The organism is Wandonia sp., assembly GCF_984588085.1.
In genome coordinates this window covers 1-54,846 of record NZ_CFIGVI010000019.1, presented here as the reverse complement: position 1 = coordinate 54,846, position 54,846 = coordinate 1, and the positions used below count along the sequence as shown (strand labels likewise).

At 39.9% G+C, this 54,846-nt stretch carries 46 protein-coding genes and 2 tRNA genes; 22 read left to right on the top strand and 26 right to left on the bottom strand.

The window, feature by feature from the left end:
• Nucleotides 1-50 precede the first annotated feature (50 nt).
• From AC4PL9_RS09195 to AC4PL9_RS09175, 5 genes are all read right to left on the bottom strand, one after another.
• Nucleotides 51-135, bottom strand: a tRNA-Leu gene (locus tag AC4PL9_RS09195).
• A 42-nt stretch (nt 136-177) separates the two neighbouring features.
• Nucleotides 178-250: transfer RNA gene (locus AC4PL9_RS09190), tRNA-Gly, on the bottom strand.
• A 156-nt stretch (nt 251-406) separates the two neighbouring features.
• Nucleotides 407-1,969, bottom strand: a complete 1,563-nt coding sequence (locus AC4PL9_RS09185; protein ID WP_491604457.1) for a DUF1501 domain-containing protein — start codon at nt 1,967-1,969, stop codon at nt 407-409.
• A gap of 13 nt (nt 1,970-1,982) precedes the next feature.
• Nucleotides 1,983-3,617, bottom strand: a complete 1,635-nt coding sequence (locus AC4PL9_RS09180; RefSeq protein ID WP_491604456.1) for a DUF1800 domain-containing protein — start codon at nt 3,615-3,617, stop codon at nt 1,983-1,985.
• Nucleotides 3,618-3,697: 80 nt separating this feature from the next.
• The gene (locus tag AC4PL9_RS09175) at nt 3,698-4,633 is read right to left on the bottom strand and encodes a sulfatase (RefSeq protein WP_491604455.1); all 936 of its coding nucleotides are present in this window, start codon (nt 4,631-4,633) and stop codon (nt 3,698-3,700) included.
• An 83-nt stretch (nt 4,634-4,716) separates the two neighbouring features.
• Between AC4PL9_RS09175 and AC4PL9_RS09170 the strand changes: the two genes are divergently transcribed.
• The gene (locus AC4PL9_RS09170; protein ID WP_491604454.1) at nt 4,717-5,667 is read left to right on the top strand and encodes a PorP/SprF family type IX secretion system membrane protein; all 951 of its coding nucleotides are present in this window, start codon (nt 4,717-4,719) and stop codon (nt 5,665-5,667) included.
• A 26-nt stretch (nt 5,668-5,693) separates the two neighbouring features.
• On the opposite strand, the gene AC4PL9_RS09165 is transcribed toward AC4PL9_RS09170, so the two are convergent.
• The 3 genes from AC4PL9_RS09165 to AC4PL9_RS09155 are packed head-to-tail and all read right to left on the bottom strand — an operon-like array spanning nt 5,694 to nt 11,158.
• Nucleotides 5,694-7,469, bottom strand: coding sequence for an acyl-CoA dehydrogenase FadE (locus tag AC4PL9_RS09165; protein ID WP_491604453.1), 1,776 nt, complete (start codon nt 7,467-7,469; stop codon nt 5,694-5,696).
• 43 nt (nt 7,470-7,512) lie between these two features.
• On the bottom strand, nt 7,513-8,694 hold the full coding sequence (locus tag AC4PL9_RS09160) for an acetyl-CoA C-acyltransferase (protein ID WP_491604452.1): 1,182 nt from the start codon (nt 8,692-8,694) through the stop codon (nt 7,513-7,515).
• Between the two features lie 58 nt (nt 8,695-8,752).
• On the bottom strand, nt 8,753-11,158 hold the full coding sequence (locus AC4PL9_RS09155; RefSeq protein WP_491604451.1) for a 3-hydroxyacyl-CoA dehydrogenase/enoyl-CoA hydratase family protein: 2,406 nt from the start codon (nt 11,156-11,158) through the stop codon (nt 8,753-8,755).
• 216 nt (nt 11,159-11,374) lie between these two features.
• Here AC4PL9_RS09155 and AC4PL9_RS09150 point away from each other — a divergent pair, with 216 nt between their 5' ends.
• From AC4PL9_RS09150 to AC4PL9_RS09135, 4 genes are all read left to right on the top strand, one after another.
• Complete coding sequence (locus tag AC4PL9_RS09150) at nt 11,375-12,013, top strand: response regulator (protein ID WP_491604450.1); 639 nt, start codon at nt 11,375-11,377, stop codon at nt 12,011-12,013.
• Nucleotides 12,014-12,264: 251 nt separating this feature from the next.
• Nucleotides 12,265-14,253: a S8 family serine peptidase gene (locus AC4PL9_RS09145; protein ID WP_491604449.1), complete on the top strand. Its 1,989-nt coding sequence runs from the start codon at nt 12,265-12,267 to the stop codon at nt 14,251-14,253.
• Nucleotides 14,254-14,428: 175 nt separating this feature from the next.
• The gene (locus AC4PL9_RS09140; protein WP_491604448.1) at nt 14,429-14,845 is read left to right on the top strand and encodes a response regulator; all 417 of its coding nucleotides are present in this window, start codon (nt 14,429-14,431) and stop codon (nt 14,843-14,845) included.
• 96 nt (nt 14,846-14,941) lie between these two features.
• On the top strand, nt 14,942-15,676 hold the full coding sequence (locus tag AC4PL9_RS09135) for a helix-turn-helix transcriptional regulator (RefSeq protein WP_491604447.1): 735 nt from the start codon (nt 14,942-14,944) through the stop codon (nt 15,674-15,676).
• Here AC4PL9_RS09135 and AC4PL9_RS09130 read toward each other — a convergent pair.
• The 3 genes from AC4PL9_RS09130 to rfaD all read right to left on the bottom strand — a co-directional run bounded on the left by AC4PL9_RS09130 (nt 15,665) and on the right by rfaD (nt 18,498).
• Nucleotides 15,665-16,684 (bottom strand): hypothetical protein, encoded by a 1,020-nt coding sequence (locus tag AC4PL9_RS09130; RefSeq protein ID WP_491604446.1) that lies wholly within the window; start codon nt 16,682-16,684, stop codon nt 15,665-15,667. The two genes, AC4PL9_RS09135 and AC4PL9_RS09130, sit on opposite strands and share 12 nt — an antisense overlap.
• A gap of 86 nt (nt 16,685-16,770) precedes the next feature.
• Nucleotides 16,771-17,532: an exodeoxyribonuclease III gene (locus tag AC4PL9_RS09125; protein WP_491604445.1), complete on the bottom strand. Its 762-nt coding sequence runs from the start codon at nt 17,530-17,532 to the stop codon at nt 16,771-16,773.
• Entirely contained in the window at nt 17,533-18,498 is a 966-nt protein-coding gene (rfaD, locus tag AC4PL9_RS09120) for an ADP-glyceromanno-heptose 6-epimerase (RefSeq protein WP_491604444.1), read from the bottom strand.
• Nucleotides 18,499-18,680: 182 nt separating this feature from the next.
• Between rfaD and AC4PL9_RS09115 the strand changes: the two genes are divergently transcribed.
• Nucleotides 18,681-19,505, top strand: coding sequence for an ABC transporter permease (locus tag AC4PL9_RS09115; protein WP_491604443.1), 825 nt, complete (start codon nt 18,681-18,683; stop codon nt 19,503-19,505).
• A 27-nt stretch (nt 19,506-19,532) separates the two neighbouring features.
• On the opposite strand, the gene AC4PL9_RS09110 is transcribed toward AC4PL9_RS09115, so the two are convergent.
• Nucleotides 19,533-20,138 (bottom strand): RNA polymerase sigma factor, encoded by a 606-nt coding sequence (locus AC4PL9_RS09110; RefSeq protein WP_491604442.1) that lies wholly within the window; start codon nt 20,136-20,138, stop codon nt 19,533-19,535.
• A complete protein-coding gene (locus AC4PL9_RS09105) occupies nt 20,129-21,271 on the bottom strand; it encodes a glycosyltransferase (protein WP_491604441.1) in 1,143 nt (380 codons plus the stop codon). The genes AC4PL9_RS09110 and AC4PL9_RS09105 overlap by 10 nt, the downstream gene beginning before the upstream one ends.
• An 80-nt stretch (nt 21,272-21,351) precedes the next feature.
• Here AC4PL9_RS09105 and tgt point away from each other — a divergent pair, with 80 nt between their 5' ends.
• The 5 genes from tgt (at nt 21,352) to AC4PL9_RS09080 (ending at nt 25,887) form a co-directional block, all read left to right on the top strand.
• On the top strand, nt 21,352-22,482 hold the full coding sequence (gene tgt, locus AC4PL9_RS09100) for a tRNA guanosine(34) transglycosylase Tgt (RefSeq protein ID WP_491604440.1): 1,131 nt from the start codon (nt 21,352-21,354) through the stop codon (nt 22,480-22,482).
• A 3-nt stretch (nt 22,483-22,485) separates the two neighbouring features.
• On the top strand, nt 22,486-23,559 hold the full coding sequence (locus tag AC4PL9_RS09095; RefSeq protein ID WP_491604439.1) for an LptF/LptG family permease: 1,074 nt from the start codon (nt 22,486-22,488) through the stop codon (nt 23,557-23,559).
• Between the two features lie 83 nt (nt 23,560-23,642).
• On the top strand, nt 23,643-24,071 hold the full coding sequence (locus AC4PL9_RS09090; RefSeq protein ID WP_491604438.1) for a hypothetical protein: 429 nt from the start codon (nt 23,643-23,645) through the stop codon (nt 24,069-24,071).
• A 3-nt stretch (nt 24,072-24,074) separates the two neighbouring features.
• On the top strand, nt 24,075-25,004 hold the full coding sequence (locus tag AC4PL9_RS09085; RefSeq protein ID WP_491604437.1) for an ABC transporter ATP-binding protein: 930 nt from the start codon (nt 24,075-24,077) through the stop codon (nt 25,002-25,004).
• Nucleotides 24,991-25,887 (top strand): YihY/virulence factor BrkB family protein, encoded by an 897-nt coding sequence (locus AC4PL9_RS09080; RefSeq protein WP_491604436.1) that lies wholly within the window; start codon nt 24,991-24,993, stop codon nt 25,885-25,887. The genes AC4PL9_RS09085 and AC4PL9_RS09080 overlap by 14 nt, the downstream gene beginning before the upstream one ends.
• Before the next feature lie 17 nt (nt 25,888-25,904).
• Here AC4PL9_RS09080 and AC4PL9_RS09075 read toward each other — a convergent pair whose 3' ends face one another.
• From AC4PL9_RS09075 to AC4PL9_RS09065, 3 genes are read right to left on the bottom strand one after another with little or no spacing between them, the layout of a single operon-like run.
• Complete coding sequence (locus AC4PL9_RS09075) at nt 25,905-26,576, bottom strand: hypothetical protein (RefSeq protein ID WP_491604435.1); 672 nt, start codon at nt 26,574-26,576, stop codon at nt 25,905-25,907.
• A gap of 9 nt (nt 26,577-26,585) precedes the next feature.
• On the bottom strand, nt 26,586-28,640 hold the full coding sequence (gene feoB, locus AC4PL9_RS09070) for a ferrous iron transport protein B (protein ID WP_491604434.1): 2,055 nt from the start codon (nt 28,638-28,640) through the stop codon (nt 26,586-26,588).
• 60 nt (nt 28,641-28,700) lie between these two features.
• Entirely contained in the window at nt 28,701-29,474 is a 774-nt protein-coding gene (locus tag AC4PL9_RS09065; RefSeq protein WP_491604433.1) for a murein L,D-transpeptidase catalytic domain family protein, read from the bottom strand.
• Nucleotides 29,475-29,564: 90 nt separating this feature from the next.
• Here AC4PL9_RS09065 and AC4PL9_RS09060 point away from each other — a divergent pair, with 90 nt between their 5' ends.
• Both AC4PL9_RS09060 and AC4PL9_RS09055 read left to right on the top strand, forming a co-directional pair.
• Nucleotides 29,565-31,160, top strand: a complete 1,596-nt coding sequence (locus AC4PL9_RS09060) for a peptide chain release factor 3 (RefSeq protein WP_491604432.1) — start codon at nt 29,565-29,567, stop codon at nt 31,158-31,160.
• Complete coding sequence (locus AC4PL9_RS09055) at nt 31,153-31,707, top strand: hypothetical protein (protein WP_491604431.1); 555 nt, start codon at nt 31,153-31,155, stop codon at nt 31,705-31,707. Before AC4PL9_RS09060 ends, AC4PL9_RS09055 begins: the two co-directional genes overlap by 8 nt.
• Before the next feature lie 70 nt (nt 31,708-31,777).
• Here the strand turns inward: AC4PL9_RS09055 and AC4PL9_RS09050 are convergent, their stop codons facing one another.
• Complete coding sequence (locus AC4PL9_RS09050) at nt 31,778-32,971, bottom strand: M56 family metallopeptidase (protein WP_491604430.1); 1,194 nt, start codon at nt 32,969-32,971, stop codon at nt 31,778-31,780.
• On the bottom strand, nt 32,961-33,335 hold the full coding sequence (locus tag AC4PL9_RS09045; RefSeq protein ID WP_491604429.1) for a BlaI/MecI/CopY family transcriptional regulator: 375 nt from the start codon (nt 33,333-33,335) through the stop codon (nt 32,961-32,963). The genes AC4PL9_RS09050 and AC4PL9_RS09045 overlap by 11 nt, the downstream gene beginning before the upstream one ends.
• 234 nt (nt 33,336-33,569) lie before the next feature.
• On the opposite strand from AC4PL9_RS09045, the gene AC4PL9_RS09040 reads away from it, so the two are divergent.
• The 3 genes from AC4PL9_RS09040 to AC4PL9_RS09030 are packed head-to-tail and all read left to right on the top strand — an operon-like array spanning nt 33,570 to nt 36,065.
• Nucleotides 33,570-34,526 carry a DUF2157 domain-containing protein gene (locus tag AC4PL9_RS09040; protein WP_491604428.1) on the top strand — a complete coding sequence of 319 codons (957 nt, stop codon included), beginning with the start codon at nt 33,570-33,572 and terminating at the stop codon, nt 34,524-34,526.
• Nucleotides 34,519-35,583, top strand: coding sequence for a DUF4401 domain-containing protein (locus AC4PL9_RS09035; protein ID WP_491604427.1), 1,065 nt, complete (start codon nt 34,519-34,521; stop codon nt 35,581-35,583). Before AC4PL9_RS09040 ends, AC4PL9_RS09035 begins: the two co-directional genes overlap by 8 nt.
• Nucleotides 35,580-36,065: a GDYXXLXY domain-containing protein gene (locus AC4PL9_RS09030; RefSeq protein ID WP_491604426.1), complete on the top strand. Its 486-nt coding sequence runs from the start codon at nt 35,580-35,582 to the stop codon at nt 36,063-36,065. Before AC4PL9_RS09035 ends, AC4PL9_RS09030 begins: the two co-directional genes overlap by 4 nt.
• Nucleotides 36,066-36,558: 493 nt before the next feature.
• Here AC4PL9_RS09030 and AC4PL9_RS09025 read toward each other — a convergent pair whose 3' ends face one another.
• Nucleotides 36,559-37,164, bottom strand: coding sequence for an NUDIX hydrolase (locus tag AC4PL9_RS09025; protein ID WP_491604425.1), 606 nt, complete (start codon nt 37,162-37,164; stop codon nt 36,559-36,561).
• Nucleotides 37,165-37,172: 8 nt separating this feature from the next.
• Between AC4PL9_RS09025 and pyrE the strand changes: the two genes are divergently transcribed.
• Together pyrE and AC4PL9_RS09015 are read left to right on the top strand one after the other, a co-directional pair.
• On the top strand, nt 37,173-37,823 hold the full coding sequence (pyrE, locus tag AC4PL9_RS09020) for an orotate phosphoribosyltransferase (protein ID WP_491604424.1): 651 nt from the start codon (nt 37,173-37,175) through the stop codon (nt 37,821-37,823).
• Nucleotide 37,824: 1 nt separating this feature from the next.
• The gene (locus tag AC4PL9_RS09015) at nt 37,825-38,229 is read left to right on the top strand and encodes an SRPBCC domain-containing protein (protein WP_491604423.1); all 405 of its coding nucleotides are present in this window, start codon (nt 37,825-37,827) and stop codon (nt 38,227-38,229) included.
• A gap of 18 nt (nt 38,230-38,247) precedes the next feature.
• Here the strand turns inward: AC4PL9_RS09015 and AC4PL9_RS09010 are convergent, their stop codons facing one another.
• The 3 genes from AC4PL9_RS09010 to AC4PL9_RS09000 all read right to left on the bottom strand — a co-directional run bounded on the left by AC4PL9_RS09010 (nt 38,248) and on the right by AC4PL9_RS09000 (nt 43,554).
• A complete protein-coding gene (locus AC4PL9_RS09010; RefSeq protein WP_491604422.1) occupies nt 38,248-39,426 on the bottom strand; it encodes a histidine kinase dimerization/phosphoacceptor domain -containing protein in 1,179 nt (392 codons plus the stop codon).
• A 168-nt stretch (nt 39,427-39,594) separates the two neighbouring features.
• Nucleotides 39,595-41,739, bottom strand: coding sequence for a peptide MFS transporter (locus AC4PL9_RS09005; protein WP_491604421.1), 2,145 nt, complete (start codon nt 41,737-41,739; stop codon nt 39,595-39,597).
• Nucleotides 41,740-41,766: 27 nt separating this feature from the next.
• Nucleotides 41,767-43,554 (bottom strand): peptide MFS transporter, encoded by a 1,788-nt coding sequence (locus tag AC4PL9_RS09000; RefSeq protein ID WP_491604420.1) that lies wholly within the window; start codon nt 43,552-43,554, stop codon nt 41,767-41,769.
• A 201-nt stretch (nt 43,555-43,755) separates the two neighbouring features.
• Here AC4PL9_RS09000 and AC4PL9_RS08995 point away from each other — a divergent pair, with 201 nt between their 5' ends.
• Nucleotides 43,756-45,654: a M1 family metallopeptidase gene (locus tag AC4PL9_RS08995; protein WP_491604419.1), complete on the top strand. Its 1,899-nt coding sequence runs from the start codon at nt 43,756-43,758 to the stop codon at nt 45,652-45,654.
• 55 nt (nt 45,655-45,709) lie between these two features.
• Here the strand turns inward: AC4PL9_RS08995 and AC4PL9_RS08990 are convergent, their stop codons facing one another.
• The 4 genes from AC4PL9_RS08990 to AC4PL9_RS08975 are packed head-to-tail and all read right to left on the bottom strand — an operon-like array spanning nt 45,710 to nt 49,541.
• Nucleotides 45,710-46,156, bottom strand: coding sequence for a MarR family winged helix-turn-helix transcriptional regulator (locus tag AC4PL9_RS08990; RefSeq protein WP_491604418.1), 447 nt, complete (start codon nt 46,154-46,156; stop codon nt 45,710-45,712).
• A gap of 53 nt (nt 46,157-46,209) precedes the next feature.
• Nucleotides 46,210-46,635, bottom strand: a complete 426-nt coding sequence (gene paaI, locus AC4PL9_RS08985) for a hydroxyphenylacetyl-CoA thioesterase PaaI (RefSeq protein WP_491604417.1) — start codon at nt 46,633-46,635, stop codon at nt 46,210-46,212.
• 11 nt (nt 46,636-46,646) lie between these two features.
• Complete coding sequence (locus AC4PL9_RS08980) at nt 46,647-47,126, bottom strand: hypothetical protein (protein ID WP_491604416.1); 480 nt, start codon at nt 47,124-47,126, stop codon at nt 46,647-46,649.
• Nucleotides 47,127-47,186: 60 nt separating this feature from the next.
• Nucleotides 47,187-49,541: a T9SS type B sorting domain-containing protein gene (locus AC4PL9_RS08975; protein WP_491604415.1), complete on the bottom strand. Its 2,355-nt coding sequence runs from the start codon at nt 49,539-49,541 to the stop codon at nt 47,187-47,189.
• A 199-nt stretch (nt 49,542-49,740) separates the two neighbouring features.
• Between AC4PL9_RS08975 and AC4PL9_RS08970 the strand changes: the two genes are divergently transcribed.
• The 3 genes from AC4PL9_RS08970 to AC4PL9_RS08960 all read left to right on the top strand — a co-directional run bounded on the left by AC4PL9_RS08970 (nt 49,741) and on the right by AC4PL9_RS08960 (nt 54,746).
• Nucleotides 49,741-51,864 carry a S9 family peptidase gene (locus AC4PL9_RS08970; protein WP_491604414.1) on the top strand — a complete coding sequence of 708 codons (2,124 nt, stop codon included), beginning with the start codon at nt 49,741-49,743 and terminating at the stop codon, nt 51,862-51,864.
• Entirely contained in the window at nt 51,865-52,539 is a 675-nt protein-coding gene (locus AC4PL9_RS08965; RefSeq protein ID WP_491604413.1) for a hypothetical protein, read from the top strand.
• A 107-nt stretch (nt 52,540-52,646) separates the two neighbouring features.
• Nucleotides 52,647-54,746: an alpha-ketoacid dehydrogenase subunit alpha/beta gene (locus AC4PL9_RS08960; protein ID WP_491604412.1), complete on the top strand. Its 2,100-nt coding sequence runs from the start codon at nt 52,647-52,649 to the stop codon at nt 54,744-54,746.
• The last annotated feature ends 100 nt before the right edge of the window (nt 54,747-54,846 follow it).

Sequence of the window (54,846 nt, the reverse complement as noted above, 5' to 3'; positions counted from 1 at the left end):
TTAAACACTGAAGTTTAAAGGGTTTTGACTTTATTTGATTTCTCAAATAGTACTCGAGGCGGGACTTGAACCCGCACGCCCAAAAAGAGCACAGGATTTTAAGTCCGGCGTGTCTACCAATTCCACCACTCGAGCATTTGATTTATCGGACCGATAAATCAAGGTAGTATCGCTATGAGCGGGAGACGGGATTCGAACCCGCGACCCCAACCTTGGCAAGGTTGTGCTCTACCAACTGAGCTACTCTCGCTTGTCATATTTCAAAAGTCTTTCCAACTCGCTTGTTTCAGACTCGAAGGTGTGTTTAACGTTGTTAAAGCAACACCCCAAACGCATTTCGTTCGGGGTGCAAATATAGCATTTTTTTTAATTCTTGTTGCTGTCCACAAAAAATTTCGGAAAAATATCAACGTCCTATTTTTTGGAAACGACCTTTTACTGAACCCGATGCTTTTTCGATCAGGTAGAAGTAGTTCCCGGCACGTAGGTCATTGACCTCTATTTTTACATGATGTTCGTTTGTTCCCAGTTGTTTACTGAACTCATTTCGGATGACTCTTCCATTCATGTCCAGAAGTGTAAGGGAAACCTGCTCGTTTTGAGAGGTGAACACGATAGTGGTAAACTCAGAACACGGATTCGGATAACAGTATGTTCCCTGACGAACTAAAATATCCTCTTCAATACCAACCGGACCATTGCAGGATCGGGCAATAGGTATCAGGTTTACCTGGTGTTCAAATAAAAATTGTACCTCTGATTCGGCAACCTGAAACCAATCGTGAAGAATGGAGGCATATACGTCACGGAAATCATATTGAACATCAATTCCTTTCTGATTGATAATCTGATCGGGGATGTCCGGGTTGTCTCCATGAACTGCGCTGTCAATGCAGGAACCAAAGACAAACATAGGAGCAGCATCGCCGTGATCGGTACCAAAACTCGCATTGGAGGCAATTTGTCGTCCGAATTCAGAGAATGTCATTCCCAATACACGTTCTTCAATCCCTAACAGGGCCAAATCGTCCTGGAATGCGGCAACGGCATCCGAAAGTGTTTTCAGTAACTGGGCATGAACCCCGTTTGCAACATCATCCTGAACAACCTGTCCATCGTGCGTATCAAAACCGGTCATATTCAAAATATAGACCTTGGTTTTTAGCCCTCCTGAGATCATTTTGGCAATATTCCGCAAATGAACAGCTAGTGCACTGGTTTCGTCATAGAGTGTTGATAATGAATTTCCCGCCGCTACGGCATCAGAAACATGCCCTCCGTATACATTGGACTGATTAATAATCCCTTCAATGTAGGCGAGATGATTTCCGTAATAACTGTTTTCGGGGTTCGAAATATTGGTTCCCAAATCAGCATTATTTGTCGGATCCTGTACGGCCAGAGAGTAATTACTGACAATTCCCTGACAGGTGGTAGAAACTTCATACCCCATACTGATTGCAAACGGATGGGGATAATCCTCATTGGGATACCCGACAGGATAATCCGGGTTATAGCTGTCAAAATAGCGTCCGAGCCATCCCGTATCCGTACTTCCGCCAATATTTCCGGATGTCCAGATATCCATCGACTTAAAATGGGAACGGTTTTGTTGTTCGTATCCTACATTTTGTAGAATGGAAAGTTTCCCGTGGTCAAACATCGAAGCCATTCCTCCCATAGAAGGGTGTAGCCCCAGATAACCTGTTCCCAGACCGATGATGTCATTTTGCGGAATCAGTATGTTTTCTCTTTGGATAACAAGGTTGTCATACTTATCCAGGGGAATTACCATATTCAGCCCGTCATTTCCTCCGTTCAGGCGAATGAGAACCAGAACGCGGTCTTCCGCATTTTTCGAATAATTAAATAACTTTTTTAGTACGGTATTCATCTGAACTCCCTGAAAAACAAACGGAACTCCGATGGCACCCAACGATGTGGTCTTAACAAAATCTCTTCTTTTCATAGCTCCGTAGTTTTTAGATGATGTGGAATTCAGGCATTTTAAACAAGTTGAGAAGGGTAACCCTCATCTGGTTTTTGATAACATTGGCATTGGACTGATTTGAGGGATCAGCTGCATAGGTATCATACGCCGTAGTCCAAACCGAAGAACCAAAACCTCCGTTCAATTGGTTGGCAAGAAAGTTACGTTGTGTTGCAGAAAGTGGTTTACAACAATAGAGTAATTCAAGCTCTTTAATGACTTCAACATCATCGTTCGGATAGTCAAATGAATCCAGAAGACTTAAAACATCAATGGGAAATTGCTGACCATTTGCGTCAAGCCCATTGTACAAAGCATAATAGGTATATTCTACACGTTTTTTTATGGTTGCAGCATTGATCCACATCTGGCTGAACCCGGGAGACTGGTAATATGCCGTCCACCCGGCAACCTGAGGAGGAGCAAAGTAGTGCATTCCGATATTTTCAGAAATCCATCCGAAAATCAGGTGCATCTGGTACGTTGTCGGCAGGTCAAAATTCATTTGTGAACCGGAAGAGGTGTACATAGATACCATATATTCCACGGGGTTCTTAATAATAGTTCCCCGTAAGGCAATTGAATAGAAATGTTCACTGCGCAAAAGAAGTGACATAACTGGTTCAATGTCGTAATTATTAGCGATTAGTTCTGTTGCCATTTCTTCAATGATCGTGGCATTAACCTCCGGAGTTAAATCGTAATTGACAAACCACCGGTACAGCTTTCGGCAGATAAAACGGGCAACTTCGTCCTGCTGAAAAATGATGTCGATAAGTGCACTATATTCTCCGGTATCTGCATTATTAATGACGGCATTTCCGAATTTTTCGGATAATTGCTTGGTGCCGGGATCATGGAGGATCGCGTAAAAATTACTGCCGACAAGGTTTCCTGATTGTGACAGGTAATTTTCTACAACCCATCCCGTAAGAATGCGCGCAATCTCTGCAATGTCATCCTCTGTGTAGTTGGTATAATCTCCTTCTCCGATTTGAGGTCCTTTTCCAATGGTGTACAACTCCAGTAACTCCCGTGCATAGTTTTCATTCGGGCTGAACTGGTTGTTGGATGCTCCGTTCAGAAACACCAACATCTGGGGATTAATAGTAATATCCTTGATTAACTGACGGAAATTCCCAAGACAATTATCCCGCAAAAGCTGAATATAATCGTAGGACATTTTGGGTTCATTATCATACGTAACCGCAAAGTGGTTTTGCCAGAACAATGTCATTTTTTCCCGAATGCTCAGATTGGGTTCGAACAGGTTTTGAGAAATCCATCCGAAAAGAGAAGCGAAACGGGTAACAATGGTCGGTTGCTGATCTCCTGCGGGCATATATTCGTTGACCCAGCTTTCCCCGATAGTGGAAATCGCATCGTCGGTGGAAAAGGTGAGAGGAAGTGTATCGGTTACAGGGGTAAGAAGTGTATCAACCGTATTGTTCATTCCGTTTGCCACAGCGTCCAGAATTTGCTGGCGCGTAGGACCAAATAACGTTCTGCGTAATAAGTGAGCCGCTTCTTCCTTTGTCCAGGGTCCGGTGTAAGGAACGAGCGAAAGAACCTCGCCGCCTCCCGTTTCATTTTCCGGAATAGGACGCATAGTAGTTTGCGTGTTCATATTCTTGGGTTTTGAGTTCTAAATATATGAAAACTAATCCATCACCCAAAAAACGAACCGATAATTGCTAAAAATAGTTTTTACCGGAATAATTCGTCCATAACACAACCTTGTGAAGTGGGGATACTGAATCCAAGTAAACGGGCTACCGTAGCCGAAATATCAGTAAGTTCCCGCGGAAAGTCGCTTTTGACATCTTTTTTGAAGTCCGGACCGATGCCCAACAGGAAAATGTGTCGATTACTTTCCGTATTAGCTCCGTGTGAAATAAACCCGTCTTTGTATCCATCGGCATTTCGCCCGTGATCATTTGTAATGATCAAGGTTGTTTTGTCTTTCATTTGCGGATTATTCTGAATCATATCCCATATTTTCATCGCGTACAGATCTGATTCTTTAATGGATTGAATATAACGATCCCAGTTACCGCCATGTGCCCAGGAGTCCGGTGCCAGCAGGTTAATAAGTGTAAGGGTAGGAGAGTAGGTTCCCAAAACGTGATGAACTTGTTTCATCGTTTGGGAATCTTTTGTGTAATCAGCTCCGTTTCCATTTCTTCCGCAATACACATGTGGTGTATACAGGTCTTTCCACTTTTTATGTTTGGTATTACCCAAAATAGATAGCTTCCCTTTGCTGGAGATAATCCAGAGTTTATTTTTATCCACCCCTTTTTCTTTCATGAGATATTGAAACATGGAAGGGTATCTAGGAAGTTGCTTTCCATCGTTAGAAATACGCTGATTCACACCTGTGGTAATAGCCGTGTGTCCGGCATTCGTTGTTGTACGTGGCGCATTTGCACGAAAATTCGTATAAAGCACACCTTGAGGTGCCAGTTGATTACAAATATTGGGAATATTGGAGCAGGTAGTATCACCAAATGTTTCCGAATAACGGGGGCCATCGATAATAAGAATAACCACGTGTTCTGTTTTAAATCCTTTTGAAGGAAGGGTTTGAGCATCAGAGAGTAAGAGGGAGAAAGAGAAAAGAAAAGTGAGAAAAGCTCTCATGTGTGAAAAATTTTTGGATAAAGATACGTAAATATTGAGCTATCTTTAGCACTTAACCTTTTTAGAGACATACCGTGATGAAGATGAATTACTACGAAAAGTTATTGAAAAATGTTTTTGTTCTCCAAACGACCTTTGCAAAAGGGGTTGGATTCTTATTTATTCTGTGTACAAACCTTTTAGTTGTGGCTCAGCAAGAGCCGGTTTTCAGTCTGAATGAAAGCAATCGGGGCTACTTTAACCCGGGAGCTACTGCTATAGCGGATAAGTATTTGATACACACTCAATATCGTAATCAGTGGATAGGGTTTGGGTCCGGGAACCCCCGGACATATTTATTTCAGTACGAGATGGATATAAACCGGATTAATTCCGGGATAGGAGTCGTTGCTATGCGTGATGAAATAGGGTTTAGTATTAATCATAAGATAGGTTTGAATTACAGGTACACTTTTGCGTTGGGAAAAGAAGCAAGCTTGTCTCCCGGATTGGGAGTTCTCTGGTATAAAAGAGGGCTGAGTAAAGAGTTTGTTGTTCCGCAAACGGTAAATGATCCTTATGTACAGTTTGAATCGTCAACGGTAAGTGTCAATTTCGGTTTGTATTTCCAGTGGAGAAAGTTGAACGTTGGGGTAGGAGGTCAACATCTGAACACATTATTCAAGAAGGGGAGAGGCTTTTATACGAACCTGATAGCCGATTATACCTTTGATCTGGGGGATAAATTTAGTTTGATTCCTACGGCTTTTCTACTGACAGATTGGGTAAAAACGTCTGTTTTTGTTGCTGTGAAAGGGATGCACTTTAATCGTTTCTGGTGGCAGGCAGGTTATCGTTTCTCAGGGAGAACACTTAGCGCAGGGGCAGGCGTTCAGGTGTGGAATCGTTTGTTTATTGGAGCAGCTTATGAATATTCGTTGTATGATATGCTGTCTTCTGTCAGACATACCATAGAAGCGACTCTTTCGTTTCGGATTCAAAAACCCGGAAAAGTAAAAAGCCCGCCTGTTTCAGGTGAAACAAACGGACTTTAACAATCAACGTGCTATGATTGATTCTGTTAAAAACAGTATTTATTAGCTTCAATTGCTTTCAGTGCAATTTTCTGTCGTGCTTCTTTGGTATTAAACGGTTCTGTTTTCGTAAAACGCTTCAGTCCCATCAACATCATTCGAAGTTCGTCTCCTTCCGCAAAAGCATTGAGCGCATCTTTTGCCGATTTATTGATTCGATCAGCAGAATCTACGAAGTATGTTTTCACAATGGCGATTTCTTCTTCGCAGGCATCCGCTCCTTCTTTGTCGATCTTTTTCTGAACGCGCAATAGTGCTGACTCAGAAGCGTACGTCCACATAGACATGTCTGCAATGGCCATAAGTACTTCCTGTTCTTTGGCAAGCGTTGTCATTAGCTTTTGAACAGCAGAACCTGCTACCATAAGAATTGTCTTTTTGAAGTTCTCCAGATACAGGTGTTCATTGGCAAGAGGTCCCTCCGGAAGTTCAGGAGTTTCAGGGATCGACATTAATTCTCCGGCTACTTTCATAGCAGGTCCCATAAGGTCTAGTTCACCTTTCATCGCACGTTTCAGGATCATATCTACCGTTAACATACGGTTGATTTCATTCGTTCCTTCGAAGATACGATTGATACGGGAATCGCGATAAGCACGTTCAATATTGGATTCGGCCGAATATCCCATTCCTCCGTGAATCTGAACTCCTTCATCTACAACATAATCCAATGCTTCTGATCCCAGAACTTTTAGTAAAGCGCACTCTGCTGCGAACTCTTCAATTCCTTTCAGGGTTGCTTTTCCTTTTTCCATTCCGTCCGCAATGAGTTGTTCGATTGCGTCGTCAATATTTTGTCCGGCACGGTAGGTTGCAGATTCAGTAACATAACAACGGATTACCTGCTCCGCAATTTTGGAGCGTATAGCCCCGTATTTTGAGATCGGACGTCCGAACTGCTCGCGTTCGTTCGCATAGTTAACAGAAAGAGTTACTGCTTCTTTGGCGCCACCCAAAACTCCGGCTGCTAATTTAATCCGCCCGATGTTTAGAATGTTCAAAGCGATTTTGAATCCGTTTTGACGTTCTGAAAGCATGTTTTCAACCGGTACTTTTACATTGTTAAAAAATACCTGACGGGTAGAGGAACCTTTGATCCCCATTTTCTTCTCTTCCGGATTCAGAGAGATGCCTTCGGAATGCGCATCTACAATAAATGCCGTTAGTTTTTCGTCCTCGTCAATTTTTGCAAAAACAGTAAAGACATCAGCAAACCCCCCATTGGTGATCCACATTTTTTGTCCGTTGATGATGTAGTTTTTTCCATCCTCAGAAAGCACCGCTTTTGTCTTCCCTGAATTGGCATCTGATCCCGATCCCGGTTCAGTAAGACAATAAGAAGCTTTCCATTCTCCTGAAGCTAATTTGGGGATGTATTTTGCTTTTTGTTCTTCTGTACCATAATAGAGAATAGGTAACGTTCCGATACCGGTGTGTGCTCCAAAAGCAACAGAAAAAGAATGTCCTTTTCCTAATGCTTCGGTAGCCAGAAGAGAAGTTTTGAAATCTACCCCCATACCTCCCAAACTTTCAGGAACAGATAGGCCGAGCATTCCCAGTTCTCCTGCTTTGTCCAGTATAGATTGCATCAATCCTTCTTCCATTTTGTCAATAGCATCCAGATTGGGTTCTACCTCTTTTTGAATAAAGTCATCACACATTTGTGCGATCATATTTTGTTCTTCTGTCCATTCTTCCGGTGTGAAAATATCTTCCGGGTTTGTTTTTCTGATGAGGAATTCACCTCCTTTTATAGCTTTCATTTTTATCGGTTTTACTATTGGTCACTCTGTTTATTCATCAGGATTAACGAAGCAATTCAAATACTCCTGCTGCTCCCTGTCCGGTTCCGACACACATGGTTACAACACCATATTTCTGATTGCGTCGACGGAGTTCGTTAAGAATCTGAACCGTTAATTTAGCTCCGGTACATCCCAGCGGGTGCCCCAGTGCAATGGCTCCTCCATTTACATTAACAATATCCGGATTTAACCCGGTTTCACGGATGACAGCCAATGATTGAGAAGCAAATGCTTCATTTAATTCAAACAGGTTGATGTCATTCAATTGCAGTCCGGCAGCCTTAACAGCGGCAGGGATAGCATCTACAGGTCCTATTCCCATAATTCGGGGAGGGACTCCGACAGCCTTGTAAGAAAGTAATTGCGCAACCGGCTCCAGATTTAATTCTTTCACCATGGTTTCGGACATTACCAATACAAATGCAGCTCCATCGGATGTTTGTGATGCGTTACCGGCTGTTACCGTTCCATTGGCCGCAAATACAGGTCTGAGTCTAGATACTGCTTCGAAATTTGTTCCGGCGCGGGGGCCTTCGTCCGTGTCAACAATATAGGATTTTACCTGTCTTTTTTCTTGTTCATCCAGAAAGATATGTTCTACTTCAACCGGGGCGATATCTTGTTTAAATCTCCCTTCAGCAATTGCGTTTAAAGCTTTTTCATGCGATTTAACCGCAAAATGATCCTGCTCTTCGCGGGATACCTTATATTCTTTGGCAACCGCTTCTGCTGTAAGTCCCATTCCCCAATACCAATCCGGGTTTTTCTTACCTACCTTCGGATTCGGAACAATACGCCATCCTCCCATTGCCATAACAGACATGGATTCGGCTCCTCCGGCAATAATACAGTTTGCCATTCCAGCTTCTATTTTAGCCTGAGCAATAGCAATGGTTTCCAAACCGGAAGCGCAATACCGGTTAACTGTCATTCCCGGAACCTTATCCGTATCAAGTGACATTAGTGAGATCATACGTCCGACGTTAAGTCCTTGTTCTGCTTCGGGAGTTGCGTTCCCGACAATTACATCATCCACACGTGTCGGATCGAGTTGAGGTACAGAATCCATCAAATGACGAATTACCGAAGCGGCTATGTCGTCAGGGCGTGTAAATCGGAACCCGCCTTTTCCTGCCTTACCGACAGCTGATCGAAATCCTGTTACTATATATGCTTTTTCCATTTCTTGAAATTCATTTAATTCATTAATAACTTACCTTTACCAGTCAATAGAATCCGGATTAATTTCTGAGAATTTTACCAGATTTCACAAGACTTTCGAGACGCTCCAGTGTTTTACGTTCCTTACAAAGTTCAAGGAATGCTTTTCTTTCGAGGTCTAGCAGGTATTGCGGACTAACTTTGGTCATTTCGGAGAGATCTCCTCCACAAAGTACAAATCCCAGTTTTTCAGAGATTAATGCATCGTGTTCGGAAATATAATTACCACTCAACATAGAGTTGGCTCCCACGTAAACAATTCCCAGTCCTTCACTTCCCAAAACAGTAATGTCGCGTTCTTGTTTTGGAGGCGTGTATCCTTTATTTATGAGTGCTTCACAGGCTTCTTTTGCACGCGCTAATTGATAGTCGCGACTCACTACTACCTCGTCTGTTCCTTCGCGCAGATATCCCAGATCAAAAGCTTCATAGGCTGATGTTGATACCTGAGCCTGTCCGATGGTGAGGAATCGTTGACGCAAACGGTTAATACGGATGTCTCCATCTTTTAACTCCTGACTGAGTCGTTGAGCAAATTCTTTGGATCCACCACCACCGGGGATCAGCCCGACACCAAATTCAACCAGCCCCATATATAGTTCGGCATGAGCAACTACTTTGTCGGCATGCATGGACATTTCACATCCGCCGCCTAATGCCATATTGTGAGGAGCTACTACTACCGGTACTTTTGAGTAACGGATACGCATCATTGTATTTTGGAAAGAACGAACTGCAAAATCAAGTTCATCATAATCCTGCTCTACTGCCATCATAAAGATCATTCCAACATTCGCTCCGGCAGAAAAGTTTTGCCCTGTATTGGAGATTACCAGACCTTTGTATTCATTTTCAGCAAGGTCAATGGCTTTATTGATACCTTCAATGACACCTCCGCCAATCGTATTCATTTTGGTGTGGAATTCCAGGTTCAGGATTCCGTTTCCGAGATGTACGATTGTAGAATCAGCATTCTTCCAAACCGTATTTTCTTCGCGAAGTACATCCAGAAGAACCATGTCCTCTGTTCCCGGAATGATAGCATAATCACCGGAGTTAACATCATAGTAATACCGTTTCCCTTTTTCAGTTTTGTAAAAGGAGGTAATGCCTTTGGCTTGCATATCTTTCACCCATTGGGCAACCTCTTTAGAAGCGTCGCCAATCAGTTTAAGACCTTGTTCCAGACCAACTGTATCCCAAAGTTCAAATGGCCCCAGCTCCCATCCGAATCCTGCTCGCATAGCATCATCTATCTTGTACAGATCGTCTGAAATTTCAGGAATCCGGTTGGAAACATAGGCAAATAATCCTGCCGATGTTTTTCTGTAAAATTCACCGGCTTTATCCATTCCCATGAACAACATTTTAATACGTTGTTTCAGGTCGTCAATGGGTTTTGCCATTTCGAGGGTCGGGAATTTTACTTTCTCCTGCGCTTTGTATTCAAGAGTATTCAGATCCAGACTAAGAATTTCTGATTTTCCGTTTTCCCCTTTTACCTTTTTATAAAAGCCCTGTTTCGTTTTCGAACCAAGCCATTTGTTTTCTACCATCTTAGTGATGTATTCCGGCAATTGGAAAGCGTCATTCGCTTCGTCATCAGGACAATTTTCACGAACTCCGTTTGCAACGAGTACCAGGGTATCCAATCCGACTACATCACAAGTACGGAATGTTGCTGATTTAGGTCGTCCCAAAACAGGTCCTGTAAGTTTATCGACAGCTTCGACAGAAAGTCCCATTTCCTGAACAGTATGAAAGAGAGACATAATTGAATAGACTCCGATTCGATTGGCAATAAATGCGGGAGTATCTTTACAGAGAACCGTCTTTTTACCGAGAAATCGACGTCCGTAATCCATCATGAAATCAATTGCCTCCTGAGTAGTATGTGGGGTTGGAATAATTTCTAAAAGTTGTAAATAACGGGGTGGGTTGAAAAAGTGTGTTCCGAAGAAATTGGCTTTGAAGTCGTCGGATCTTCCTTCTGTCATCAAATGTATCGGAATTCCGGATGTATTGGATGTGATCAAAGTACCTGGTTTTCTGTATTTTTCAACCTGTTCGAATACACTCTTTTTAATATCCAGTCTTTCAATAACCACTTCAATTGTCCAGTCGCAATCCGCTATTTTGGACATATCGTCATCAAAGTTTCCGGTCGTAATACGCGAAGCAAAAGACTTTCTGTAGATCGGAGAAGGATTGGATGTTAATGCAAATTTCAGCGAATCATTTACAATCCTGTTTCTGACGATTTTGTCTTCCAGTGTTAATCCACTTTTAGCTTCTTTTTCATTCAATTCGCGGGGAACAATATCAAGCAACAGTACTTCACAACCGATGTTGGCAAAATGGCACGCTATCCGTGATCCCATAACACCGGAACCGAGTACGGCTACTTTATTGATTTTTCTACTCATAATATATACTGTTTTTACTTTTATTCCTACTGTGCTGTTAAGTTAACATTTTTTCACTTGTTGATAGTAATCAAAACGTTAAATGTAATGTACCTGAAATGTGGTTCGGCTAATATAGTAAAAAATACTATGTATGCATAGTTAAATAAAGAATTTAACAATTGCAAATTCTATTCACTTTTTTTTCTACTTTTGTAGATACACAACAACAGAATTATGGCCACAACTATTTCAATTTACATTGTTGAAGATCATCAGCTTATTGTAGATGCATGGGTGAGTTTGTTAAAACAGATTGATGATTTTGAAGTGGTGGGGAATTCGGATAATTCAGATGAAGCAATAGAGGGTATTTTGAGTCTGCGACCTGATATTGTACTGATGGATATTAATATTAAAGGGGGATCGGGAATTGATGTGGCTGCAATTGTGAATGATAAGCTTCCTAAAACAAGGGTTATTGGTTTGTCTATCCATGATGATATGGCGTTTGTTAAACGTTTCTTTCAGAACGGGGCAAGAGGTTATCTTTCAAAGAACACAACAAAAGAGGAATTGGAAGCCGCAATTCGCTCAGTGTATGATGGAGACACGTACGTTTGTAAAGAGATTAAGGATAAACAGTTTTTCAATAACCTTTCGGGCGGGGATGACAGTAGCCAGAAAGAATTAACTGCCAAGGAAATTGAAATTACTACCTTGATTGCGCAGGGATTGACTTCACGTCAGATCGCAGATAAGTTATTTGTTTCCCGTCGTACGGTAGATGCTCACCGGCATAATATCCTGAAGAAACTTAACCTGGCAAACGCAGCGTTATTGAGTGCCTACGCAAAAGATAAAGGCTATATCTAGTCTGTTCCATCGTTTTCTTTCCAATTATTGATAGGGTAGAGTTATCTGCAAGATCTATCCGTTTGTTTTCTATTCGTATTTCAGAGTGTTTTTTACGTACAATTACCTAGTCGTACGCATAAATGCTTAGAGGGAAAAACCGAAGTACGTAGAGGGTGGTAGACAGCCTCTTGTATTTTGATTTTGAGGGTGTTTAAATCTTTTGAGAATCAGTGGTATCGCTATTCCTTTGAAGAAAAAAGGAAGATATTATGAAAACAACACACTACTTAATCACGATAATTTCCCTGATCATTCAGGTTACTCTTTTTGGTCAATCTCAGCAAAATAAAGTAATGACTCGTTTGTCAGATAGAATGCTGGAGACTGTTAAAAATGATAACGGGAAAATATGGTTTGAACAGCATGAAGTTAATCAACTGTTCAACCAGTTATCAGTAACGTCTGTACAACAGGCATTTCCTGCTTCTAAAAAAGAAGAACTTCAGTCTGTAGTTGAAATTTCATGCGCTTGTGATGTGAATACCCTTTTAGCTGAAGTTGCAAAACGCAAAGATTATTTTGAGCAGCCGGAATTGGTTCCTGTGATTACTCCTTTACACGAGACCAATGATTATACTGCTACTTTTGCTACAGACTATGCTCTGGATTTAATTAATGCAAAAGAAGCATGGGATGTTACGACAGGAAACCGAAGAATCAAAATAGCTGTTACTGACTCAAACTTCGACCTTAATCACGAGGAGTTGGCAGGTAAGTATTCCTATATTCAACCCGGAATGTATAACCCGAACTATGATCATGGTACTGCAGTGGCAATTACAGCTGCAGGTAACACAAATAACGGTATTGGAAAAAGTTCCATAGGTTATGATTGTGATCTTTTGCTTTACGGGATGAGTTATAATAGTATTCTTGAAGCTTCTTATGCAGGTGCTCATGTGATTAATGTAAGCTGGGCTGGTGGATGTGTATATAGTTCATACTATCAGGATATGATTAATGAAGTACTTGAAAATGGAAGTGTTATTGTTGCAGCAGCAGGTAACGGAGGTACATGTGGAGATCCGTCCAGCCTTGTTTATCCGGCTGCTTATGATGGAGTGATTTCAGTGTCGAGTATCGGACCAAATGATAATCACGAGCGTTATATTGGTGATGCTTCTTCAACACATCAGCACAATGCAACTGTGGATCTTGTTGCTCCCGGGTATGATATGGCATTATCAATTGCAAACAATGTGTACACAACCGGAAACGGGACTTCCTTTGCCTCTCCGATTGTAAGTGGAACAGTTGGATTGATGAAAGAAGTAAATGAAGCGTTGAACCATTGTGAAGTAGAGTATATTTTGAAATCTACTGCTGTTAGCGTGGATAGTCTTAATCCGGGATATGAGGGACTTTTAGGAGCTGGACGTCTTGATGCTGCCAGTGCAGTTGAAACGGCAGCAGCTTTTGATCCTACCTGGATTTCACATACCATTAATCACCACTACCTTGATCCAAACGGAGCTATCTTTGTAAATGTAGAGTCTGAATTGCCTGTTACATCATTTGATTACACCTTTGATTCGTATAGCTCTGCAAATGGAGAGCAGGTACGTATTTATACAGTGGATGTGATCTATGAGACAGGATGTGTATTTACTACGAAGCATCTTATCAGCGAAAGTGAGTTTTTAGATACAGATTCACTTTTGGCTTTACCAGTAACTTTAACAGCTTTTGATGCAGAGGCTCAGAAAGAAGATATTCTGGTATACTGGGAAACAGAATCGGAGAATAATAGCGCATACTACGATATTGAAAAATCAATTGATGGAAAAGAATGGGAAATAATCGGTTATCGTGAAGCGGCAGGAGCTTCTCATGCGGCAAATTCTTACGAATTAACAGATTTTAATCCTAATTCAGGAATCCAATATTACCGATTGATTCAGGTGGATAATAATGGGGAGCGAAACGTTGGAGGAGTTGTTTCTGTAGATTATGGCTCTATTTCTTCCGATAAAGATGCTTACGTATACCCAAATCCTTCGAACGGGGAGGGGACACTTGTTCTTGCTGAAGGAGCAAAATCAGTTCAGGTATACAGTGCAGCAGGAGTGTTGGAGCAAAGTTTTGATGTTGCAGAAGGAGCTCAACAGCAGATTTACTCTGAGAAGTCAGGAATGAAAGTGATCCGTGTTCTTTTCGATACTGAAGAGGTGAAAACAATTAAATGGGTAGTAGATTAAGCTACTACCTTTGATCAGGATGTAATAATAGGTTGTTGTCAAATGTTTCACAAAAGTGTAAAACAAAATAATGCGGCTTACTTAGGTTTTCAAGAATAATACATTTGCACGGATTTGTCACTCTGTAATTGAATTGTTTTTTAGTAAATTAGCCTAATCAATTGTAGCCATATACATGACAAATATTGTAAATGCACTGGTAGTCGAAGACTACAAACTAATAGCTGACGCCTGGGGAAAACTACTGAGGGATACGAATATTTTCAATAATGTTAAGGTTTTGTATTCAGCAGATAATCTCACAGAATATATAGAGGATCTCAAGCCTGAGTTAATTTTTATGGATATCAACCTGCCTGGTTCACAAAATGGAATAGAAATAACCAAAACGATTACTGAAAGTTATCCCTGGATTAAAATAATGATATTGTCAATTCATAATGAGCCAGTTATGGTTCGGAGGGCAATTGAAAACGGAGCCAGAGGATATATCACAAAAAACGCTCCCATGAAAGAAATGCAACTGGGCGTAGAAAAGGTAATGAACGGGGAAAAATACCTTTGTGAAGAGATCAGGCACTATTTTGATTAATACGCTACTAACTGTTTTTTAATCGAATGGCTACTGATTAGTTGGCTAATAATTACTATAATTGCATAGGTAGTAAACGACTTACACTATTTACGAATGTCTGAAGATTTTGGTTCATACTCAAAGCAGTTTATAACGGATACCCCAATGGATCCGGACAGCGAGTATTACCGCTTTTATAAAACGCGTTTGTATAAGTATCCATTGGAAGGAATCTATATTTACAGTTTTGAAAAGGGTAGAATGCTGTACGCTGATGGCTGGGAAGGTGTTGTGGGGATTCCTGATACAGAAATCTCTATGATGCATATTGTAAATATGACTTCTCCTGATTATGCTCCTTTTGTGCATGATATTAATGATAAAGCGCTCCAGTTTCTGCATAAAAGAAAGGAAAGACTAAAAGAATACAGCTTCACAATTGAAACGAAAGTGATGAATAAAAACGGGCAGGAAATACCTGTTGTGGCACGTGTCGCTGTTCATGATACTTTTGAGGATGGAAGTTTACGATGCATTATCGGACGTTTTCAGGTCGATTACGGACTTCGGTTTGGTAAGGTGATGCGTTTTGCTGCATACGGACCTGAGAAGGATGAATTTGAAAGAAATCTGAATAAAAGTCTGTTTTATCCTTTTCGGATTTCTGATGCTGAGTTGGATATGATCCGTTTTCTTTCCCAAGGAAATACGTATAAAGAAATCAGCGATGAAATGAATGTTTCTATTTCACAATTAGAAAAAAATATAGATGCACTTTTGGAACGCTTTAAGGTTTCCAATACAACAAGTCTGATCTCCTTTGCTTACGATAACAGGTTACTTCCCTGATTGAAAAGAATTAAGATCGATAGTTGTGATCTTGTCTTTCGGTATCCCGATTCGAATCAACATCTCTTTCCAGTCCCGAATGCCATCATCATCTGAACAGCTTCCGACTACCCAGGCAACAGAGGTATTGCCTAGAATTTGTTTGATTGTATCTCCATTCCCTGAATTGTTGATAAACGATTCTATATCTGTTGCTTTATACTTGTTAGCTTCTTCCGGAGTTCCGGGGTTGATGTCATCAATCAATAGGAATTCACTTTCCTGCCAGGTCCAAAGACTTTTGTTGCCTCGTGATAATTCCTCTTGTGAATCGGAAAGTACACCAACCCATTTACTAAGGGTTGTGTAGGTTGTTTTATTGTGGCGAATGGCTAATTCATTGGCCATTCCTACGGTTATCGTTGTTTTACCTGATTTTTTGGCGCCTGAAACGATGAAATGATGCGCTTTACGGGTGCGTTGTTGCAAATAGTGTCGGATAAAGTCGGCATCGTTCGGTTTTAGATGTCCATTCCACTGACTTAACCGAAAAGCATAGGGGAAAAATGCATTTTGTTGGTACAATTTTGTGAGAAACCAGTACCTCCCGAAAAAAAAGAGAGGAAGTAAACCGGCTAGAAAGAAATACAACCCGTTTTTGTCTGTACTGGCAATAAAGTAAAAAGTTAAAGAACCCGTCCAAAAAAAGCAAAGGTCCGTGAATGTATCAAATGTAAGGTTTTTCCACTGCGGTTTGAACGTGCCATTTCCTTTATACTCTTTCTTATACAATGGGGAGGAGGCATTATAAATTTCAAAAGCTAACCAGAAGCAGGCAACGGAAAATAATGCTGTTTTTAATTCAACTCCGAGTATATAAGCAATTGAAATAGGTACGAAACCAAGAGCGAAATGTCCAAGTTGATTGGCAAACCAACCATAAGTAAGCGTAATTCCTCTCTGAGAATCTTTACCAATTAAATCAGCGTGTAAGGTTTTCCAGATCTGACGTCCAGTTATTTTTCCCATAGTAAAGGTTTGTTAGTCCGTAAGGACAATATTAAGAAAAACCTTTAATACAAAACAATTCGTTTCGGAAAAAGAACAGCTTTAACTTAAATGATTTCTATTCCTACCGGGCAGTGATCTGACCCCATGATTTCATTTAATATAAAAGCATCTTTCAAACGTGGAAGAAAGGATTCACTGACCAGAAAATAATCGATTCTCCAGCCCACGTTTCTTTGACGTGCACCACCTCGATAGCTCCACCATGTATATTTTACTGTGTCGCCATGTATGTGCCGGAATGTATCAACCAGTCCGTTGGAGGTAAATGCATCCATACCGTCAATTTCTTCTTGCATAAAGCCGGCAGCCTTATTATAATTCTCTTTCGGACGGGCCAGATCAATTGCTTTGTGAGCAACATTAAAATCTCCACACACGACAACCGGCTTTGTCTTTTCAAGACTTTTCAGATAATCAAGAAAAGCCATGTCCCAGGTGGTGCGATACTGTAATCGAAGTAACTCGGAACCTGAATTCGGAACATAGACTGTTGTCAGAAAGAAGTCATCAAATTCTAAGGTTAGTACGCGGCCTTCTTTGTCATGTTCGTCAATGCCAATATCCGTATGTACAGCCAGTGGTTGTGTCTTTGTAAGGATAGCCGTTCCGGAATATCCTTTTCGTTCGGCAGAATTCGAGTACAGGTGAAAGTCGCTAAACTGTTTAAGTGCTTCAGCTACCTGATCATCCTGTGCTTTGGTTTCCTGAAAGCAGATAATGTCCGGGTTCATATCTTGCAGGGATTTGTCAAAGTCCTTGTTCATAATGGCTCTTATGCCATTGACATTGAAAGAGATGATACGCATTTATAAGTAGTTTTTATCCGTTAAATAGTTCTTTACATAATCTTCGACTCCCGCTTCCAGGGAAATAAATGCTTGTGTATATCCTGCATTGATGAGTTTAGACATATCTGCTTCCGTAAAATACTGGTATTTATCGCGGATGTCTTCCGGAGTATCGATGAAAGAGATCTGCTCTTCTTTGCCCATGGCTTTGAATGTTGCTTTTACAAGATCAAGGAAAGTTCTGGCTTCTCCTGTCCCCAAATTGTATAATCCGCTTTCAGGTTGCTCTTTCATGAGAAATGCACAAACATCAACTACGTCTTTTACGTAGATAAAATCCCGGAGCTGTTCTCCATCTTTGTATTCGGGATTGTGAGAACGGAACAATTTCATGCCGCCCGTTGCTGAGATTTGGTTAAATGCGTGAAAAATAACAGAGGCCATTCTGCCTTTATGATATTCGTTGGGACCATATACGTTAAAGAATTTAAGTCCGGCCCAAAATGGCGGTGTCTCAGTTTGTTGGAGTGCCCAGATATCAAAGTCGTTTTTTGAGTCTCCGTATGGATTCAGCGGTTTCAATTTTGGGGTTAGTGCATGATCGTCCTTGTAACCTAGTTCACCCAATCCGTAGGTCGCTCCTGAACTGGCATATACCAGAGGGATTTGAAACTTCACACAGGCATTCCAAACCATTTTACTGTAGTTAAGATTCAGTTCGTCAAAAATGGATTTGTCGAATTCCGTAGTATCTGTTCTTGCACCGAGGTGGAAAATAAACTTGACTTCATTACCATACTCGCTGATCCACTTTTCGAAATCATTTCGGGGAACTTTAGCTACGATCGTTTTTCCGACCAGATTGTTCTCTTTCTCCTTTTTTGAAAAATCATCAACGACAACAATATCTCCATATCCGAGAGCATTCAGTTTTCCTACTAACGCACTTGCTATAAATCCAGCTGAACCGGTAACTACAATCATCTTAACTTCTTTTCTTTTGCCTCAAAGATACAACTGACATTTCAAAATCGGAAGTCTAAACCGATAATAGAGAACTAGTAATTCGGGATTTTGAATTGGTAGGTAGGTGGAAAAGATGGTTTTACGCCATGTTGTCCGAACTTTATGTTAAATTTGCGCTATTGCCACCAGCAAAATAAGCAATGGAAAAGAAAATTATTGATGCAGATCATCGATCTGTTATTCCTGATTTTAAAGAATTATACCGATACAAAGATTTATTTCTTACTCTTTCCTGGAGAGATTTTCGGGTAAGATATGCGCAAACGACAATAGGTCTTTTGTGGGCGATATTACAGCCGGTAGCGACATTGTTTATTTTGTCATTGGTATTTGGGCGATTTGTAGGTGTTGAAACTGAAGTGCCGCATTTATTGTTTACTGTCGCAGGAATGAGTATCTGGAGTTATTTTTCGTATGTGATGACGAATGCAGGAAACTCAATTATCATGAATCAGGGGATGGTGAAAAAGATCTATTTTCCCCGTTTGATCATTCCTTTGTCAAAAGCAGTTGTAGGTTTCATTGATTTTGCTGTTGCTCTGGTAATCATGATATTTTTGATGGTGTATTATGGCGTAGCTCCCAGTTCGAATGTGTGGATGGCTCCTGTTTTTGTTCTTATCGGCGTTATTGCTGCTTTGGCTGTAGGAATATGGTTGAGTGCTTTGAGCGTTCGGTACAGGGATTTTCAGCACGTTGTTCCCTTTATGGTGCAGATAGGAATGTATGTTACTCCTATTGCATATCCTGCTGAGTTTGCGACACGTCATTTACCGCAATGGGCGAGCGCTTTGTACTATTTGAATCCGATAGCAGGTGTTGTGCAGGGATTTCGTTGGTCACTATTCGGAGGAACTCCTCCCGGTAACCTGATGTATGTGTCTATTGGAATGGTACTGATTCTATTCGTTTCATCTCTCTTTTATTTCAAGAAAGTGGAAGATGAAATGGCAGATTATGTATAGAATACAACAAGAGTAAGTTACAGTAAATCAGATTGTGTCTTTTGTTTTTTCAATCATTCCTGCGAGAAATTCTCTTGCGCGGAACAATTGAGCTTTAACAGTACCTAGAGGTAGATCCAGTTCGTCAGCGATTTCTTCATAGGAGAGCTCCTCAAAATAACGCTTTTCGACCAGAACTCTGTAGCGGGGTTTTAGCTTTTCAACCAAAAGCCGCATCATTTTTATTTTTTGTTTCTTAATTGCTTCTTCCTCCGGATCAAGGTCATCAGTGCGGATCTGCATACCTGAATACTCTCCGTCTTCCCCCTCAAAGGTTGTGTCCATTGAGGTCATTTGCAGTCGTTTTTTCCGGATAAAGTCGATACAATTGTTTGACGCAATTTTAAAAAGCCATGTACTGAAAGCAAAATCGGGGGAGTACTGGTTGATGCGATGGAATGCTTTTCCGAAGGCTTCTATTGTCAGATCTTCGGCATCATCTGTGTTGCGAACCATTTTGTTTACCATAAAATAAATGGAGTCGCGATATTTCTCCATAAGTTCAGCAAAAGCCATTTGGTCTCCCTGTTGAGCCAGATATACAAGCTCTAAGTCTTTTTTTCCTTTTTCAGTCAAATGATTGCCTACTTCCATTGTTGTTCATTCTTATCGCCTGAGTAGTAGATAATGGGGAGTAATACAGCATACATAATTTCCAGTAAGGGGAGAGCTAATGCCATGCGCTTTTCTCCCAGTTTACCGAAATTGATGCCCTGAAAGATCCATTTCAAAATAATAACCCCTCCAAAAATCATTGAACTCCAAAGCCAATACTCTTTATTAAAAACCAAAGAAACAAAAGTTACGAGCATAACTAACAGCGTGAATGGATATATTCCTAACAACAGTTTATGGAAAACTTTGTAAGAAGACGAAGTCGTGTAGTGACGTTGCTTTTGTTCGAACCACTTTTTCCAGGAAGCTTTTCCTTCAGAATAGCAGTACGAATCCGGATGAAACTGTATGGTGTAATTCCGTTTTTTGGCTACATCTTTTACAAAGAGATCATCGTCTCCGGACTGAATGGCATAATGTTTTTTGAACCCTTGTACACTATCAAATAACTGGCGGGTGTAGGCCATATTACGTCCTACCCCCATGTAGGGGAAGCCGGATGCGGCAAAAGCAAAGTAGTTGGTTGCAATAAAGGTCGTGTCGAAGCGGATAATAAAGTTTAGAAAACCTTTTGCTTTTGAATAGGGACCATAGCCCAAAATTAATTGGTGACGATTACCGAATTTACCCGCCATTAGGCGTAGCCAGTTATCTGATGCAGGAATACAATCAGCGTCAGTAAATAGAAAATGGTCATATTTGGCTCCTTTAATCCCGACTGTGAGGGGAAGTTTTTTTCCGTTTCGCAGATGATGATTCCGTTCGATATCAATTATCTTTAGATTCGGATATTGCTTTTGGTAAGCTTGTAGAATGTGTTTTGAATCATCGACAGACTGATGATTTACAACAACGACTTCAAACTCCGGGTATTTTTGATTCAGTACAGCAGGAAGATTTTTATATAGGTTGTCTTCCTCATTACGTGCAGCTATTATGATGGAAACGCCGGGAAGAGATTCTGGAATTTTATTGTTTTTTTTCGATGAATGAAATGTAAATCTACTGAAAATTAGTAGTGTGAATAAAAGTTGTATGAGAGCGGATACACCAAAAACCAGAAAAACGATTCCAGTAGGAGTCCAGTCAATTTCCGGAAAAGAAAAATCCATAATTGTTGCTAGTTTACTGCAAAGATGTTACACTTACCGGAATACAGTTATCTTTGTCACACGTTTTTTTCAACATATTTATGCACTTTTCACTTTTAGCAACAGATAAAGCATCAAAAGCACGAGCCGGGGAAATTCACACGGATCACGGAGTTATTGAAACTCCGATATTTATGCCGGTCGGTACGGCCGGTACGGTAAAGGGAGTTCACCAACATGAGTTAAACGAAGACATCCGCGCTGAAATTATTCTCGGGAATACGTATCACCTGTTTTTACGTCCGGGATTAGAAGTTATTGAAGCCGCAGGAGGATTACACAAGTTTAACGGATGGAATAAACCTATGCTGACCGATAGCGGGGGATATCAGGTGTATTCTTTGGCAGGATCAAGGAAGATAACAGAAGAGGGAGTAAAATTTCAGTCACATATTGACGGGAGTTATCATTTCTTTACTCCGGAGCGGGCTATTGATATTCAGCGAACAATCGGAGCGGATATTATTATGGCGTTTGATGAGTGTACACCGTATCCTTGTGATTATAAGTATGCAAAACGTTCTATGCATATGACGCATCGCTGGTTGAAACGTTGTGTGGATCAGATGAATGCGACCGAACCCAAGTATGGGTACGATCAGGTTCTTTTCCCTATTGTGCAGGGAAGTGTCTACAAAGATCTTCGTACTCTCTCTGCAGAAGCAATCAGTTCATTTGATGCCTTTGGTAATGCAATTGGAGGACTTTCTGTAGGAGAACCGGATGAGGATTTGTACGAAATGACTGATCTTGTTTGTACAATTCTTCCAAAAGAAAAACCCCGTTATCTGATGGGAGTGGGAACTCCGGTGAATTTGCTTGAATGTATTGCGCTGGGCGTGGATATGTTTGATTGTGTAATGCCTTCCAGAAATGCCCGACATGGAATGTTGTTCACCCGCAACGGAATTATCAATATCAAGAATAAAAAGTGGTACAAAGACTTTTCTCCATTGGATGAATCAGGCACTTCGTACGTGGATCATGCTTATACGAAAGCCTATTTGCGCCATTTGATTATTTCGAAAGAAAATCTGGGGATTCAAATTGCAACCATACACAATCTGGCTTTTTATCTGACGTTGATGAAAGAAGCTCGTCAACATATTCTGGCAGGCGACTTTAACGATTGGAAAAATGCAATGGTTCCAAAACTGCAAAACAGGCTGTAAAGTATGCTGAAGATAATTGACAGGTACATTATCCGAAAGTTTTTAACCACTTTCTTTTTTATGATGGGAGTGATTATGTTGCTTGCCGTAATTTTTGACTTGTCAGAACGTTTACAGGAATTTATTGAGAACAAGGCTCCTTTTAAAGCCATTGTGTTTGATTACTATGTAAACTTTATCTTCTTTTATGGAAATATGTTTTCAGCACTGATCATTTTTATCTCTGTGATCTGGTTTACGGCAAAAATGGCTCAGAATACGGAGATTATCCCGATGCTGAATAGCGGAAGACCGTTTCACAGATTTCTTCGGCCCTATATGATTGGAGCAACATTGCTTACATTGATGTCTCTGGCAATGAATCATTTTATTCTCCCTTCTGCCAATGCAAAGCGATTAGGATTTGAAGAAGAATTTTATCGATTCAGTTTGTCGGTGTCCAATTATCATGCAGACTTTCCCAATGGTGAGTCCGTGTATTTCAAGAATTACAAGTCGGATCAGGGATACATCCAGGATTTCTACATGGAAAAATGGAGCGAAGATAACAAGCTGGAATATTTTCTGAGCGCCAAAAGACTGCGTCCTACTGGGGATAAAACCTGGACACTGGAAGATTACTTTGTGCGGAAAGTTGGTGAAACGGGAGATGATATAGTTCATGGAGATAAAATGGATACCACATTTGCTTTTGGTATTGATGAGTTTGCCAGGAGAGATAATATTGTGGAAACCATGGATTATGAGGAGTTGAACAATTTTATAGAAAGAGAAAAGCAGAAAGGAAATGAAAATGTTCCTGCTTTTGAATTGGTTAAACACCAGCGAACATCCTATCCTTTTGCATCGTATGTATTGACGCTGATAGGAGTGGCAGTATCCAGCAGGAAGTCGAGAGGAGGAATAGGGGTACATATTGCAACAGGTTTGGCATTTGTGTTTATTTACATTTTTGCTATGCAGGTAACCTCTGTTGCAGCAATAAATATTGGTTTTCCTACTTTGCTGGCATCCTGGATACCGAATCTTGTTTTTGGTGTAATTGGATTGGTTTTATACCGCCTGGCACCGAAATAGAGGATAAACTTCGACCTCTACCTGAAAAAGTTTATTTCAGTCCTTTCGAACAATTGATTAGTTTTGTTTAAAATAATAGTTTTATGCGAGTAAAGGCTCATTTTTTTCTTGTGAACGAGGACTTCTCTCCGGAGTTTGCAGATGCTAACTATGATGGGGAAGAGTCCGAAAATAACCTTCGGTATTATTGGGAAGACGCATTGGAAATTAAGGGCGAATGCTCAGAAATAGAAGAACTGAAGCAGTCTGAATATGTTCTTCAGGGAATGAAGGGAGAAGGAGAACGTTTTTCGTTTTCCATTCCTAACATGCGTCAATTACTTGTAAAATGCGAAGATGGGTCGGTTACGCCTCTGGCCTTTTCGGAGAATATCTTTCATGAGTTTACAGTAGATGAGGAAGAAGGAATGCATATAATCCGGGTATACTTTAAGGATTATGAAGTCTTTTCTAATCCTATTCCCGGAATTTATATAACGGCAGCTGATTTTCCTGAAGAATTGGCCCGCTAACAAATGATTCTCACTGCCCGAAATATTACCAGAAAGTACGCTGATAAATCGGTGCTTGATGGAGTAACGCTTGAGCTACACGAGGGAGAATCATTAGTTATTGTGGGAAGAAGCGGCGGGGGAAAGTCAACTCTCTTAAAAATCCTGTCAGGATTGGAGGATGCGGATAACGGAGACGTTTTTTTTCGCGGTAAGCGCGTGGTGGGACCTTCTCTTCGTTTGGTTGCCGGACATCCGGAAATAAAACTCGTTAATCAGGATTTTGCATTAGATAAATACCACACGGTAGAAGAAAATATTCGCTTGAAAGTACTCCATTATCAGGCGGAAGACCGGGATGAGATAGTAGAAGAGTTAGTCACTGTAATGGGACTGGAATCATTGCGTAAGAAACAGGCTTATTTACTTTCCGGCGGCGAACAGCAACGTTTGGCACTGGCAAGGGCGTTGGCGAATGAACCGGATATATTGTTGCTTGATGAACCTTTCGTTCATCTCGATCCACTTACGAGAAGGCGTGTGGAATTGTATATTCATGAAATGCGTTCTAAATGGAATACTACAATTGTACTGGTTACGCATGATGGAAAAGAGGCAATGGCCTGGGGAGATCGAATTGCTTATATGGAGGATGGAGTGATAAAACGTGTTGATTCAGCCGTAAATTTTTATATTCATCCTACAAATAGTAAAGAAGCGCAATTTTTTGGGGAAATTAATGTGCTACATTCCAACGGTAAAGAACGTTTGTTCAGACCGGATGCCTACAGTATAGTGGATCATGGAATCGAAGTGGAAGTACTGAAAACAGCATTTCAGGGAGGATATTTTTCACATCTGGTCAGAACTGTTAGCGAAGAAGAGTTGGTCTTGTATGCCGGTTCTCCGCTACCTCAAAAATTAATGATAGAACCGGATTATGCCAAAGAATAAAATTACGATACAACAGGTTTGGAGACTTTTTAAGACAAGCTTTTACGAGTTTTTTCAGGAGAAAAGCTTTATTCATGGAGCTTCTCTTGCCTATTACACAATCGTTGCACTTGTTCCTTTGTTGTATTTACTCTTTATTTCTATAGGAGAAATACTGGGGCAGGATCAGTTGATTTCAATTGTTGCAGCGATAGCAAAAGAACAGATAGGGATTGAAGATGTCAGTTGGTTGGTGGATGCATTAAAACTGGTGGATCTGGGAGCCGGAAATTTTGTGTTACAGGTTGTGGGGATTGTGGTGTTGGCGTTTTCTGCTTCTGCAATTTTCAGTTCGTTACGAACCAGTTTAAATGATTTCTTTGATATAGAGGTTGTGCAGATGAAACGAGCTATTTTTCATAATATTCTTGCACGTTTAGTCGCCTTTTTAATGTTGACACTGGTGGCTGTTGTTGTGGTAGTATTTTATTTTCTGGAAACAGCATTTGTGTCGTTTGGAGCCGAACTGTTTGAAGGGCAGTTTAATGGTTGGTTAACTTTCGGGATAGAACATATTACTTCATTACTAAGTAATACAGTTATTTTTTTGTTTGTTTTTAAATACCTGCATGATGGTGTTGTGGAATGGGGAATTGCTATCCGGGGAAGCATTTTTACAGCTGTTTTATTATACATCGGGCAACTGTTGATTAAATACTACCTGACGAATTATTTCTTTGCTGCGGGAGGAGGAGTTGTGGGAACCATACTCGTAATTCTGGCCTGGATGTTTTATTCGTCCCAGATTATTTTTCTCGGAGCAAAAATAACAATGGTCTATGCACGAACGATTGGAAGACCCATTAAACCCCGAAGTTATGTCAAGCCACCATCATTGATCTGATGATTACTTTCAGCTAATTATTTACAGTCAGAACCGGAATCATAAAAGTACGTAATGTAAATTTTGTCTTTATACCAATTCGCACGTGTGGCATAGACCTGATCCAGATAGGTAAATGTAAGGTGATAAACAGGTTTTTCAGGATTTTCGGGATTACTCTTGTCATAATCTACTTTTCCGCTTTTCTGTAAGGCTTCCAGTGTTTGTTTTTCGGATATCCCCAGGTATTTTGCCTGACATTTAGCTACGTCTTCGAAGGCTACCAAAGCAGTGTCCAACGGAAAGTGTTCCATGTTTGCGGTTCCGGAAAAAATCCCATCCGTAATGACCGTATTGTTTTTCAGAGGTGTACATAAACTGATAAAACCGTCTTTTCTAAGTTCGAACTGAGCCTGAATTTCACTTCCGTTTCTGTCCTCTCCTTTCAGAAAGTAGAGTTTGGGTTCACCGTCTTTTTTACTCAGACCAAACTTAACATCACCTTTGTTGAGTAAAAGAAAGTAATCTTCTTTTTGCTCCGGAGTAAGTTCTTCGGATTGGCTGAAAACAACTACGTTGTCCAGAATGGCATTTTTTACACGATTTTCGGGGAGCCAGGAACACCCTCTGTTTTGAAAGAAAACAAACGTAAGCATAAGTCCGATTAGTAACCCGATGCCGTAATATTGAAAGCGTTTTATGATTTTCATTGTTCAATCTTATTTAACAAGTATATAGGTCAGCCAACTGGCAAAATACGCCAGAGCTGTAAAAGAAACCAACTGAATTGAAGGCCATTTCCAACCGCCTGTTTCCTGTTTTACAATAGCAACTGTACTTAAACATTGAAGAGCAAAAACATAGAAAATCAAGAGCGAAAAAGCCGTTGCATAACTGAATTTAATGGATTTTAATCCCCCTTCACTTTCGGGATCGTCCTCTACTGAGTAGATCGTTGCCATAGTTCCGACAAAGACTTCTCGTGCAGCAAAGCTGGCAACAAGCGCAATCCCTATTTTCCAGTCAAAGCCAAGCGGACGGATAACAGGTTCTATGCCTTTCCCGATGTGTCCCAGATAGGAGTGTTCCAGTTTTTCACTACTCTCCAGATAGGAGAGTTCGTCTTCACTCAGATTGCTTTCCAAAGCCATCTGTTCGTATTTTTGTTCAATACGATCCATTTCCTTCTGAGGTCCGAAATACCCCAATGTCCATAATACAAGCGAAGCAATGAGAATAATCTTTCCGGCTTCGGTAACAAACGTTTTTCCTTTGTTAATCATCGAACTCAGGATGTTCTTGGAATTCGGGAAACGATACCTGGGGAGTTCGAGAATAAACGAAGAACCGGATTTGTGTTTCATGAAATAATTGATCAGTAGAGCCACCAGTAAACTCACAACAATTCCAAGGAGATACATTCCCATCATCACAAGTCCCTGCACACTGATGAATCCGAGAAGGTAGTCATCAGGAGCAATAAAGGAAACCAGAAAAACATAAACTGGGAGTCGTGCGGAACAGCTCATCAACGGAGTGATAAAGATGGTGATCAGACGTTCTTTTCTGTTTTCAATGGTCCGGGCAGCCATAATGGAAGGGACTGCACAGGCAAAACCTCCGACAAGCGGAATAACCGACTTTCCGTTCATTCCGAATTTGCGCAATAGCCCGTCTGTCATAAAACTTACCCGTGCGAGATACCCGGAGTCTTCCAGTATTGTGAAAAGCCCGAATAAAATCATAATCTGGGGAAGGAATACGAGTACACCACCTATTCCGGCTAATAATCCATCAACTAAAAAGTCGGCTAACATGCCTTGCGGAAGGAGAGTGGCGATTGATTTACCTAACCAGACAAAGCCGGAGTCGATAAGATCCATGGGGTAAGCCGCAAAGGTAAATACAGCCTGAAAAATGATAAAGAATGTAAGTAAAAATACAGCAAGTCCTTTAATTGGATGTGTGGTTATCGTATCAATTTTTTCTGTGATTTGTTTTGAGCGGAGATCCGTTTTGCGAAGTTTTACTTTTTTCACAAGCTGATCAATAAACCGATAACGGGCATTGATTTCGTTTAATTCCGCTTTATAGGTTGAGTTACCACTCTGATGAACCAGATCACTAATTTTTTGTTGGTGCTTTACCCAGTTGAGTTTGTCTATATGGTTGGTGATTTTGAAGCGCTGATATACAGATGTATCAGGAAGTAATTCCTGAATAATTTCAGGGTCAGTAATCCATTTGTCATCCAAATTGATATGAGGAATCTCTTCGGGTTGTGTACTGTGAAGTAACAGTTTTTTGAGGGAGTCTATTCCTTTACCATCTTTGGCACTAATGCTGATAACCGGACAGTTGAATGCTTTTTCCAATTCTTCAGTTTGGATGACTTCTCCTTCCAGTAAATCAATCATGTTCAGGATCAGTACCATGGGGATACCAAGGTCGTGTACCTGTGAAGCAAGAAAAAGGTTGCGGTGAAGATTGCTAACATCAACCACCGAAAGAATAAGGTCGGGATGGCTTTCAGCAGTGTTGTTTAGCAGAACATCCTGTACAATCTGTTCGTCCATACTATTGGATGAAAGGCTGTATGCTCCCGGTAAGTCAATGAGTTCAACGTCATGATTCTCTCCTAACTTTAGCTTCCCCGAACGTTTGTCTACTGTAATTCCCGGATAGTTACCAACGCGTTGGTTTAGTCCGGTTAAACGGTTAAACAAAGTTGTTTTCCCACAGTTGGGATTCCCCACTAGCGCAATTTTCCTCAATGCTCTCTGATTTAATTGAACGTCAAATTTAGCTGTGAAAAGTCAAACGGTGAAGAAAAATCAGGAATATTGTTCCTTGAGACATTCAAGTTGTGCCAGATCATCTACTCCGGGAATGAAACGCAGTAATCTGGAAAGCCGCGCATACTCTCTGTTTTCGGAATAAATAAAGAAACAACTTCCGTTTTTTACAAGGTCGATAAGGTGATGTGCGGATTCTTTCGGTACGGCAGGACATCCCAGGCTTCTTCCCAATATTCCGTTATTTTTCTTCAGGAATTCGGGCGTGGCATAGTCTGCACCATGAACTACGATTGCCCTTTCCCGAGCATTTGAATTTGAATATTCAAGACCATCCAGTCGCATCGCATAATCGAACTTTCCCGAATAGGTTTCTGCCGTCACATAAAAACCCAGACTGGATTGATAAGAAGAGTTTCTGTTGGAAAAAGAAGTGGCCATAAGTCCTCCTGAATTCCTGCCATGTGAGACAAGGGATTGAAAAGGAATAGTTTGCTGCACCAGGTCGATGACAAACAAACGTTCTTCCGAAGAAGGTTGTGAAAAGTCAACCAGAGTCAGGTAGCGTGGATTTTCCAGTTTCCCTTGTTTGTAGAGACTGATATACCCTCTGAAACCTTTTTCCCAGACATCGAAAGACAATTCCTTATTCTGTAAATGTGTATAAACGGATTGTATTTGGCATTCCACATACTGCTGCTCAAAGTCGTGAACGGAAAGAAGAGAAGCCAAAGCTTTTTCCCGTGAGCCAATAAAAAGAAGAAGAAACACGAGAGTGGCTCTTCTTAAAAAAGTAGCTTTTAGTCCTTGCATGATGCAACTAAATTACTGAAAATATTGTAGATTTGCAGCCCGTTTTAGATGAACGGCGGGAAAATTTCCACGATACTCAAATGATTGAAGATGAAGCATAAAGAAGCGATAGGGAAACGACGTACTTTTGGAGTTATTGCTCACCCGGATGCCGGTAAAACCACTTTGACAGAGAAACTTCTGCTTTTTGGGGGGGCAATACAGACAGCCGGAGCGGTAAAGAATAATAAAATTAAGAAATCGGCTACTTCTGACTTCATGGAAATCGAAAAGCAACGGGGAATTTCTGTTGCGACTTCTGTAATGGCTTTTGAGTATCGCGGGAAACAGATCAATATTCTGGATACGCCTGGTCACAAGGACTTTGCGGAAGATACTTACAGAACCCTTACTGCAGTTGACAGCGTTATTCTGGTTGTAGATTGTGCAAACGGGGTCGAGGAGCAGACTGAGCGTTTAATGGAAGTCTGTCGTATGCGAAAAACTCCTGTTATTATTTTCATCAATAAAATGGATAGGGATGGAAAAGATCCATTTGAGTTATTGGATGAATTGGAGTCAAAATTGAATATTAATGTTCGTCCGTTGGCATGGCCTATCGGAATGGGATATAACTTTCAGGGAGTTTACAGTATTTATCAAAACCAACTGAATCTTTTTCAACCGGATAAAACAAAAATAGCAAAAGACGTTGTCTCTTTTACAAATGTAGATGATGCTCAGATTGATGAGATTATCGGAGAGGAAGGAGCTGGACAGCTGAGGGAAGATCTCGAGTTAATTGATGGTGTTTATGAACCGTTTGACAGAGAAAAGTACCTGGCAGGGGATGTAGCCCCTGTATTTTTCGGTTCGGCGGTGAACAATTTCGGAGTAAAGGAACTGTTGGATTCGTTTATTGAAATATCTCCGGCTCCCAGAGGAAGAGATACGGATAAAGGGTTTATAGAGCCGGAAGATGAAAAGTTTAGTGGATTTGTTTTTAAAATTCACGCGAACCTTGATCCGAAACACAGGGATCGGATTGCTTTCCTTCGTATTGTTTCGGGACGATTTGAGCGCAATACATTTTACAACCATGTCCGAAATGCAAAGAAGATGAAATTCCCGAACCCGACCTCTTTCATGGCTCAGGATAAGAATGTCATTGATGAGGCGTTCCCGGGAGATGTAATAGGTTTGTATGATTCAGGAAACTTTAAGATTGGAGATACATTGACGGAAAAAGATAATTTTTCGTTCAAAGGTATTCCGAGTTTTTCGCCTGAAATTTTTCAGGAACTGGAGAATTTAGATCCGCTGAAATCCAAACAATTGGATAAAGGAATCAAGCAGTTGATGGATGAAGGAGTTGCACAGCTGTTTATTCAACAACCGGGGAATCGTAAAATTGTAGGAACAGTAGGGCAGCTTCAGTTTGAAGTAATATTGTATCGCCTCGAGCATGAATACGGAGCCAAGTGTACGTTCCGTCCGCGAAATTTCCACCTGGCTACATGGATTACATCGGATAATGAACAGCAAATGCAGGAATTCCTGAAAGCCAAAACAACGAATGTTGCTGTAGATAAAGATGGGAACCGGGTTTTTCTTGCGGAAACACCATTCCTTCTTCAGATGGCGGAGAGAGATTATCCGGAAATCAAATTTCACCGAACTTCGGAATTCCTATTGGGTAGTGAGTAAGAAAGAGAAAAAGGGAGAACCACTCATTATTCGACAGGGAACTGTACTACCTATAACAGGTGTTGGAATAAGTTACATGTTCTTGCTGTTTTACGGTATGCTTTTCTTGATTCAGGGAAGTGCGTATGTGTTTTTTACTTTTTGGCCTTACTTGTTGCTTCTCTGTTTTGCTTTGATGCAATTTTCATACAAGGATTTTTTGTTACGACCTGAAGATCCGGAGGCATTTTATTACCGCTATCGGATTTTAGGTGTCTTTCGTTTTTCAGTCAGGAAAAAATTTGCCGGATATTCTTATTTTATCTGCCGGGTTGTGAGAAAGACATTTGTCGTTAAACAGGGGATGGGTGCCGGAATGGTTATAAATGAAGGGGTACATCGCGAAAAGTATTATGCTATTCTGGGAAAGAGTAAAAAGAATCGGGAAATGTATGAGGTCTGTAAGGGAGAAAGGAAAAAACTGGATAACGTAATCAGGGAAAAAATTTTACCACTTACTATTCCTGTGTATCTTGGGGCAAAGAAAAAAGGTTACGAATACAAGTAATCAGTATTCATACAAAAAGCCGTAACTTTTAAGCTACAGCTTCTTTTACTAATAATTCCTAAAAAGAGTATCAGGAAGGTGTAAAATGTATCGGTAAAACTAATTGTGTTTTTACCGGTTTTCCATCTTTTTTACCCGGATTCCAGGCTGGCATTTTAGAAATTACACGGATAGCCTCTTTGTTAAATTGTTCCTGATCACCTCGTTTTATATGAACATCACTGATACTACCATCTTTGTTGATGACAAAACCAACATATACTTTTCCCGCGATGTCATTTTTTATCAATTCTTCAGGATAGCTGATATTGTTGATGAAATACTGATTAAGTGCTTCTTGTCCACCTATAAATTCAGGATTTTCGTCAGGTGTCTGAATCGTATCAGGGGGGGCTGCTTCTACTGTTTGAGGAGAATTTTCCTGAAATGTAAAAGAATAACTTCCGAAAGAAAGAAAAAAGAGACTTGCAGGAATCATACTGTAAAGCAAGATGGTTCCTGTCTTTTTTGTTGAAGAATTTTTACGATGCATTCTCATAATTCGTGTTTTAAAATTAGACATTTTACTAAAAGGTGATAATTGAATAAGGTGGTTGGTTTTCATCATTTGTTGCAACAGAAAGGATGAATATTTTTCGATATTTTCGGAGCGGATCATGATTTCGTCTACTTCGTATTCATGATTCACTTCAATGTTTTTTTTCCACAGGTAAACAAAAGGATTGAACCAGAGAAAGCACTGGACCAGAGAAGAAATAATGCGATCAACAGTGTGTTTCTTATGGATGTGTAATGTTTCATGGGTAAGAATCAACGCCTGCTCTTCTTTTGTAGCAGATGGATCAATCAAAACAATGCGCCCGAAAGATGCGTTTACCGTGGAGTGATAAATTTTAACCCCCTTTTTTTGAGTAATGAACTGAGAGGATCGGATCAGTTTGCCTATTCGCAGAAGGCGATAGGACAGAACCGAAACAGAGAGTAGAACACCCGTTAAGTAAATAGTCGGGAGAATAAATGAGGTATCGGATGTGGATTGAGAAGGTGTCGTCGGGGAAACCTCAAATAAGGGAAGTGTAAGTTGGTAGGACAAATCAGAAGAAATTGAAAATGCCTCAATTCCGATAGGAAGATAAGCCAAAACGGGAATGGACAATAGCAGAAAACGATCCCATTTAGCGAGTCCTCTTTTAGCTAGTAACAAATTATAGAGGAGCACCAGAAAACTGAAGCATAATATATAGGCTATTCCATTATTTATCATCAGTTCCTTTTTTTATGGTTTTAACAATTTCTTCAAAATCCTGAAGTGAAACATCTTCTTTTTTAGCGAGAAAAGAGAGTAACTGTCTGGGAGATCCGTCAAAAAAAGCTAACATAAGATCTTTTATACGCTGTCTGGAGTATACCTCTTTTGATACGAGCGGATAGTATTCATGTGTTTTACCGTAGGCCGTATACGCAACAATTCCTTTGTCGACTAGTATGCGAATAATAGTAGATACTGTACTGTAAGCTGGTTTGGGGTCCGGCAGATGAGGAATGATGTCCTTAACAAAACCTTTTTTCAGTTTCCACAGTACCTGCATAATTTGTTCTTCAGCTTTTGTAAGTTCGACTTTTTGCATAGTATTGATTTTCATTTCTGTAAACTTATAACTAAAAAATTAAATACACAACTATTTTTTTAGTTATGTAACTAATTAATTAGATGGTTAAAGTATTTTTACCTGGTAGAAAAGGATTTTGGTCGGCACTTATAGTTGTTTTAGTATATTTAAAAAACTAGCAACAAACAAATTGGACTGAAAGTTGGTTTTCAGAGGGAAAATGCCCTGTACATCAGTCACAGATAAAAAGTAATGAAAGATACATTAAGGAATAAACATATTGATCTTATTGTGCAAAACAGTAACTGGTCAAAGAACAGAGTAAAAGGAGTGTTACAGGAATACATCTATAATGATGCTTCGGTACTAAAAAAGTTTATACTTTATTTTATTCTGGCTGTGGGAGTAGGATTTACTCTGGCAGGTATTATTTTCTTTTTTGCATACAATTGGCAGGATATGCATAAATTCTTCAAACTTGGTTTGGTAAGCGTTGTATTGATTGCTACGGTTTCCGTTGCTTTATTTACTAAAGTGTCGTTGTTTTCCAGGCATATACTTATTACAATAGCATCCGTACTGGTTGGTGTCTTATTCGCTGTTTTTGGTCAGATTTATCAGACAGGGGCAAATGCCTACGATTTCTTTCTGGGATGGACATTGTTTATTTTGATCTGGACGATTGTATCTCATTTTTCTGTCTTATGGCTGATCTTTATCCTTTTAGTCAATACAACGTTGTTTTTGTTTGAAGAGCAGGTTGCCGGAGACTGGTCAGAAATTCTTTTTTATACAGTACTTTACCTTGTGAATAGTTTCTTTTTACTGGCTTTTGAAATATCCGGACATAAAATAGAGAGGTTGAAATTGCCAGGCTGGTTTCTAAATACGCTTGCCCTGACTACCGTAGCATATGCTACAGTGGGACTTACAGTGGGGATGTTTGATGAGGTGAGTACTGGGTACTGGTTACTATTTCTTTTTTCTGTAATTACATATTTTTTAGCAGTAAAAAAGGGGCTTAGAGACAGAAGCCTGTTCTACCTGTCACTTGTTGCCTTTAGTGGTATTACTATTGTTTCGACCTGGATACTAAAAGAAGGGGAAAGCGAGATTATATTTTTCATAGTAGCTCTTTTCATAATAGTGAGTGTAACATTGGTAGTGAGCTTGTTAGTTAACTTACAAAAGAAGTGGAATAATGAGTAAAGAAGCAGTAATAGTTAAAGCGTTTATTGAGAAAATCCGTATCGAAGAAGATCCTGCCGAAGAGTTGAATGAGCAGGCTGTTCTTGCGGCACTGGATGATGGGGAATCAGATAATCTGGCAATAAAGGTGTTGATCATCTTAGGTGGAATATTAGCGACTCTTTTTTTTCTGGTTTTTCTTTTTCTGGTCGGAATTTATGAACATAGAACCGCGATGTTGGTTCTCGGGCTGGTTATGGTGGGAGTATCTACTTTGGTTAACAGACAGTACAATAAAGTCATTGTGTGGACAATAAGTGTGAGTTTCTATTTACTCGGGTTTGGTTTTATCGGTTGGAGTCTTATAGAATTGGATAGGAGCGAAGATTTTGTAAGCCTTACGGTATTTCTTTTAGCTCTGTTGTCGTTATTGTTAACTCCCGGATATTTGCTGAGTTTCGTAGCTGTTTTGATGGCTAACGGGTCCCTGCTGATGTTGTTAATGAATGAATATAGAGAACATTATATTCTGGTACTTATTCCTTTACAGGCATGGTTGCTGGCTTTTTGGTATTACAATGAGGCCGGAATACTCACAGCACGAAATTTTGTAAGCCGAATTTATTATCCGGTACGAACAGGAACGGTTTTTGCTTTTATGACAACACTTATTTTTATCGGTAAAAGAGGTATTTTACCTTTTTCTAATACTACTTACTGGTTAACATCCGTATTCATTTTTGGAGCTATTTTATACGTACTGTATAATTTACTTCAAGCATTAGGTGTCCGTTCGCTGATACGAAAGTGGAGTATTTATGCTGTTGTTACATGCGTCTTACTTCCGACGATTTATGCTCCCGCAATATCTTCTTCCTTTTTATTGATCTTACTGGCCTTTCACGTTAACCACAAGACAGGAACTGCTGTAGGGATCATAGGACTGATTTATTTTATTTCTCAGTACTACTATGATCTGGAATTTACGCTATTGACAAAGTCAGTCTTACTGTTTACTTCGGGAGTATTGTTTTTGGTGCTCTTTTACTTTTTGAATAAAAAAATAGATTGGAAATGAAAAAGTGGACTCGTTATGCTTTGTTAGGAAATTTACTGCTCTTTTTGCTGTTTTTCATTTTTTCAATTGTCAGAAAAGAAAGTATACTCAATGAAGGGAAACTGGTGCTTCTGAAACTTGCACCTGTTGATCCCCGATCCTTAATGCAGGGCGATTATATGACCCTGCGATATGATATTACCAATAACAGTTTTGATACTGATATTCCCAGGCGAGGTGTTTGTATCGTTCGTTTGGATGAGGACGGTGTTGCTTCTTTTGTCCGCTATCAGAAGAAACCGGAGGGGCTTGCTGAGGATGAATTACCAATTGAGTATACTAGGCAAGACTGGAGAGTAACTATCGGAGCAGAGTCTTTTTTCTTTCAGGAGGGGATGGGAGATAAGTATGATCGTGCAAAGTATGGAGGTTTGCGAATTGACCAGAAAGGAAATAGTGTGTTGGTGGGATTATATGACGAACAGCTACAATTGATTGAATAATAGGTTTTTAGAAGAGAGGATGAGTATAAAAAGAAAATTAAACATAACATTCTTCCTTTTCTTATTTTTTATTCTCGGTGTTAGTATTGCATTCTTATGTGATAGTATGATTATTGATATGATCAATGAAATACTCGTGTTTTTTGGTGGGGGAAAGATCCAACTTACTGGAAAGTATTTTCATTTCTTGAATACAGAGTTTTATTATTTGAGTTTTGGAATAAGCAGCATGCTCTTTTACTACGTTATTTTTCCTATCTCGAAAAGAGGCAGTATTAAAAAGTTGGGAATAGTTATATTACTCTTTACTTTTACAATGGTCATACATACTGTTTTATACGGATACTTAGAATATATGTCGTGTACAATGTGTGATGATGGAGTACTGTTTTTAAGAAGATCTAGTATAAGTTATGGGAGTATAGCAGGTGCTTCAATCATGCTATCAGTTACTATTCTTATTTTGGATAAATGGATAAAAAAAAGTAAAAAATCAAGAGCGCATTGAAAGAATAACATCTTGAATGGATGCGTAGGTGTTTTTCAGAATACGGTCAAATTCCCTTTCTTTGAACCAGCGGACTTCTGTTATTCCTTCTTCTTCCTGCGGAATTAATAATTCATCTCCTGTATAGTCAAATAAATACCAGTAGGTTCGTTTAAGGACGTTTTTCCCCTTGAAGAAATAAGTGTGGTAGGTATCACATAACTTTCGATTGATAACAGGCCCTGTAATGCCACATTCTTCTTCGATCTCACGTATAGCTCCTTCTTCAATGGATTCTCCGGTTTCAATCTTACCTTTGGGAATATCCCATAAACCATGACGTTGAATAAACAAAAATTCATCGTTTCGTTGTACTATTCCTCCGGCTGCTGAAATTTTTTCATAGTCGGAAAAAAGTTCCTTCAGAACTTCTTCTGCTTCATTATCTGCTTCTATGAAAATAAACTTTTCTGTTGCAATAAGCTTGTGAAAAAGCTTTAGCTCAGACCTTTTTAAAGGAAAAGCCTGTTTATGTATATGATCTTCAAGCGAGGAGAATTCCTGTGAAGAACCTATAAAAAGTATATTATTATCGATAAAAACTTTGTACATTTGTCGCCATGATTTTGAACAACGATAACGCGCTTAAAGTTGCCGAATTTCTTTTGCAAATTAAGGCAATAAAATTGAATGTAGCTCAACCTTTTACCTGGGCTTCAGGATGGAAATCACCAATTTATTGTGATAACCGCAAGACGCTGTCGTATCCAAATATCCGCACATTCCTTCGCCAGAGCTATAGTCAGGCGATCCTGGAGGAATTTGGTAAACCGGATGTCATAGCCGGTGTAGCTACCGGGGGAATTGCTCAGGGAGCTTTAGTTGCTCAGGAATTGGGTATCCCATTTATTTATGTACGTTCATCTGCTAAAGGTCACGGTCTGGGAAATCAGATTGAAGGAGTTTTTGAAGAGGGACAGAACGTCGTTGTTATTGAAGATCTGATTTCAACGGGAGGAAGCTCATTGAAAGCTGTTGAGGCATTGAAAGAAGCAGGATGTAATGTCAAGGGACTGGTCGCTATCTTTACGTATGGGTTTGCCGTGGCAGAAGAAAACTTTGAAAAGGCAGATTGTCCTTATATTACACTCTCGAATTATGATTTTCTGATTGAACAGGCACTTCATTCCAATTATGTAACGGAATCAGATTTGGAAAGTTTACGTGAGTGGAAGGAGAATCCTTCTGAATGGACGCCAAAAAACCAGTAATATGGAGATTAAAAGCACGCAGGTTACGATTAACGCTTCACAAAGGGAAGTATTTGACTTTTTGAAGGATGCACAAAACATCTATCATCTCCTTCCTCAGGATAAAGTAACCAATTGGGAAGCAGATGAAAAATCGTGTTCTTTTAAAGTGCAACAGGCTGCTACGATATCATTGGTTCAGAATGAATTGAATGAACCGGCAACAATAAAGATGGTTTCCGGGGAGAAAACACCATTTCCCTTTTCTTTAACGATCATTATAAACGAAGAAGGAGAAGGGCAGTCATCCGGCTATCTGCATTTTGATGGAAAGGTAAACACCTTTTTGAAGATGATGGTTGAAAAACCTCTGACAAACCTGTTTAATTATATGTCTGAAAAGCTTAAAAACAGGTTCGAATCATAAAATAAATTCAGTATCTGCTCATTTTTCTTGCCGTTCAATAAAGATATCAGGATTGTCGAAAGTAATAGTGTAAGCAGTTCCATTATTAGTAGCTGTTTCTACCTGAAGAGTTCCGTTAATCTGTTGAACAAGGTCGTCAACAAGACTTAACCCGAGAGTTTCTTTTTGTTTTTTCTTGGTAAAATCAAACCCATTTCCGTTGTCAGATATACTGAAAACAATATGTTCTCCTGAACATTGTAGGGAAATGTTTATTTCCGGCTTCCCTGAAAAGGTATACTTGGGGAAGGCATGTTTTATGGAATTGGTAATAACTTCATTACACATAAGTCCCAATGGAACAATCTGGTGTGTACTAATATGACAGTCGGCTAAATGTACATTAAATGTAATCTCCGGATAAGAGGTATTGTATTCGTGAATCAACTGTTCCAGATACAATTTGAGTGAGATATCAATGTAGTTCCGGGTCGAATATAATTGTTCATGAATCTTGGCTATAGCAAAAATCCTGTTTTCAAAATCATTGGCCAGCTGAATAAAAGCTTTGTTTTTACTTTCCCGCACTTGTAAACGAAGTAAACTTACGAGCATAGACAAATTATTCTTGATACGGTGATGCATCTCTGCCAGTAGCCGTTCTTTATCCTGTAAAGCTTTTTGCAGGCTTACCTGTGCTTCTTTTCTTTTTCTGGTTTCCAGTACCAGTGAAACAAGTTGATTAATAGCCATGACAAAAAATTGTTCTTCCTCGGTCCACTTTTTTAGCTTACCGACCTGCTCATAACACATAACACCGGCTAGTTCTCCTTCAATAAAGATCGGAACATCCATCATTGAGAAAATATTATGTTCCTTACAGTAATTGTCTTTTAATTCGTTTGTAACCGGATTTGTATGAATATTGTCAATCACCAGAATCTCGTCTGTGAGTAGATGCGAATAGTAGTAGGGGATATCCGATTCAAAGATGCTTTCTCCTTTTGAGAATTTACCCGAAGTATTGTCGTAATTCGCGATACAAATCAGCTGCTTACGTGTTTCATTAAATAACCAAATATTAACCCGCTGTATTCCTAAGCAGTTGGCAAGTCGTTGTCCGATATCCCGCAGTACACCATCCGTATCCTCACTGAAAAGAATACGACTTTTAGCTATTGTCTCTAACTCTGTCTGATATAGAGATTTGGGTGACATCTATTGCTAAAGTACAGTAATTAAAAATATAAATCAACGATTAATTTATATTTATTGTGGATTAAACGAATAAATAGGTGGTTGAATACTTGAGAGCCGGATTTTGGGGATAAAAAAAGCGGTAGTATTACTACCGCTTTTTCACTAGATTGGTTCGTATATATCTTTTTAGCGTACTCCGTGCATTAATCGTTTAAACATAGGATTTAGCAAGATGATTACTATTCCCATGAATATTGGTATGATGGTAAAGATCAGGAAGAATGTAGACATAGAATATTGTTCCTGAATCGTTTCTATTTTACCTCCCAAATATCCGGCAGCATAATTCCCTATTGCTATTGCCAGATACCACATCCCGAACATGAATCCAATCATGCGGGCAGGTACAAGTTTACTTACATAAGAGAGACCTACAGGAGATAAACAAAGCTCACCAAGTGTATGGAAGAGATAGGCAAAAACAAGCCAGACAAGACTAACTCTCATTCCTTCCTCCAGTCCATTAGCTCCAATAGCAAGAATTCCGAATCCTAATGCCATTACGATAAGTCCCAATCCATATTTAACCGCTGCACTTGGGTTATACTTACTTTCCCACCATTTAGAAAATAGTGAAGCGAAGGCTATAATAAAGAAAGAGTTTAGGATAGAAAACCAGGAAGTAGTAATCTCTACTTCATTTCCGGCAACCTCTCCCAAAGTAGCTTTAATAATAGGACTAGATTTTCCCGGATGCTGTTCAATTTGTTTTAAGATCATTCCTTCCTTAACTTCATCAACATATCGGAAGGCTCCAAGCTCAAAAGTTGCCAGAATTTCATTGCCAGGTATTAACTCTTTGTACTCTCCAATTGTTTTAGTAACTACCTCAACACTATCTGAATCGGTAAGCGTTTTTTCCATTTCGAGGGTTACAGGAGTTTTCGCAAATAATAACTCGCCTGTTTTTTTATCGACTTTTTGCTTTCCATCTTTATCTAAATCAGGAGTAACATGCATCGCCACTGTTAACTCGTATGATTTCGTATTTAGATCACGATTGGTTTTCCAGATAGCAAGTCCCCAAATCCCCATAAAACAGACAACGAGTATAATATTAGATAGTCGGATAATTTTTGCTGACGCTCCCCAAAGTTTTACCAGAACCCATGTGATTATGATAAGAGGAGTAAAAGTTAAAAGTAAGTCAATGACTAAAAACGTTGTAGCAGCACTTCCTTCTAAAATTCGATCTGTAAAGTCACGGGCAAATATTACCAGAGAACTGGCTCCCTGCTCAAATGACATCCAAAAGAAAATAGTAAAGAAAGCAAAAATGACAACGGTAATCATACGATGTCTAATCACACGTTCATATCTTGAAATCCTTGAAATAATCAAAGGGAAGAAGAATACAACCAGTCCGATCAGTATAAATGTAATTTTTGGAGACAGAATTTCTTCTCCATTTGAGTATATACCAAAGAAATCCGGGATTAGTGGTACGCCATTAATGGCAAATGGACCATGTAATAAAAATACTAATCCAAAAATAACGGATAGTACAGTAAAGATTTTGTCGAAGGTTGTAAATGGGTTTAACTTCTCCTTTGGTTGTTTTTCATTATCAGATGAAATGTCCTCTAAGGTGTCAAGTTGAGAAGCCTGTTCTTTACCTTTTTCTTCTTTTTTAGGTGCAGCACCTATTTCTCCGAAAAGAGGTTTAGAAAACCAAAATTGTAATAGACCAAGCATCATGAATATTCCGGCTAAACCGAATCCCCAAGACCAACCAATTTTTTCAGCCAAATAACCGCATAACATCATTCCAAAAAATGCTCCTGCATTTACTCCCATATAGAAAATGGTATATGCACCATCTTTCTTTTCGGGAAGATCTTTATACATTTCAGATATAATGGATGTCATAGTTGGTTTGAAGAAACCTGTTCCAATTACAAGAAGGGCAAGTCCTCCATATAAAGACGCTTCAGTTTCTATTGCCATAAGAGCATGTCCTAGTGTCATTACCAGTGCACCCACAGCCACAGCATTCCGATAGCCCAAAAATTTATCGGCAATCATTCCTCCCAAAATAGGAGTCAGATATAATAATCCTGCATAAGTTGCAAAAAGAGTACCTGCATTTTCAGCAGACCATTCCCATCCGGGATTTACTCCAATCACAGCCATTGTGAGGAAATTTATTAGAAGAACCCGCATTCCGTAGAATGAGAAGCGTTCCCACATTTCTGTAAAAAACAGTACGAACAAACCAGAAGGGTGTCCTAAAACCTGAGATTGAAAAAATGCTGGTTTTTGAGTCGACATAAAAAATCTGTAATTGAGTAATTAAAATTAATTTTCCGCTAATTCGAAGCCTTCATTTTCATGAATATCTCGCTCATTCTCTTCTGCTCCGTGTGTCAGCTTTTTTAGTTTTTTTAGGAAAATAATCAATAGAATACCAAATGCTACAGTAAATATTGTAATCCAGGTAAATATTTTTAGTTCCTGAGCATTTTGTGTTTCAGATATAACGAACGATACAGAATAGTCTTTACCATCACCTCTGTTTTCCTTAACTTTTACAGCTTCTTCATCCTTCTCTAATAAAAGTTTAGCATGTAGAGGTTTTTCTTCCGAAGCCTGGTATTCTGAGAGTTCTTCTTTTAAGCGTTTTTCGTTCTTTGAGTCAAGTTCGAATAAATCAGAAATTACGTTATCTCCCTGATATTTTTTGAATACAATTGTATTTCCTGAAAGATAAACTTCACTTTGGATTTCAATGTTTTTATCCCAGTTAATCGGGTAAACCAATTCGGTCTTATTTTTACTGGTTTCAACCTCCTGCTTTCCGGTGATTGCATTAATTGTATCTTTTGAAGAAGTTAATTTTCCTTCATATACTTCTAACTGTGAAGTAGAACCAATTGTCCCGGCAAGTTTGTTACCAAGACCTGTTGCCGCAAAATAAATACCCATCATAATCGATGCGTATTTTAGTGGTGCTAGTTTTGTAATAAAAGAAAGAGAAACAGGTGATGTTGATAATTCTCCTATGGTATGGAACAGATATGCTAAAAATATCCAAACCATTGATGCTTTACCAAAATTTTCAGAAGAAGCCTCTTTGGAAGCAAACATCATGAAAATAAAACCTAACCCCATAATGATAGTCCCGACAGCCATTTTGAAGAGAGAGGAAGATTCTTTTCCTTTCAGCTTTCTATGTGCCCAAAAAGCAGCTACGATAGCACCAAATATTATAATATACCCCGCATTAAGGGATTGGAACACTGCAGCAGGAATCTCCCACCAGTCTCCTATATTTCGGTTTACCTTTTCGTCAGTGTAAAGGTTCATTAAACCTCCTGCTTGTTCAAAAGCTGCCCAAAATACAATGATGATGAGGAATGAAAGTAGTAACACTATAATTCTATCCTTTTCAACTTTAGTTAGTGGTTTTTTGGCTGCTTCAAGAACCGATTGGTCGGTCGATTTACCAATGAAATTTCCAACATGTTTAAGGTGCTTCTGTCCGGCCATGTATACAATCTGACCCAATAGCATTCCTATACCCGCTAGTCCAAATCCAATGTGCCATCCCCACATTTTAGCAACAATTCCAACCGTTATACCGGCTAAAAATGCTCCAAGATTGATTCCAATGTAAAAAATCGTAAAACCTTTGTCTCGTCTTATATCCCCAGGCTTATATAACCCACCAACCATAGTTGAGATATTAGGCTTTAGACCGCCTACACCTAGAATAATTAAGGAAAGACCTAAGAAAAAGGCCCAACTCGTAGGGATGGCTAGAACACCATGCCCAATACATAGTAGGATACCACCTATTAAAACAGTTTTCTTTTGTCCAAGCCATTTATCTGCTACAATACCACCAGGTATAGCCATCAAATAAACTAACATTGTGTACCAACCGTATAGCCAGATAGCATCTTTATTTGTCCATCCAAGTCCCGGGTCATCAGCAGATGCTGATTCTGCTATGTATAATATGAGTAGTCCCCGCATTCCGTAGTAGGAAAACCGTTCCCACATCTCCGTGAAAAACAGTACAAACAAACCAACGGGATGTCCCAAAAATGTCTTCTCAGCAGTGATACTATCTGAATTAGTCATGACTATGCTCTTAGTGTGAAGTTTGGTCGGTGAAAATAGTTAAAACTTTTCAAAAGAGGTTATCTTTTGATTAATATTTCGATAAATGACCTCCTGTCCCGGTTTTTCGTTTGTTTGCCGTTTTTTTGGAGGACTTGATCTTATAGAGTTGAAAACCAAATGGAATAGTTGTAAATTTGCACGCAAAACAAGTAATACCTTATGAATTACAGAGTATTTTTCCCTGTTCTGGTTAGTGGATTCCTTTTTTCGTTTTGTTCGGATGGAACTAAAGAAGAGCCGGTTATATCCGGTGGAAAAGAGGAACAGAGTACGGTCCGGGTAGATGATAAGCACAGTTATGCAAATATAGAAGACGTATATACAAAACACCTCGACCTTGATATAGAAGTGAATTTTGATACCAGAACAATTTCTGGTGTCGTTACGCATCTGGTTGATAATAAGAAAGGTGTCGATACGATTGTTTTTGATGTTAAAAACCTTATAATTGATAAAGTAACAATAGGAGAACAGGAACAACCTACTTTCTTTAGATTAGGTAGGGCAGACTCGCTATTGGGGCAACCCTTGTATGTTGCTCTTTCGGGAGAGACAGTTGTTCATATTCATTATTCAACTACAGAAAATACACAGGCGGTAGACTGGTTAGGGCCGAATCTGACTGCCGGAAAGAAATACCCTTTTTTGTATACGCAGGGACAGGCAATCCTTACACGAACATGGATTCCTATTCAGGATACTCCGGCTAATCGGATTACCTATAGTGCCCGTGTGAAGGTTCCGTCAGAGTTAATGGCCGTCATGAGTGCCACAAATCCTCAGGAAAAAACAAAAGATGGAATCTATCACTTCAGAATGGATCAGTCTATTCCGTCGTATTTAATTGCTCTGGCAGTGGGAGATATCAGATTCAAAGCACTGGATGAAAGATCAGGGGTATATGCCGAACCTTCTGTAGTAGATGCTGCTGTATATGAATTTGCGGATATGCCTGAGATGATAAATACGGCAGAGGATTTATATGGGAAGTATAAATGGGAGCGATATGACGTGATTGTGTTACCTCCGGCGTTTCCTTTCGGAGGTATGGAAAACCCGCGGTTGACGTTTGCAACACCGACCATATTGGCCGGAGATAGAAGTTTGGTATCCCTGATAGCACATGAATTAGCTCATTCATGGTCCGGAAATCTTGTAACCAATGCCACCTGGGAAGATTTTTGGCTGAATGAAGGGTTTACAGTCTATTTTGAGTCACGTATTATGGAAGCTGTAGCCGGACGTGAAATAGCGGAAATGCTTACATTGATTGAGTATCAGGAGTTGATGCATGAAGTGGATGATATAGGTGATGGAGAACATCCTGAAGACACGCATTTGAAATTAGCATTGTCAGACCGCGACCCGGATGAAGGGATGACAACAATTGCCTACAACAAAGGTGCTTTGTTTTTAATGACGCTGGAGGATAAGGTCGGAAGAGAAAGGTTTGATCGTTTTATCAGAGATTATTTTGCTTCTCATGCGTTTGAGACCCTGACTACTGAAGAGTTTTTGGTGTATTTGAAAAAGAACTTGTTGCAACCGGAAAACATTTCTTTTAATACCGATGAGTGGGTTTATGGTCCCGGTATTCCGGATAATTGTCGGAAAATCACATCAAGTAGGTTTGAAAAAGTAGATAGTATTGCAGCGTTATTTACCGGAGGGAAACCGGCAGAACAATTGGGGATAACCCGAAAAAGCTGGGTGACACAGGAATGGATGAACTTTATCCGGAAACTCCCTGATTCAACAGAAACGGATAGGATGAAAGAGTTAGATCAGGTGTTTGGTTTTAAGAATTGGGGAAATTCGGAAATTATGTCTGAATGGTACATTAAGAGTATTCGAACAGGTTATAGAGATGTGCGCCCGGAGATGGAAGCTTTTTTGGTACAGGTAGGGAGAAGAAAGTTTCTTGAGCCGATATATGAGGCTTTGACAGAGAAAGATGAAGACAAAGAATGGGCAAAACAAGTGTATAAAAAGGCAAGGGGTAATTACCATTCGATTACTGCTGGAACTATAGACCGTATACTATACGGTAGTAAGTAAATAAAAAGCCCGGATTTGTTAGAATCCGGGCTTCGATTTATATTTTACAGTGGAATTAGCTTTCCATTTCCTGTGTTACAATTTTGTCAATACGCTCCATGACGTCGAAAAAGACGGTTAGTTTCCCTTTGGGTATTTTTGCGTATAACTTTTCGTTGAATTCAAGAACTACTGATTTTGCCAGCTTTCTTTGTTCAATTCCGTATTTTGTGAGGAAAATTCTGACTTTTCGTTTGTCTTCTTTGTCTGGACTTCTGAAAATCAATCCTTTTTCTTCCATTGCTTTTAAGGTTCTGGAAAGACTCGTAGGTTCCATACCTAGCCGTGGACCAAGTTGGGTACTGGGAGTTCCTTCTTTATCAATAATAAGCAATATGAATGCAATTGAGATGGTTACATCGTGCTCGGCGGCTTTCTGATTATACATCCGTGCAATCTTATGCCAGATATGCCGGACTACAAAGTCTACCGTTGGTGTTTTCTTGTCATTCTGTTCACTCATGAAATGTCGGTTGAATCAATAAACTAAACAAATATAATTACTTTGTTCTATTGTCAATTACTTTTACTTCCGTTCTTCCACTCAGCGGATTTACGATACACAGTCCCTTTAAAAAGAGCAATTTTATCTGAGTTTTCATTAAAGACTTCAATATCGTAAATTGCGATTTTGTGGGAAAGCGAACGTTCGGTTGCGATGGCAGTAAGTGTTTCACCAGTCCTCACCGGTTTGAGATGAGAGATTGATGTTTCTATACTTACAGCGTGTTGCCCATGAGAATTTGAAGCAAAAGCCAATGCTGAGTCTGCCAGTGAATACGAGATACCTCCATGCAGAATGCCAAACCCGTTTAACATTTCAGCACGGGTTTTCATAGAGAGCTTACAATAACCGGGTTGGGTACTGATAACCTGAATGCCCAGCCATTGACTGAAAGCATCATTATGCATCATTTTGTTTGTAATCTCTTCCGGACTCATACCGAGCGGTTTTATTTCTTTATAGCTCTGTTCAGAAGTCCTGTCATGGCTGACAATACAATGAACAACTGAGAAGAAGTTTCAATATCCAGTTCTTCACCATCTTCGTCTTCACCGTCCAGTTCTTCTGCAAGGAAAGCAAGTAAATTGGGTTGGTTGATGTATGTGTCAAGAATTTGAGGGTCTTCTTCTCTTGTGTATTCTTCCAGAACATCCATAAACTCATCATGGAAACTGTCAATCATGTCGTCGGTTATTCTGTCAAGCTCTATTCCCGCTTGCTGAAAAGCCTCCATTGCAATACAGAAGTAGTATATGATATAAGGACCAAGATCTTCATTTTCATACTCAAGAGTGGCTTGCATAATGTAATTAACCAACTCTGTTTGTGCCAGGGTGTAGGTCTCTGATAATTTCTCTACACTGGCATCATCAAGACCATCAACTTTGTCAAGAGCCTTTTCAATGCTTTCAAATTTTACTAAACTCATCCTATGATTTTTTTCAAAGTTCGGAAAATAGATTGATATATGAGTAGCAATCGTATTTTATCAACGTAAAACGTTAACGTGCCCCTTGTATTGCAATTCTTCTTTGTTACTTTTTCGGGTGAATTGGATAACCCAGGTATAGGTTCCGGAAGGTACAGGCATGTTGTTATAAGTACCGTCCCAATGACGATTTTTGTTTTGTGATTCAAATACAATCTCTCCCCATCGATTAAAGACTAACATGGAGAAAGTGTATACGTCAATATCCCCATTTACCTCGAAGTAAAACGTATTATTGTATTTTCCACTGTTAGGGGTGAAGGTATTGGGGACATAAACATTTAAAGGAGGTGTAATTTCGACCAAAGCAGTGGTAGAGTCAATACATCCCAGATTGTTTTCTGCAATTAGCTGAACAGCATAAACACGATTGGTTTCGTTAGGGAAATCATGTTCCGTGTCACTGACATTATTGAGGATAGTTCCTTCATCAAAATTCCACTCATTACTGCCAAATCCTGAAATGTAATCCGTATTATCGGTGAAAGATACGGTTGTGAATTCATCTCCTGTTTGGATAACCTCGTATGAAAACGAGGCTTTCGGAGAAGGTGAAACGATAAGGTTCAGACGCGTAATTGAATCACATCCATTTTGATTGGGGTGAAAAATTTCAAACTCACCCGTCTCAGTAAATGTAAAGTTTTCCAGTTCGTAAGTTTCTCCTTCACAAATTGTCGCTTCTCTATAATGTACAATCTGATCGTCAATCGAAATGCGGAGAGTTATCACCGAATCACATCCGGCAGAGGAGATAAATGGGACAGGGTAATCTCCTGGTATACTATAATCAGTTCCGTTAAATTCAAACGATTCATTTCCGCATAAGGAAACCGGGCGCAATAAAGCATATGTTGGATGGATAGCCAGATTCAATTGTACGACAGAATCACAACCTGATGAACTGGTAAACGTTGCCGGGTAAGTACCAGCGGTTGTCAATGAAGCCCCATTAAAATCATACGATTGATTGTCACAAATGGAAACATCTAACTCTACCGTTTCTTCGTCCGGAGCGATAAGATTCAGGGTAATTGTTGAATCACACCCATCCTGGGTGGTAAAAGCAATTGTGTATGTTCCGGGAGAGGTGTAGGATGTCCCGTTATAGGTCATATCATCTCCGGAGCATACTGAGTATTGCTCTTGTATTGAATAGGAGGGGAGTACAGTCAAATTCAATGTGACAGTAGAGTCACAACCGCTTTGAGATTGAAAAACTTCTGTATAGGTACCTTGTTGATCGATATTTTGTCCATTAAACGTATAGGAACTCCCTTCGCAAATACTTTCCTGTAAAGTGACTGTAGTTTCCGGTGTTACAGTAAGTGATAGTTCGATAGTTGAATCACAACCAGCGCTACTTGTTAGTAAAATAGAATAATTTCCTGTAGTTGTGTAAGTTTGCCCTCCGATGGTATAACTTTCGTTTTCGCAAATTTGAGCATTGACTTGTGTCAAAGATGAACTACTAACTTCCACATCAAATGTGTAGGGAGATCCGTTCATGGAAGTTCCGCATCCGGAGTAATTGGGGGTAACAGAAATCGGATAGGTTCCTGTCGGAAGTGTATTCCAGTCAACAGAAATTGTACTGGCACTTTCGGAACCATTATTACCGATGACATTCGTTCCATTAGGAAATGACCAAGTAAAACCCACACCATTTTGAGGTGCAACCGAATAGGTCGATGTTTCACTGTTACAAACAATCAAAGGTCCCGAAGCTAAAGCTGTTACAGAAGGTATATTGTTGATTGCCTGAGCCGAAAGAGTAATATCATCCAAAAATAAATGCTCGTCGTCTCTGTTTGTGGAGATTGAGATCGCAAAGGAAAATGTATTTACACAGGCAGGAATATCGTAGATGTACTGATTTTCCTTTATGTCAAACGCTGCATCTCCTGCTCCCTGAACAATTGTTATTGTAGGTTGAGCAACTCCGTCCAAAACAGGGGTGAAAGTAAGATCATCTCCGGAATCCCATCCGGTTCCGTTGCATATAGGGTGGCGATTGCCCCAAAAAAATGAGAGAGTTCGTTGGCTTTGATTGGAGGAGGATATATCTATCTGGTCAAAAGTGAATGTGTTGTTCATTCTTGTACCGTTTCCACTTCCTCCATCAATACAACTTCCGCCTCCGGTATTTCCTCCGACAACGATGGATCTTTGCCCTGAAACAAGATTAGCAAATTGACCGGCTTCAAAAGTAGCAGTGGCATCAGCACCGGTAGAAGTATAAGTCCAGTCATCACCATTTTCTCCACCCTGAAAAGCAAGAGTCACCTGAGCACTGACAGTTGTAAGGCTCCCCATAAGTGCAAGAATTACTACTCCGAATAACAATACTCGCATTAAATCACTTTTTTAAGGTGTGTTTCACAGGACAAAATTACGCTTAGTTGTTGAAAATTAAAACAAAATGGAGGTTAACTGTTTGTTAATTCGATGAAAGTGTCAAAAAGGAAGACCAGTTGGTTTCTTCCTAATCCACAGTGTTATTTGGTGAAGTAGCATTTTTTTTAGCATCTTTACCCTGAAAAATAAAAATAAAATGAAAGCGATATTTTTTCTCATTCTTACGTTGGTGACTCTTCCTGTTTTATTTGCTCAAAAGGAGCTGACACTTGAAGATGCGGTGATGAATCAGTACCGGGAGTATTATCCGGAACATGTTTTTGGGTTTAATTGGTTGCCGGAGTCTTCAGATTATGCGTATCTGGATGGTTATGTGAATATGGTAATTGTTTCGGGGAAAGGAAAAACAGAACGCATTTCAATAAAAGAAGTGAGCAAAGTAACCGGAGAAGATATTATGTGGTTTTCGGGGTTGCAATGGAAAGATGCTTCATCGTTTTATATCGCTGACAACAATAAGTACTTTTTGTACAATTATAAAACAGGAGAAGGGAAAAAAACGTTGGAATTTGATGCGCTTGCAGAAAATGGTGAGTTAGAGATTGTGACGGGAGCAGTTGCATATACGATTGACAATAACCTGTATGTTGCTACACCTTCCGGAAAGCAGATTTCCGTTACTTCCAATGAAGATAAAAATATCGTTTCCGGGCAGGCGATAGCCCGAAGTGAGTTTGGAATTACAGATGGAATTTTCTGGTCCCCAAAGGGAAATTATCTGGCTTTTTATCAGAAGGATGAAACCAATGTGGCTGAATATCCGATGTTGGATATTACAAAAACTCCGGGGGAAACGAGTTTTATTAAGTACCCAATGACAGGTCAGAAAAGTGAACATGGTCGTGTTGGGGTATATAATATGACAACAGGAAAGACAATTTACATTGAACCCAAGGGAGCAAAAGAAGATTATCTTACGAATCTTTCCTGGACACCTGATGAAAAACATGTGTTTATTGCAGAAGTTAACAGAGGTCAAAATCACATGCAATTGCAAATGTATAATGCTGAATCGGGTGCGTTTGTTAAAACGATACTTGAAGAAAAACATGATAAGTGGGTAGAGCCGGAACATCCAGCTTTTTTCTTTCATCAGTCATCTGATGAATTTGTTTGGATGAGTGAAAAGGACGGTTTTATGAACTTGTACTTATGTTCGGTAGAAAAAGGCTTTGTCAGACAACTGACACATAATAAATGGGAAGCTTTGGGGATTTTAGGAACAAATGCAAAGGGAACAGAAGTGTATTTTGAAGGGACCGGAGAGAGTCCGCTGGAAAAGCGGGCTTTTGCTGTTCAGGTAAGCAGTGGAAAACAAACTGAATTAACTCCCGGAGAAGGAACACACAGCGTAACGGTTAGTTTTGACGGAGCACATATTTTTGATCAGTATTCGTCAACTACTATTCCTAACGTAGCTCGTATTTTGAACCGCAAAGGGAAAACCATGAAAACGTTGGTTGAGGCGGAAAATAAAATGAAAGATTTGGTGTTAGGGCAGGCTGAAATAAGTACGCTTAAAGCAAAAGACGGAACCGTATTATATACAAGATTGATAAAACCATCGGATTTTGATCCGAATAAAAAATATCCGGTACTTGTTTATGTCTACGGAGGTCCTCACGCGCAGTTAATTACTAATTCCTGGTTCGGTGGAGCAAGTCTTTGGATGTACTGGATGGCAGAGCAGGGGTATCTTGTTTATACGCTGGATAACAGAGGGTCAGCGCACCGGGGATTTGCATTTGAAAATGTAATCCACCGTCAGTTAGGAACAATCGAAATTGAAGATCAGTTGACAGGTGTTGCGTATCTGAAAAGTTTGCCATACGTAGATGGAGACAGACTGGCTGTTCATGGATGGAGTTTTGGAGGATTCATGACTTCGTCTCTCATGCTGCGGGAACCGGGTGTGTTTACGACAGGTGTGGCAGGTGGTCCGGTAACGGATTGGAAGTATTACGAAGTAATGTATGGCGAACGTTATATGGATCGCCCTGAGGAGAATGAAGAAGGATATGAAGCTGCGAGTCTGTTGAATAAAACAGAAAATCTGGAAGGGAAGTTATTGCTAATCCACGGTTCGATTGATGATGTGGTGGTGATGCAACACAGTCATTCGCTGATTAAATCATTTATCGATAAAGGAAAGCAAGTTGACTTTTTTGTGTATCCTATGCATGAGCACAATGTGCGTGGGAAAGATAGGGTACACCTTATGCAAAAGGTACTTACCTATATTCTCGAAAACAATAAATAATTGCTGAAGAACTTTATTATAGCAGTATTTTCAGGAATCGTAATCTTACCAGCTGTTTATGCGCAAACAGAAGAGGACAGCCTGGCTTTGTTTCTCCCGCAAACGGTATATGCGGGAGAATTTTATATTCGTGCCGGCTACATGGATGCGATTCGTTCCAATTCATCGTACTCCTCTCGTTTTTTTATGGTAGGAGGAGGGGTAGAAATGAATCCCGGTGAAGGTAAATGGGGGATAGGAGCCGCAGCTGCTTTTGGTTATAAACACAAAAGTAGAAAGCTTTTTAATAATTTATTTCTACCTCATGTTCAGGTGTATACCGTGAGACGAATGTGGGCGGCAAAAGAAATGTCTTTTCTTGTTGGAGGGGGGGCGAGTTGGCTGACCAATGTGTATTCCGATTGGATGGTGTATAACTCTAGTTACGGGCAGTATTATCAGGAATCGGGTTATCAGAATTATGTCTCTGTGTTGATCAAATCACTTTTCAGATACAAAATAGGACTGGGAAAACGAAAAAAAGCAATGCTCCGGTTAGGCGTTTTTCTGGATTTGGATATTCCCGTAATGGCATATTCGGATAGGGGAGAGACGGACAGAAATTTACTGCCATACGCGAATTGGGCACATCGGTTTGGCATCCGAAGTGGCGTTCGTGTTGGTATCGGTAAATAGTAGAGTAATTGAGATTCTCACCTCAATTACAAAATCGGTTAAATCCCTGTAAATGCTTCTGAACTGGAATTTTATTTCGTATCTTCGAGCCGCAAAATATTGAGATTATGGCGGAGGCGTTGAAGGAACAACAAAAGACCGGAAAAACACCGAAAACAGATAAGAGTATTATTAAGAAAGCATTCACTTTGATGGCTACGGCCAAGACATTAGCTGAAAAGTATGAAGCAAATGCAAAAGTGACGGCCAAGTATGTACATGCAACATCGCGGGGACATGAAGCCATTCAATTGGCAACAGGGATGCAGCTACTTCCTCAGGATTGGGTTTCTCCGTATTACCGGGATGACAGTATTCTTTTAGGAATTGGAGTAACTCCCTACGAATTAATGTTGCAGGTTTTTGCAAAAAAAGATGACATATTTAGTGGAGGTAGAACGTATTACTCTCACCCTTCACTGGATCGAGATACAATGCCGAAAATCCCACATCAGTCTTCAGCGACCGGGATGCAGGCTATTCCTACAACAGGAGTGGCTATGGGAATTCAGTACAAAGAAAAGCAAGGATTATCAGAAGACTACAAAGGAGATAATCCGGTAGTCGTTTGTTCATTGGGAGATGCTTCCTGTACAGAAGGAGAAGTCTCTGAGGCATTCCAAATGGCAGCCTTGAAGCAGTTTCCGATAATTTACCTTGTTCAGGATAATGAGTGGGATATTTCTGCCAATTCGAAAGAAACCAGAGCGCAGGATATTTCGCATTATGCAAAAGGATTTAATGGTATTGAAGTCCGAACGATCGATGGAAGTGATTTTGAAGAATCGTATCAGACGATGGAAGAGGTTATTTCGATTGTGCGTAAAGAACGACGTCCGTTTATTGTTCATGCTAAGGTTCCTTTGTTGGGACACCACACTTCCGGAGTACGAAAAGAATGGTACCGGGATGATTTGGATGAACATGCAACGCGGGATCCGTATCCAAAGATGAAAGAATTGATGGTACAGGCTGGTTTTGATCAGGCTGATATTATTAACCTTGAGGCAGAAGTTCGTTCGCTGGTGGATGATGAATATGAAAAAGCATTCAATGCACCAGAGCCGGAACCATCTTCTGTAACGGATCATATTTTTGCACCAACACCTATTACCGAAGAAAGAGGAATACGCCAACCGGAAGGGAAAAAGCCAACCGTGATGGTCGATAGTGCACTTTTTGCTGTTCGTGAAATCCTTGGAAAGCACCCTGAAGCGTTGTTGTATGGACAAGACGTTGGTGGTCGTTTAGGAGGTGTTTTTCGTGAAGCAGCTACTCTTGCACAGCAGTTTGGAGATGATCGGGTATTCAATACTCCGATTCAGGAAGCATTTATTATCGGTTCAACGGTAGGAATGGCCTGTACAGGATTAAAGCCGATTGTCGAAGTCCAGTTTGCCGATTACATCTGGCCGGGATTAAATCAGTTGTTTACTGAGCTGAGTCGTTCGTATTACCTGTCAAATGGTAAATGGCCTGCTTCCGCTGTGATTCGCGTTCCTATTGGAGCGTACGGATCAGGGGGGCCTTACCACTCTTCGAGTGTAGAGTCTGTAGTGACAAATATCAGAGGAGTTAAAGTAGCTTATCCATCGACAGGAGCAGATTTGAAAGGATTGTTGAAGTCTGCGTTTTATGATCCGAATCCTGTGGTTATTTTTGAACACAAGGGATTGTACTGGAGTAAGATTCCGGGAACGGAAGGAGCTGTGACAGTAGAGCCGGACGAAGATTATGTGATTCCTTTCGGAAAAGCACGTATTGTACAGGAAGCAACTGAGGAAAACATACAGCAGGGTAAGTCTTGTGTGATTATTACGTATGGAATGGGAGTTTACTGGGCTTTGAAAGCTGCAAAAAACTATCCCGGACAAGTTGAAATCGTTGACTTACGGACATTAAATCCAATTGATACGGATGCAATGTATGCGGCTACTAAAAAGCATGGGAAATGTATGCTGGTTACCGAAGAATCCAAAGAAGCCAGCTTTACCTTAGGGCTTGCCGGAAGAATTCAGGAAAATTGTTTCGAAGCATTGGATGCCCCGGTTAAAATAGTAGGATCTGTTGATACACCAGCTATTCCGCTTAATTCGATCCTGGAAGCAGAATTGTTGCCAAATGCAGAAAAAGTAGAAAGTGTCCTGGAAGAACTTTTGGGATACTAAATAAGTTAACAAAAAGATTGTTGTAAGGGTAGGCAGGATGAAGCTTACCCTTTTTTAGTCTCTATAAAGCGATGCTGAATGATGCAGAGTAGATGTAAAA

Coding starts and splice junctions, on each gene's coding strand:
- AC4PL9_RS09185 (WP_491604457.1), bottom strand. CDS start 1,969: ATGAAAAGAAGAGATTTTGTTAAGACCACATCGTTGGGTGCCATCGGA.
- AC4PL9_RS09180 (WP_491604456.1), bottom strand. CDS start 3,617: ATGAACACGCAAACTACTATGCGTCCTATTCCGGAAAATGAAACGGGA.
- AC4PL9_RS09175 (WP_491604455.1), bottom strand. CDS start 4,633: ATGAGAGCTTTTCTCACTTTTCTTTTCTCTTTCTCCCTCTTACTCTCT.
- AC4PL9_RS09170 (WP_491604454.1), top strand. CDS start 4,717: ATGAATTACTACGAAAAGTTATTGAAAAATGTTTTTGTTCTCCAAACG.
- AC4PL9_RS09165 (WP_491604453.1), bottom strand. CDS start 7,469: ATGAAAGCTATAAAAGGAGGTGAATTCCTCATCAGAAAAACAAACCCG.
- AC4PL9_RS09160 (WP_491604452.1), bottom strand. CDS start 8,694: ATGGAAAAAGCATATATAGTAACAGGATTTCGATCAGCTGTCGGTAAG.
- AC4PL9_RS09155 (WP_491604451.1), bottom strand. CDS start 11,158: ATGAGTAGAAAAATCAATAAAGTAGCCGTACTCGGTTCCGGTGTTATG.
- AC4PL9_RS09150 (WP_491604450.1), top strand. CDS start 11,375: ATGGCCACAACTATTTCAATTTACATTGTTGAAGATCATCAGCTTATT.
- AC4PL9_RS09145 (WP_491604449.1), top strand. CDS start 12,265: ATGAAAACAACACACTACTTAATCACGATAATTTCCCTGATCATTCAG.
- AC4PL9_RS09140 (WP_491604448.1), top strand. CDS start 14,429: ATGACAAATATTGTAAATGCACTGGTAGTCGAAGACTACAAACTAATA.
- AC4PL9_RS09135 (WP_491604447.1), top strand. CDS start 14,942: ATGTCTGAAGATTTTGGTTCATACTCAAAGCAGTTTATAACGGATACC.
- AC4PL9_RS09130 (WP_491604446.1), bottom strand. CDS start 16,684: ATGGGAAAAATAACTGGACGTCAGATCTGGAAAACCTTACACGCTGAT.
- AC4PL9_RS09125 (WP_491604445.1), bottom strand. CDS start 17,532: ATGCGTATCATCTCTTTCAATGTCAATGGCATAAGAGCCATTATGAAC.
- rfaD (WP_491604444.1), bottom strand. CDS start 18,498: ATGATTGTAGTTACCGGTTCAGCTGGATTTATAGCAAGTGCGTTAGTA.
- AC4PL9_RS09115 (WP_491604443.1), top strand. CDS start 18,681: ATGGAAAAGAAAATTATTGATGCAGATCATCGATCTGTTATTCCTGAT.
- AC4PL9_RS09110 (WP_491604442.1), bottom strand. CDS start 20,138: ATGGAAGTAGGCAATCATTTGACTGAAAAAGGAAAAAAAGACTTAGAG.
- AC4PL9_RS09105 (WP_491604441.1), bottom strand. CDS start 21,271: ATGGATTTTTCTTTTCCGGAAATTGACTGGACTCCTACTGGAATCGTT.
- tgt (WP_491604440.1), top strand. CDS start 21,352: ATGCACTTTTCACTTTTAGCAACAGATAAAGCATCAAAAGCACGAGCC.
- AC4PL9_RS09095 (WP_491604439.1), top strand. CDS start 22,486: ATGCTGAAGATAATTGACAGGTACATTATCCGAAAGTTTTTAACCACT.
- AC4PL9_RS09090 (WP_491604438.1), top strand. CDS start 23,643: ATGCGAGTAAAGGCTCATTTTTTTCTTGTGAACGAGGACTTCTCTCCG.
- AC4PL9_RS09085 (WP_491604437.1), top strand. CDS start 24,075: ATGATTCTCACTGCCCGAAATATTACCAGAAAGTACGCTGATAAATCG.
- AC4PL9_RS09080 (WP_491604436.1), top strand. CDS start 24,991: ATGCCAAAGAATAAAATTACGATACAACAGGTTTGGAGACTTTTTAAG.
- AC4PL9_RS09075 (WP_491604435.1), bottom strand. CDS start 26,576: ATGAAAATCATAAAACGCTTTCAATATTACGGCATCGGGTTACTAATC.
- AC4PL9_RS09065 (WP_491604433.1), bottom strand. CDS start 29,474: ATGCAAGGACTAAAAGCTACTTTTTTAAGAAGAGCCACTCTCGTGTTT.
- AC4PL9_RS09060 (WP_491604432.1), top strand. CDS start 29,565: ATGAAGCATAAAGAAGCGATAGGGAAACGACGTACTTTTGGAGTTATT.
- AC4PL9_RS09050 (WP_491604430.1), bottom strand. CDS start 32,971: ATGATAAATAATGGAATAGCCTATATATTATGCTTCAGTTTTCTGGTG.
- AC4PL9_RS09045 (WP_491604429.1), bottom strand. CDS start 33,335: ATGCAAAAAGTCGAACTTACAAAAGCTGAAGAACAAATTATGCAGGTA.
- AC4PL9_RS09040 (WP_491604428.1), top strand. CDS start 33,570: ATGAAAGATACATTAAGGAATAAACATATTGATCTTATTGTGCAAAAC.
- AC4PL9_RS09035 (WP_491604427.1), top strand. CDS start 34,519: ATGAGTAAAGAAGCAGTAATAGTTAAAGCGTTTATTGAGAAAATCCGT.
- AC4PL9_RS09030 (WP_491604426.1), top strand. CDS start 35,580: ATGAAAAAGTGGACTCGTTATGCTTTGTTAGGAAATTTACTGCTCTTT.
- AC4PL9_RS09025 (WP_491604425.1), bottom strand. CDS start 37,164: ATGTACAAAGTTTTTATCGATAATAATATACTTTTTATAGGTTCTTCA.
- pyrE (WP_491604424.1), top strand. CDS start 37,173: ATGATTTTGAACAACGATAACGCGCTTAAAGTTGCCGAATTTCTTTTG.
- AC4PL9_RS09015 (WP_491604423.1), top strand. CDS start 37,825: ATGGAGATTAAAAGCACGCAGGTTACGATTAACGCTTCACAAAGGGAA.
- AC4PL9_RS09010 (WP_491604422.1), bottom strand. CDS start 39,426: ATGTCACCCAAATCTCTATATCAGACAGAGTTAGAGACAATAGCTAAA.
- AC4PL9_RS09005 (WP_491604421.1), bottom strand. CDS start 41,739: ATGTCGACTCAAAAACCAGCATTTTTTCAATCTCAGGTTTTAGGACAC.
- AC4PL9_RS09000 (WP_491604420.1), bottom strand. CDS start 43,554: ATGACTAATTCAGATAGTATCACTGCTGAGAAGACATTTTTGGGACAT.
- AC4PL9_RS08995 (WP_491604419.1), top strand. CDS start 43,756: ATGAATTACAGAGTATTTTTCCCTGTTCTGGTTAGTGGATTCCTTTTT.
- AC4PL9_RS08990 (WP_491604418.1), bottom strand. CDS start 46,156: ATGAGTGAACAGAATGACAAGAAAACACCAACGGTAGACTTTGTAGTC.
- paaI (WP_491604417.1), bottom strand. CDS start 46,635: ATGAGTCCGGAAGAGATTACAAACAAAATGATGCATAATGATGCTTTC.
- AC4PL9_RS08980 (WP_491604416.1), bottom strand. CDS start 47,126: ATGAGTTTAGTAAAATTTGAAAGCATTGAAAAGGCTCTTGACAAAGTT.
- AC4PL9_RS08975 (WP_491604415.1), bottom strand. CDS start 49,541: ATGCGAGTATTGTTATTCGGAGTAGTAATTCTTGCACTTATGGGGAGC.
- AC4PL9_RS08970 (WP_491604414.1), top strand. CDS start 49,741: ATGAAAGCGATATTTTTTCTCATTCTTACGTTGGTGACTCTTCCTGTT.
- AC4PL9_RS08960 (WP_491604412.1), top strand. CDS start 52,647: ATGGCGGAGGCGTTGAAGGAACAACAAAAGACCGGAAAAACACCGAAA.